General features: G+C 68.6%; 53 protein-coding genes and 11 pseudogenes. 39 read left to right on the forward strand and 25 right to left on the reverse strand.

Annotation, left to right across the window (positions count from 1 at the left end):
- Positions 1-384 precede the first annotated feature (384 nt).
- Entirely contained in the window at positions 385-792 is a 408-nt protein-coding gene (locus AC067Z_RS33905; protein ID WP_478793486.1) for a DUF6193 family natural product biosynthesis protein, read from the reverse strand.
- Between the two features lie 144 nt (positions 793-936).
- On the opposite strand from AC067Z_RS33905, the gene AC067Z_RS33910 reads away from it, so the two are divergent.
- Positions 937-1,254 carry a YciI family protein gene (locus AC067Z_RS33910; protein ID WP_478793487.1) on the forward strand — a complete coding sequence of 106 codons (318 nt, stop codon included), beginning with the start codon at positions 937-939 and terminating at the stop codon, positions 1,252-1,254.
- Between the two features lie 159 nt (positions 1,255-1,413).
- Here AC067Z_RS33910 and AC067Z_RS33915 read toward each other — a convergent pair whose 3' ends face one another.
- From AC067Z_RS33915 to AC067Z_RS33930, 4 genes and pseudogenes are all read right to left on the reverse strand, one after another.
- Entirely contained in the window at positions 1,414-2,517 is a 1,104-nt protein-coding gene (locus AC067Z_RS33915) for a sensor histidine kinase (protein ID WP_478793488.1), read from the reverse strand.
- Entirely contained in the window at positions 2,510-3,205 is a 696-nt protein-coding gene (locus tag AC067Z_RS33920; protein WP_478793489.1) for a response regulator transcription factor, read from the reverse strand. The genes AC067Z_RS33915 and AC067Z_RS33920 overlap by 8 nt, the downstream gene beginning before the upstream one ends.
- Before the next feature lie 84 nt (positions 3,206-3,289).
- The gene (locus AC067Z_RS33925; protein ID WP_478793490.1) at positions 3,290-3,994 is read right to left on the reverse strand and encodes a VanZ family protein; all 705 of its coding nucleotides are present in this window, start codon (positions 3,992-3,994) and stop codon (positions 3,290-3,292) included.
- Positions 3,995-4,142: 148 nt separating this feature from the next.
- Positions 4,143-4,334, reverse strand: a pseudogene (locus AC067Z_RS33930) (transposase); the annotation flags it as partial.
- A 53-nt stretch (positions 4,335-4,387) separates the two neighbouring features.
- Here AC067Z_RS33930 and AC067Z_RS33935 point away from each other — a divergent pair.
- The 4 genes and pseudogenes from AC067Z_RS33935 (at position 4,388) to AC067Z_RS33950 (ending at position 8,561) form a co-directional block, all read left to right on the forward strand.
- Positions 4,388-4,951, forward strand: coding sequence for an SMI1/KNR4 family protein (locus AC067Z_RS33935; RefSeq protein ID WP_478793491.1), 564 nt, complete (start codon positions 4,388-4,390; stop codon positions 4,949-4,951).
- A gap of 318 nt (positions 4,952-5,269) precedes the next feature.
- Complete coding sequence (locus AC067Z_RS33940; RefSeq protein WP_478793492.1) at positions 5,270-5,917, forward strand: dihydrofolate reductase family protein; 648 nt, start codon at positions 5,270-5,272, stop codon at positions 5,915-5,917.
- 325 nt (positions 5,918-6,242) lie between these two features.
- Positions 6,243-6,434 (forward strand): annotated as a pseudogene (locus tag AC067Z_RS33945) (ATP-binding cassette domain-containing protein); the annotation flags it as partial.
- Between the two features lie 444 nt (positions 6,435-6,878).
- Positions 6,879-8,561 carry a SpoIIE family protein phosphatase gene (locus AC067Z_RS33950; protein WP_478793493.1) on the forward strand — a complete coding sequence of 561 codons (1,683 nt, stop codon included), beginning with the start codon at positions 6,879-6,881 and terminating at the stop codon, positions 8,559-8,561.
- A 36-nt stretch (positions 8,562-8,597) separates the two neighbouring features.
- Here the strand turns inward: AC067Z_RS33950 and AC067Z_RS33955 are convergent.
- Positions 8,598-8,788 (reverse strand): annotated as a pseudogene (locus AC067Z_RS33955) (transposase); the annotation flags it as partial.
- Between the two features lie 32 nt (positions 8,789-8,820).
- Positions 8,821-9,714, reverse strand: coding sequence for an SCO2400 family protein (locus AC067Z_RS33960; RefSeq protein ID WP_478793494.1), 894 nt, complete (start codon positions 9,712-9,714; stop codon positions 8,821-8,823).
- Between the two features lie 530 nt (positions 9,715-10,244).
- On the opposite strand from AC067Z_RS33960, the pseudogene AC067Z_RS33965 reads away from it, so the two are divergent.
- The 6 genes and pseudogenes from AC067Z_RS33965 to AC067Z_RS33990 form a co-directional block, all read left to right on the forward strand.
- Positions 10,245-10,459: pseudogene (locus tag AC067Z_RS33965) on the forward strand (transposase); the annotation flags it as partial.
- 886 nt (positions 10,460-11,345) lie between these two features.
- A complete protein-coding gene (locus AC067Z_RS33970; protein ID WP_478793495.1) occupies positions 11,346-12,842 on the forward strand; it encodes an ATP-binding protein in 1,497 nt (498 codons plus the stop codon).
- 20 nt (positions 12,843-12,862) lie between these two features.
- Entirely contained in the window at positions 12,863-13,252 is a 390-nt protein-coding gene (locus AC067Z_RS33975) for a roadblock/LC7 domain-containing protein (RefSeq protein ID WP_478793496.1), read from the forward strand.
- Positions 13,249-13,605 (forward strand): DUF742 domain-containing protein, encoded by a 357-nt coding sequence (locus AC067Z_RS33980; protein WP_478793497.1) that lies wholly within the window; start codon positions 13,249-13,251, stop codon positions 13,603-13,605. Before AC067Z_RS33975 ends, AC067Z_RS33980 begins: the two co-directional genes overlap by 4 nt.
- The gene (locus AC067Z_RS33985; RefSeq protein ID WP_478793498.1) at positions 13,586-14,209 is read left to right on the forward strand and encodes a GTP-binding protein; all 624 of its coding nucleotides are present in this window, start codon (positions 13,586-13,588) and stop codon (positions 14,207-14,209) included. Before AC067Z_RS33980 ends, AC067Z_RS33985 begins: the two co-directional genes overlap by 20 nt.
- Positions 14,206-15,651 carry a cytochrome P450 gene (locus tag AC067Z_RS33990; RefSeq protein ID WP_478793499.1) on the forward strand — a complete coding sequence of 482 codons (1,446 nt, stop codon included), beginning with the start codon at positions 14,206-14,208 and terminating at the stop codon, positions 15,649-15,651. Before AC067Z_RS33985 ends, AC067Z_RS33990 begins: the two co-directional genes overlap by 4 nt.
- A 405-nt stretch (positions 15,652-16,056) precedes the next feature.
- On the opposite strand, the gene AC067Z_RS33995 is transcribed toward AC067Z_RS33990, so the two are convergent.
- A complete protein-coding gene (locus AC067Z_RS33995) occupies positions 16,057-17,073 on the reverse strand; it encodes a hypothetical protein (RefSeq protein ID WP_478793500.1) in 1,017 nt (338 codons plus the stop codon).
- Between the two features lie 517 nt (positions 17,074-17,590).
- Entirely contained in the window at positions 17,591-17,797 is a 207-nt protein-coding gene (locus AC067Z_RS34000; protein ID WP_478793501.1) for a hypothetical protein, read from the reverse strand.
- A 432-nt stretch (positions 17,798-18,229) separates the two neighbouring features.
- Here AC067Z_RS34000 and AC067Z_RS34005 point away from each other — a divergent pair.
- Positions 18,230-18,433, forward strand: a pseudogene (locus tag AC067Z_RS34005) (dioxygenase); the annotation flags it as partial.
- A 50-nt stretch (positions 18,434-18,483) separates the two neighbouring features.
- Here AC067Z_RS34005 and AC067Z_RS34010 read toward each other — a convergent pair.
- From AC067Z_RS34010 to AC067Z_RS34030, 5 genes and pseudogenes are all read right to left on the reverse strand, one after another.
- The gene (locus AC067Z_RS34010) at positions 18,484-19,527 is read right to left on the reverse strand and encodes a questin oxidase family protein (RefSeq protein ID WP_478793502.1); all 1,044 of its coding nucleotides are present in this window, start codon (positions 19,525-19,527) and stop codon (positions 18,484-18,486) included.
- Positions 19,528-19,575: 48 nt separating this feature from the next.
- Positions 19,576-19,757 (reverse strand): annotated as a pseudogene (locus tag AC067Z_RS34015) (N-acetyltransferase family protein); the annotation flags it as partial.
- 343 nt (positions 19,758-20,100) lie between these two features.
- Positions 20,101-20,580, reverse strand: coding sequence for a hypothetical protein (locus AC067Z_RS34020; protein WP_478793503.1), 480 nt, complete (start codon positions 20,578-20,580; stop codon positions 20,101-20,103).
- A gap of 75 nt (positions 20,581-20,655) precedes the next feature.
- A pseudogene (locus tag AC067Z_RS34025) lies at positions 20,656-20,835 on the reverse strand (hypothetical protein); the annotation flags it as partial.
- Between the two features lie 95 nt (positions 20,836-20,930).
- Positions 20,931-22,028 (reverse strand): DUF4037 domain-containing protein, encoded by a 1,098-nt coding sequence (locus AC067Z_RS34030; RefSeq protein WP_478793504.1) that lies wholly within the window; start codon positions 22,026-22,028, stop codon positions 20,931-20,933.
- A 291-nt stretch (positions 22,029-22,319) separates the two neighbouring features.
- Between AC067Z_RS34030 and AC067Z_RS34035 the strand changes: the two are divergent.
- Positions 22,320-22,711, forward strand: a pseudogene (locus tag AC067Z_RS34035) (IS5/IS1182 family transposase); the annotation flags it as partial.
- An 18-nt stretch (positions 22,712-22,729) separates the two neighbouring features.
- Here AC067Z_RS34035 and sigJ read toward each other — a convergent pair.
- Positions 22,730-23,647, reverse strand: coding sequence for an RNA polymerase sigma factor SigJ (gene sigJ, locus AC067Z_RS34040; protein WP_478793505.1), 918 nt, complete (start codon positions 23,645-23,647; stop codon positions 22,730-22,732).
- A gap of 100 nt (positions 23,648-23,747) precedes the next feature.
- On the opposite strand from sigJ, the gene AC067Z_RS34045 reads away from it, so the two are divergent.
- From AC067Z_RS34045 to AC067Z_RS34065, 5 genes and pseudogenes are all read left to right on the forward strand, one after another.
- Positions 23,748-24,122: a hypothetical protein gene (locus AC067Z_RS34045; RefSeq protein WP_478793506.1), complete on the forward strand. Its 375-nt coding sequence runs from the start codon at positions 23,748-23,750 to the stop codon at positions 24,120-24,122.
- Positions 24,123-24,601: 479 nt separating this feature from the next.
- Positions 24,602-24,784, forward strand: a pseudogene (locus AC067Z_RS34050) (IS5/IS1182 family transposase); the annotation flags it as partial.
- Between the two features lie 850 nt (positions 24,785-25,634).
- Positions 25,635-26,582 carry a glycoside hydrolase family 10-like protein gene (locus AC067Z_RS34055; protein WP_478793507.1) on the forward strand — a complete coding sequence of 316 codons (948 nt, stop codon included), beginning with the start codon at positions 25,635-25,637 and terminating at the stop codon, positions 26,580-26,582.
- The gene (locus AC067Z_RS34060; RefSeq protein ID WP_478793508.1) at positions 26,567-27,214 is read left to right on the forward strand and encodes a hypothetical protein; all 648 of its coding nucleotides are present in this window, start codon (positions 26,567-26,569) and stop codon (positions 27,212-27,214) included. The genes AC067Z_RS34055 and AC067Z_RS34060 overlap by 16 nt, the downstream gene beginning before the upstream one ends.
- Before the next feature lie 341 nt (positions 27,215-27,555).
- Complete coding sequence (locus AC067Z_RS34065; protein ID WP_478793509.1) at positions 27,556-28,296, forward strand: SDR family oxidoreductase; 741 nt, start codon at positions 27,556-27,558, stop codon at positions 28,294-28,296.
- 302 nt (positions 28,297-28,598) lie between these two features.
- Here AC067Z_RS34065 and AC067Z_RS34070 read toward each other — a convergent pair whose 3' ends face one another.
- The 3 genes and pseudogenes from AC067Z_RS34070 to AC067Z_RS34080 form a co-directional block, all read right to left on the reverse strand.
- A complete protein-coding gene (locus tag AC067Z_RS34070) occupies positions 28,599-29,144 on the reverse strand; it encodes a hypothetical protein (protein ID WP_478793510.1) in 546 nt (181 codons plus the stop codon).
- Between the two features lie 149 nt (positions 29,145-29,293).
- A pseudogene (locus AC067Z_RS34075) lies at positions 29,294-29,573 on the reverse strand (transposase); the annotation flags it as partial.
- Between the two features lie 98 nt (positions 29,574-29,671).
- On the reverse strand, positions 29,672-29,974 hold the full coding sequence (locus tag AC067Z_RS34080; protein ID WP_478793511.1) for a hypothetical protein: 303 nt from the start codon (positions 29,972-29,974) through the stop codon (positions 29,672-29,674).
- Between the two features lie 184 nt (positions 29,975-30,158).
- Between AC067Z_RS34080 and AC067Z_RS34085 the strand changes: the two are divergent.
- From AC067Z_RS34085 to AC067Z_RS34105, 5 genes and pseudogenes are all read left to right on the forward strand, one after another.
- Positions 30,159-30,461 (forward strand): annotated as a pseudogene (locus AC067Z_RS34085) (HNH endonuclease); the annotation flags it as partial.
- Positions 30,462-30,666: 205 nt separating this feature from the next.
- Positions 30,667-33,156, forward strand: a complete 2,490-nt coding sequence (locus AC067Z_RS34090) for a hypothetical protein (protein ID WP_478793512.1) — start codon at positions 30,667-30,669, stop codon at positions 33,154-33,156.
- 195 nt (positions 33,157-33,351) lie between these two features.
- Positions 33,352-34,038 carry a lysostaphin resistance A-like protein gene (locus AC067Z_RS34095; protein WP_478793513.1) on the forward strand — a complete coding sequence of 229 codons (687 nt, stop codon included), beginning with the start codon at positions 33,352-33,354 and terminating at the stop codon, positions 34,036-34,038.
- Between the two features lie 413 nt (positions 34,039-34,451).
- Positions 34,452-35,015 (forward strand): DinB family protein, encoded by a 564-nt coding sequence (locus AC067Z_RS34100; RefSeq protein WP_478793514.1) that lies wholly within the window; start codon positions 34,452-34,454, stop codon positions 35,013-35,015.
- 457 nt (positions 35,016-35,472) lie between these two features.
- The gene (locus tag AC067Z_RS34105; RefSeq protein WP_478793515.1) at positions 35,473-35,742 is read left to right on the forward strand and encodes a hypothetical protein; all 270 of its coding nucleotides are present in this window, start codon (positions 35,473-35,475) and stop codon (positions 35,740-35,742) included.
- 127 nt (positions 35,743-35,869) lie between these two features.
- Here AC067Z_RS34105 and AC067Z_RS34110 read toward each other — a convergent pair whose 3' ends face one another.
- Positions 35,870-36,943 (reverse strand): PQQ-dependent sugar dehydrogenase, encoded by a 1,074-nt coding sequence (locus AC067Z_RS34110; protein ID WP_478793516.1) that lies wholly within the window; start codon positions 36,941-36,943, stop codon positions 35,870-35,872.
- A 1,568-nt stretch (positions 36,944-38,511) separates the two neighbouring features.
- On the opposite strand from AC067Z_RS34110, the gene AC067Z_RS34115 reads away from it, so the two are divergent.
- The 6 genes from AC067Z_RS34115 to AC067Z_RS34140 all read left to right on the forward strand — a co-directional run bounded on the left by AC067Z_RS34115 (position 38,512) and on the right by AC067Z_RS34140 (position 41,929).
- Positions 38,512-39,213, forward strand: coding sequence for a hypothetical protein (locus AC067Z_RS34115; protein ID WP_478793517.1), 702 nt, complete (start codon positions 38,512-38,514; stop codon positions 39,211-39,213).
- Positions 39,210-39,890 (forward strand): DUF4166 domain-containing protein, encoded by a 681-nt coding sequence (locus AC067Z_RS34120; RefSeq protein ID WP_478793518.1) that lies wholly within the window; start codon positions 39,210-39,212, stop codon positions 39,888-39,890. The genes AC067Z_RS34115 and AC067Z_RS34120 overlap by 4 nt, the downstream gene beginning before the upstream one ends.
- On the forward strand, positions 39,887-40,528 hold the full coding sequence (locus tag AC067Z_RS34125; RefSeq protein ID WP_478793519.1) for a TetR/AcrR family transcriptional regulator: 642 nt from the start codon (positions 39,887-39,889) through the stop codon (positions 40,526-40,528). Before AC067Z_RS34120 ends, AC067Z_RS34125 begins: the two co-directional genes overlap by 4 nt.
- A gap of 9 nt (positions 40,529-40,537) precedes the next feature.
- Positions 40,538-40,912, forward strand: a complete 375-nt coding sequence (locus AC067Z_RS34130) for a DUF4259 domain-containing protein (RefSeq protein WP_478793555.1) — start codon at positions 40,538-40,540, stop codon at positions 40,910-40,912.
- A gap of 141 nt (positions 40,913-41,053) precedes the next feature.
- The gene (locus AC067Z_RS34135) at positions 41,054-41,260 is read left to right on the forward strand and encodes a transposase family protein (RefSeq protein WP_478793556.1); all 207 of its coding nucleotides are present in this window, start codon (positions 41,054-41,056) and stop codon (positions 41,258-41,260) included.
- A 342-nt stretch (positions 41,261-41,602) separates the two neighbouring features.
- Positions 41,603-41,929 carry a hypothetical protein gene (locus AC067Z_RS34140; protein WP_478793520.1) on the forward strand — a complete coding sequence of 109 codons (327 nt, stop codon included), beginning with the start codon at positions 41,603-41,605 and terminating at the stop codon, positions 41,927-41,929.
- A gap of 34 nt (positions 41,930-41,963) precedes the next feature.
- Here the strand turns inward: AC067Z_RS34140 and AC067Z_RS34145 are convergent, their stop codons facing one another.
- Both AC067Z_RS34145 and AC067Z_RS34150 read right to left on the reverse strand, forming a co-directional pair.
- A complete protein-coding gene (locus tag AC067Z_RS34145) occupies positions 41,964-43,160 on the reverse strand; it encodes a macrolide family glycosyltransferase (RefSeq protein ID WP_478793521.1) in 1,197 nt (398 codons plus the stop codon).
- A gap of 58 nt (positions 43,161-43,218) precedes the next feature.
- Positions 43,219-43,872: a CatB-related O-acetyltransferase gene (locus AC067Z_RS34150; protein WP_478793522.1), complete on the reverse strand. Its 654-nt coding sequence runs from the start codon at positions 43,870-43,872 to the stop codon at positions 43,219-43,221.
- 99 nt (positions 43,873-43,971) lie between these two features.
- Here AC067Z_RS34150 and AC067Z_RS34155 point away from each other — a divergent pair, with 99 nt between their 5' ends.
- The 4 genes from AC067Z_RS34155 (at position 43,972) to AC067Z_RS34170 (ending at position 47,009) form a co-directional block, all read left to right on the forward strand.
- On the forward strand, positions 43,972-44,598 hold the full coding sequence (locus AC067Z_RS34155; RefSeq protein ID WP_478793523.1) for a TetR/AcrR family transcriptional regulator: 627 nt from the start codon (positions 43,972-43,974) through the stop codon (positions 44,596-44,598).
- Positions 44,599-45,083: 485 nt separating this feature from the next.
- Positions 45,084-45,590, forward strand: coding sequence for an allene oxide cyclase barrel-like domain-containing protein (locus AC067Z_RS34160; protein WP_478793524.1), 507 nt, complete (start codon positions 45,084-45,086; stop codon positions 45,588-45,590).
- 561 nt (positions 45,591-46,151) lie between these two features.
- Complete coding sequence (locus AC067Z_RS34165) at positions 46,152-46,355, forward strand: cold-shock protein (RefSeq protein ID WP_340491335.1); 204 nt, start codon at positions 46,152-46,154, stop codon at positions 46,353-46,355.
- A gap of 396 nt (positions 46,356-46,751) precedes the next feature.
- Entirely contained in the window at positions 46,752-47,009 is a 258-nt protein-coding gene (locus AC067Z_RS34170) for a hypothetical protein (protein WP_478793525.1), read from the forward strand.
- A gap of 61 nt (positions 47,010-47,070) precedes the next feature.
- Here the strand turns inward: AC067Z_RS34170 and AC067Z_RS34175 are convergent, their stop codons facing one another.
- Both AC067Z_RS34175 and AC067Z_RS34180 read right to left on the reverse strand, forming a co-directional pair.
- Positions 47,071-47,484 (reverse strand): hypothetical protein, encoded by a 414-nt coding sequence (locus tag AC067Z_RS34175; protein ID WP_478793526.1) that lies wholly within the window; start codon positions 47,482-47,484, stop codon positions 47,071-47,073.
- A 143-nt stretch (positions 47,485-47,627) separates the two neighbouring features.
- The gene (locus tag AC067Z_RS34180; protein WP_478793527.1) at positions 47,628-48,257 is read right to left on the reverse strand and encodes a TetR/AcrR family transcriptional regulator; all 630 of its coding nucleotides are present in this window, start codon (positions 48,255-48,257) and stop codon (positions 47,628-47,630) included.
- 53 nt (positions 48,258-48,310) lie between these two features.
- On the opposite strand from AC067Z_RS34180, the gene AC067Z_RS34185 reads away from it, so the two are divergent.
- Positions 48,311-49,288 (forward strand): GNAT family N-acetyltransferase, encoded by a 978-nt coding sequence (locus AC067Z_RS34185; protein ID WP_478793528.1) that lies wholly within the window; start codon positions 48,311-48,313, stop codon positions 49,286-49,288.
- Positions 49,289-49,696: 408 nt separating this feature from the next.
- Here AC067Z_RS34185 and AC067Z_RS34190 read toward each other — a convergent pair whose 3' ends face one another.
- Entirely contained in the window at positions 49,697-50,065 is a 369-nt protein-coding gene (locus AC067Z_RS34190) for a hypothetical protein (protein ID WP_478793529.1), read from the reverse strand.
- A 21-nt stretch (positions 50,066-50,086) separates the two neighbouring features.
- Here AC067Z_RS34190 and AC067Z_RS34195 point away from each other — a divergent pair, with 21 nt between their 5' ends.
- The 3 genes from AC067Z_RS34195 to AC067Z_RS34205 are packed head-to-tail and all read left to right on the forward strand — an operon-like array spanning position 50,087 to position 52,417.
- Positions 50,087-50,626, forward strand: coding sequence for an ArsR/SmtB family transcription factor (locus AC067Z_RS34195; RefSeq protein ID WP_478793530.1), 540 nt, complete (start codon positions 50,087-50,089; stop codon positions 50,624-50,626).
- Positions 50,623-51,918 (forward strand): MFS transporter, encoded by a 1,296-nt coding sequence (locus AC067Z_RS34200; protein WP_478793531.1) that lies wholly within the window; start codon positions 50,623-50,625, stop codon positions 51,916-51,918. The genes AC067Z_RS34195 and AC067Z_RS34200 overlap by 4 nt, the downstream gene beginning before the upstream one ends.
- Positions 51,899-52,417, forward strand: coding sequence for an ISL3 family transposase (locus tag AC067Z_RS34205; protein ID WP_478793532.1), 519 nt, complete (start codon positions 51,899-51,901; stop codon positions 52,415-52,417). Before AC067Z_RS34200 ends, AC067Z_RS34205 begins: the two co-directional genes overlap by 20 nt.
- Before the next feature lie 7 nt (positions 52,418-52,424).
- On the opposite strand, the gene AC067Z_RS34210 is transcribed toward AC067Z_RS34205, so the two are convergent.
- Positions 52,425-52,922 (reverse strand): hypothetical protein, encoded by a 498-nt coding sequence (locus AC067Z_RS34210; RefSeq protein ID WP_478793533.1) that lies wholly within the window; start codon positions 52,920-52,922, stop codon positions 52,425-52,427.
- 345 nt (positions 52,923-53,267) lie between these two features.
- On the opposite strand from AC067Z_RS34210, the gene AC067Z_RS34215 reads away from it, so the two are divergent.
- Both AC067Z_RS34215 and AC067Z_RS34220 read left to right on the forward strand, forming a co-directional pair.
- On the forward strand, positions 53,268-54,248 hold the full coding sequence (locus tag AC067Z_RS34215) for a GNAT family N-acetyltransferase (RefSeq protein WP_478793534.1): 981 nt from the start codon (positions 53,268-53,270) through the stop codon (positions 54,246-54,248).
- A gap of 141 nt (positions 54,249-54,389) precedes the next feature.
- Entirely contained in the window at positions 54,390-54,548 is a 159-nt protein-coding gene (locus tag AC067Z_RS34220; RefSeq protein WP_478793535.1) for a hypothetical protein, read from the forward strand.
- Positions 54,549-54,612: the final 64 nt, after the last annotated feature.

A 54,612-nucleotide genomic window follows, 5' to 3' on the forward strand; every position in this document is an offset into this window, starting at 1 on the left:
ACATCGCCTTCCGTGTCCAGACCTTGGAGGCCAAACCTGAGCCCCACCAGGGGCCGGACGTCGGCATCGACGTGGGCGTCACCGTGCCCATCGCCTTCAGCCTGGCCCCCGGCCGGCATTCGATCATTCCGCTGACGTCGGTCGACATACCGAGATCCTGCCTGCGCATGCCGGGAGCCGGCATCTGTATTTCCCTCTCCACGCGCTATTTCCCTCTCCACGCGCTCGCGGCCCGGCCGAGGCCCCGCCTCCGCTGGATCGGTAGACGTCATGGCGTGCCGGAGGTCGACCCCGGGCACCTTCTGTGCGAACCCGGCCAACTAGGCCCGTCTTCAACGCCGCTTATGGAGCCGGTCTCTGATTCCGCGAAGTCGATGGGCCGCCTTACCTGCTCTCTCGTGCCTTCTCGTAAGCGGCCAGTTCCTCCGCATTGCCGATGAATGCCGGGCCGCAGTGTGGTGGCAGGCGATTGATGACCATCCCTACCGCGGCCTGTGCGCTGTCCGTCTCGGCTATCTGCGGGCTGCTCCGGCTCGGTCCTTCGACGTAGTACCGGCCGTCTCTCAATGTGCCGATGTAGGGGAGGTCCCAGGTGTGGTGGTTCTCCGTGCACCTGCTGAAGTGCAGTTCCCACATACCGGTCCAGGGGTAGAGCTGACGAAGCAACGGCTCGGCATGCGCCACCCGAACCAGCTCGGCAAACGGTTCCAGAAGCGGTGATCCTTCCGGCCGGCGAGGTTCACCGACAGTGGTCAGGATCTTGTGCCAGGCTGCTTCGACAGTGTTGGTCATGCCGTGATTGTGCAGGTCCTGCGGCCCCGTCATCAAAGATCATCTGCTGGCGGATCATGGTCAGATGTGCAGATTTGAACTCACCGACCAGGAGGGGATTTACTCGCTCCACTCATACCCCGGGCCGCGACTGGCCGGCGGAGGGTGGAGTCACGCCGCCGGATCCAGGCCGAGCGGGACACCTACCGCGCGGACTACCAGACCTGGATCGGCACGCTAGCGGCGGACGGAAAGCTGGTCGGCGGCGACGCCCTGGAAACCGAGCACAACAGCCCGGCGACCGTGCGCAAGACGACCGACGGGGCGTCATCAGTGACCGACGGGCCCGCGCACACCGGCGAGGAGACCCTCGGCGGCGGGTTCGTACTTGAGGTGGCCGACCGTGCGGAGGCCGTCGAACTGGCCAAGGCCCTGCCTTCTCCGGAGACGATCGAGATCCGCCCGCTCCTCGAATCCGCCTGAGCCCAACCACCGTCGTACCGGAGCGGTTCGAACGGGAGCGCCGCGCCTCGGAGCTGCCGTCGGCACCGTTGACCCCGTACCGCACGCCCGCTTCCGAAGTTCAGGAAAGCCGGTCGATCGCTCTGACGCGATCCAGTGGGCCCCGCTCGGGGACGATGCCTACAGCGTGCCGGGAAGCCGGACCGTGACGAGGAGACCGCCGGCGGGGCAGGGGACGAGGTCGAGGGTCCCGTCGTGGGCGCGGACGATGCTGTGCACGATGGCCAGGCCGAGGCCTACGCCGGCGTGCTCGTCGGTGCGTACGCGTTCCGTTCCGCGCTGGAAAGGTTCGGTCAGGGTCGGTACCAGTTCTGGTGGAACCCGACGGCCCGTGTTCTCGACCCGCAGCACGCTCGTGTCGCCGTGCGGCTCGGTGTTGACCGTCACGGTGCCGCCGGCGGGGAGGTTGTGGACGATGGCGTTCTGGACGAGGTTCGTCACCATCCGCAGCAGGAGCTCCGCGGAACCGCTGGTCCGGGCCGCCCCGCCGGTGACGTCGAGCGTGATCCGGCGCTGCTCGGCGAGGGGAAGCAGCGTTTCGGCGGCTTCTTCGGCGATGAGGGAGAGGTCGACGCTCTCGCGGGTGAAGTTTCCGCGGTCGCCGCGGCTGAGCAACAGGAGAGCCTCGGTGAGGTCGATCGCCCGCGTATTGACAGTGTGCAGGCGTTCGATGAGTTCGCCCCGGACCCGCGTGGGGTCCTTGCGGGCGACGTCGAGGAGCGTCCGCGAGATCGCCAGCGGGGTGCGCAGTTCGTGGGAGGCGTTCGCGGCGAACCGCTGCTGCTCGGCGACGTGGGACTCGAGTTGTTCGAGCATCGAGTCGAACGCGTCGGAGAGTTCACGGAATTCGTCCTGGCGGCCCTTCATGTGGATCCGGTGGGACAGCGACCCGCTCCCGGCCATCCGTGCCGCATCCGTGATCTGCGTGAGTGGTGCGAGCATCCGGCCGGCGAGGATCCATCCCCCCAGGAGGCCGGACACGAGCAGGAATGCCAACACTGCAGCTGCCCTCGGAGCAAACACGTGCAGGAGGTTGGACCGGATGGGAAAGACACCATTGGTGGGGGTGCCAGTGGATCCGGGGACGATGAGCGCACGCTCGGGGACGTAACGCAGGAGGAAGACCCACACCGCCGCGAGCAGCAGGGCGCTGGCAACCATGAGGAATCCGGCGTAGCTGAGGGTGAGCTTGAAGCGAACACTCAATCCAGGCGCCCTATCCATGGTCTCCTCCCGCACGTCCGGTGCCGGGTGCTGTGTCGATGCGGTATCCGACACCGGGCACAGTGGCGATGATCCAAGGTTCGCCGAGCCGTTTGCGCAGTGCGGAGACGGTGATGCGCACGGCGTTGGTGAGAGGGTCGGCGTTCTCGTCCCAGGCCCGTTCGAGCAGCCCTTCGGCGCTGACGACCCCGCCCTCGGCGGCGACGAGGACTTCCAGCACGGCGAACTGTTTGCGGGTGAGCGCGACGTAGCGTCCGTCGCGGAAGACCTCCCGGCGGAAGGGGTCGAGCCGCAGGCCCGCGATCTCGCGGACCGGGGGCCGGGCATACGCGCGTCTGCGGTCGAGCGCCCTCAGCCGCAGGACGAGCTCCCGCAGCTCGAACGGTTTGGTGAGGTAGTCGTCGGCGCCGAGCTCGAATCCGGAAGCCTTGTCGTCGATCCGGTCGGCAGCGGTGAGCATGAGGATCGGGATGCCGCTGCCGGAGGCGACGATGCGCCGGGCGACCTCGTCGCCGGAGGGGCCGGGGATGTCGCGGTCGAGGACCGCGAGGTCGTAGGAGTTGACGCTGAGCAGCTCCAGGGCGGAGTCACCGTCGCCGGCGATGTCGGCGGCGATCGCCTCCAGCCGCAGGCCGTCACGGACGGCTTCGGCCAGGTAGGGCTCGTCCTCCACGATCAGTACGCGCATGTCTGAAGCCTAAGCAGCACAACATATCGCCGACGTATGCAACGACCGACGTATGCAAGGACGTGTGCACACCGGACACGCGACTCAGCCTGCCGGTGCCGGCGCGGGGCGAAGTTGGTCAGACGGCGCTTCCGCCGCAGTGCGCCACCAGCGGCGCGACGCCAGCGCGGCCAGCACGGGGCCGGCGGCGTTGACCAGTACGTCGTCCACGGAGGACACCCGGTCCAGCCGCAGGACGTACTGTGCGGTTTCGACCAGGACCGAGCAGCCCGCCCCGAGCGCCAGGATCCGCAGCACGGACGCCAGCGCCGCGAACCGCATCGGGGCGAAGAACCCCAGGGCCGCGAAGACCAGCAGGTTGCCGACGATCCCGAGCGGCCCCATCGTGACCAGGTCCCGCAGCGGTACCAGGCTCACCCGGGCGGGGACGGTGCCGGCCCCGGCGCCCGGCATCATGGTCATCCATAGGAAAGGCACCGTCCCGTGGACCATGCCCACCTCGGCCAGCGACATCCGCCACGCCGATGTGACGCCGGCGGCACGCCGACTGCGTGCCAGAGCCCAGACCACCAGCGCGGCCAACGGCAGCGCGACCAACGTCATGAGCACGACACCGTTGAACGTTCCGAAGCAGCCGTGCCACCGCCCGGCCATGCACATCGGAGCGGCCATCATGAGCGGCCCACGCACGACGAACACGGCGCTTGCCGTGCCGAGGATCGCCAGGCTCAGGAGGACGATCCTGCGCGCGCGGCGGGGTGGTGCCGACAGGAATGCGTTGTGGTTCATGCCCCCATCGGAGACGGAGGGCCGTTGCGGCGGCGTATGCGATTTTCGATACGCCCGCGATACACGGATCCCCGGCTTCAAGGAACTGGCGCAAGCCGGCAGCGAGATGGTCCCGCCGCTGGTGATCGTGCCACCCCGGCAACCGGGTCTATTCGCAGTGCACCGGGCGGACTTCAGCCCGGTGGTGAAGCGATTCTGTGAAGTGCTCCGACCCGCGTTGCGCGCTGAGGCTGTTGACCAGTTTGGACAGGGCCACCTTCGGCGGGAAGTTCACGAGCGGGTGGACGTGGTTGTTCTCGCCGTTGAATTCCACCAGCTCGCATTCGAAGCCCTCGCAGACGGCCTCTGCCCTGGCGACCCGCCCACGGGCACCGGCCGAGTAGCGTCCGTTCCATGATCGCCCTCGATACCCTCGTCCGTCTCTGCCCGCCGCCCGCCGATCCGCCACCCGCTGTGGACTGGGCGCAGGCCGAGCGCGCCCTGGGTGCGGTTCTGCCCGCTGACTACAAGCAGCTCGTCGAGACATATGGCGATGGCATCTTCGACGACACGATCTGGCTACTCGTCCCCGACTCCGCCTACAGCGACTGCGACCTGCACGCGCAGACGACGGAACGGGAGGAGATCCTGGTCGACCTGTGGGAATTCGAGGCGAAGCCTGCCGGCCTGCTGGAGGCGGGGGCTCGGGTCCTGCCGTGGGCATTCGAGGAGGGCACGGGGGCCTTCCTGTACTGGCTGGTGAGGCCAGGCCAGCAGCCCGATGAGTGGACCGTGCTCTACAACGAGGGGCGCGGCCCACTGTGGGAGCACCACGACATGGGGTGCTCGGCCTTCTTGCTGGCGGTGCTCACAGGAACGGCGGAGACGGAGTACTTCGGCTACCTCTACGACGTGCTGAAGCCGACGGAGCACCGCTTCGCGACGGCCGACCGGACCCTCGGAACGTCCCACCGCTGACGCCGTCCGAGTGCCGTATCCGGCCAGTCCGACCAGGTACGGCGCTCAGACACATTACTGAGCAACGCATTTGGCCCGTCCGGCCAAGTCGGTGCTCAGGACCTGGCACTCCCTCGCTCAGCGTGTGGAGAGATGTCGATGGCCTGCGCAGTGCGTTCGAGCTGCACGATCGCCAGGGCGTCCTCGAAGGTGATGCCGGAGAAGTCCTCGTGACTATTCCGCCCGACTGGGTGAAACCGGTTCCGTCGCGGCGATGAGCCTGCGGGCAGCCGAAGGTCTATCTCTTGAGGGAGACAACCTACTCATCGGGAGTAAGCCATGGGCCTCATCCACATCGAGCTGTTCGCGACCCTCGACCTCGTCGGGCAGGCACCCGGCGGCCCCGACGAGGACCCGGTGGGCTTCCCGTTCGGCGGCTGGCAGGCGCCCCTGCTGGACGAGGCCGCCGGGGCGCAGATCGCTGCCGCGTACGAGGGCACGGACGCCCTCCTGCTCGGCCGGCGGACGTACGACATCTTCGCCGCGTACTGGCCTCACCAGGAGGGTGGCGAGGACAACGAGATCGCCACACTCTTCAACAGCGTCCCGAAGTACGTGGCCTCTCGCGGCAGGCCCGACCTCTCGTGGGCCGGGTCCACGCAGCTCGGCCCGGACCTCGCCCACTCGGTGCGCGAGATCCGTGACCGGCACGAGCACGTGAAGGTCGTCGGGAGCCTGAACCTCGTGCAGAGCCTCCTGCGCGAGAAGCTCTTCGACCGTCTCGACCTCTGGCTGCATCCGATCGTGCTCGGTGTCGGGAAGAGGGTGTTCGACGATGGCGCGGTGCCTAGCAACGTCACGCTTCTCGCACCCCCGGCAGCGAGCCCGAAGGGCACCGTGTACCTGCGCTACGGGCTCGCCGACGGCACTCCCGCGACGGGGGACATGAGCGCACCCGATCGCGGTGTCGGAAGCGACGCCGACTGAGGCCACCCCGCGCTTGGTGGGTCCGTGCCGCTGCGGAACGGGCACCGGGATGCCGGCCACCCCAGATGCCCACCCTGCCCCGGGGCGGAGAGGCCGCCGTGCTTCGCTGTGATGCGTCGCCCTGGAGTACGTGTGCAGGGCCATCAGCAGGGTCGCGCAGGCGTCGCGTTGGTGGTGCCGGCGCCTGGCGTCGACTGGGCCGCGCCAGACCCACGACCCTGGACACGCCCGGCGGCGAAGGCGGCCGCAGCCGCGGTGATGGCTACGGGCGCGGATATGAGGGCGGCGACCACAGCAGGACGCCGAACGGGTCGTGGAGGAAGGCGCCCTTGACCCCGACGCCCGCGCGGCCTCTCCGGCGGCCAGCGCGCGCGTGTCGCGCTCGTCCTCGCGCTCGGCAAGCGCGCCGAAGTGATGCTGCTGGACGAGCCGATGGCCGACCTCGACCCCCTCGCCCGCCACCGGCTGATGGGCACGCTGCTGGCCGAGGCAGGCGAACACGGCACCACCATTGTCCCGGAAAACGCGGACGTCGACATGCCCGTCGGCGACCACATGGCGCTCGCGCTCTCCGGCCGGGCCCTGCCCGCCGAGGACCGCCGGGTGCGTGCAGGCCGGTCCGTACCTGCACGCCTCCGCTCGAGCGGGACGAGGTCCTGCGTGCCGCGGCGGCCGCTCCGGGCTACCGCACGCCGACCGAGCCCGGCCGGCTGATCACACACGGCTGGAGTTGACCGTCTGCAGGGGCCCAGCAGGCCTTGCCCCGGCGGACCCTGTACATTCTCCTCGCCTCCGACTGCCCGACAGGCGGATCCAGGCTCCCAGGGATGCGCCCCATGGACCGGGCGCGGTTCGGGGAGGGCCGCGGAGGCTGCGGGCAGGACTGGCGCGAGAGTGGAGGTGCGGGGAAGTGGTCGCGCAACGTGGTGGTGGGGCGGGGGACGGGGACCATCGTGCTGACTTGCAACTGGGGCTCGGCAACTGGCTGGCAGGGCTCAAGGCCGGCGCGTACGCGGTGGATGCCGACGGCGCCGTCGTCGCGGTGAACAGCGAGGCCGAGGCGTTGCTGGCTCGCAACGCCGAGGACCTGCTGGGCCGGGATGCGCATGATTTCCTCCACCGGGACGGCAATGGGATGACCATTCCCAGGAGCCAGTGCGCGATGATGGAAGCCTTCATCGCCCGACGCACCCGGCAGGAGGATCTGGGCTACTTCGAGCGCGGTGACGGGACGTTGCTGGCGATGTCCTGGCTGGCGACCCCCTTGCGCATCAGTGCCGACGAAGTGGGCGCCCTGGTGGTCTTCCACGAGCGCGACTCCGCCGAGCCGTCGCTGCAGGGCCCGGCCCTCAGCATGGAGCCGCTGTCGGAGCTGGAACGTCTGGCTCTGCTGGCCGAGACCACCACCCAGCTCACCTCCACCCTGGATGTCGACGAGGCGCTGGACCGTCTGGTTCGGCTGGTCGTTCCTCTGCTGGCGGACTGGGCGGTCGTCGACCTGATCAGCGACAACGACGAGGTCTGGCGCACCGTGGTCGCGCACGAGGAGGGCGGCCGCCTGGTGCGCCGCAAGGACTTGGAGGGAGCCATGCCGCCGGTTCCCCAGGCATCTCCCCAACCGCTGTCCCGGGCGCTGCGGGGAGCGGGGTCCACCTTGGCGACGCCCGAGACGTACCACGGCCCGCCCGACTCCGGCATTGCCGTCGAACAGCGCAGACTGTTCGACGGCACGCACATGCACTCTGCGGTCATCGCGCCCATCCGCGGCCTCCGAGAGGTCCTCGGGGCACTGACCCTCGGCAGATCCGACCGCGCAGAAACCTTCACCGGCGCCGACATCCCGCTGCTGGAGGACATCGCCCGCCGCGCCGGCCTGGCACTCGACAACGCACGTCTCTACCAGCGCCAGCGCAAGGTCGCCGAGACCATGCAGCGTCACCTGCTGCCCCAGATGCCCCGTGTACCGGGCCTCGAGATGGCCGCCCGCTACCTGCCGGCGCCCCACGCGTCCCAGGTCGGCGGTGACTGGTACGACGCCTTCTACCTTCCTGACCATGCCCTCGCCCTGGTCATCGGCGACGTCGTCGGGCACGACCTGGACGCGGCGGCCGACATGGCCCAGCTTCGCAACATCCTGCGGGCCTATGCCTGGTCGCACCAGGAACCGCCCAGCGTCGTGGTCAGCCATGTCGACGAAGCCGTTCCCCGCATCTCCGAGGTCGAGATGGCCACCATGATCCTCGGCCGTCTGGAGACGGACGCCATGGGGCAGTGGACGCTGCGCTGGACGAATGCCGGCCACCCGCCGCCTCTGCTGGTCACGTACGACGGTCAGAGCCGCTACCTCACGGACGGGCACGGCCTCCTTCTCGGCACCCAGGTCAGCAATCCCCGCGAGGATGCAACGGTCGTCCTGCCGCCGCTGTCCACTCTCGTTCTCTACACCGACGGCCTGATCGAATCGCCCGGCCGTTCTCTCGACGACGGCCTGGAGAGGCTGCGCCGGAATGCCGCCTCTCTGGCTCACCGGCCCCTGGAGGACTTCACCGATCTCCTCATGGAAAGAGCGCGTCCCGAAGACAACGACGACGACGTCGCCCTCCTGGTCGTGCGCGTTCCTTCAGAGGACGGGCCGCCCACCTGACCCGCGCCAGTGGGGGATACCTCGCAGGCCCGGCTGTCTGTCAGCATCCGTTTCCCACGGCCCGAATCGCTCTGGCAGGTCCCGCCACTGCACACTCGTCGCACCCGACACGACACCCCGTTGATCACCCACCGGTGATCACTCCATCGGCCCCCACGCGCACCACCACGAGGTAAGACCGACTCCAGCCGATCCCACTCCGCATTCGTCAGATCCCCGTGACCCATACAGCCAGGCCGACCCCAACACCCCACCCACGTCAGAAAATCAAAGAAACAATGCCTAGCAGCGGCTCCGTGCGTTCCCCCGGCGCGTCGGTCACCGGCGCACCTGGCGTGCTCGGCGTGGGGCTGCCCGTGGGGGATGCGCTGACACTTCCGGTAGGACTCGGGGAAGGGGTGATGGTCGCCGGGGGCGACTGGCTGGGGCGAGCACTGGAGGGGCTGGGAGTTGGAGTGGCCTTCGCGGGCGGTGGAGCGGGGTCGGCGGTGGGGGCCTTTGAAGCCGGCGGCTCCGACGGAGTGGGCGCCGCACCAGGACGGCGAGTCACCCCCTTGTTCCGGTCCCGGGCGGTGCCTCTGGCCGGGCGTGTGGTCGGACGTTCCGGGGAACGTGAGGCTTTCGACGGCTCGGTCACCTGCCCCTGGGGCTCGTCGGGGGACGTCTGCTCCGGGCTCGGCGCCGCCTGAGGGGCACCGGCGGAGTGGTCGGGCAGCAACGATGTGGTGGCCAGACCACCCAGTATCGCGAAGGTGGCCGCGGCAAGAGTCCGGCCGCCGTACTTCTTCCAGCGAGGCGGACGGTGGCGCTGAACCTGGGGCACGGCGGCTGCCCGCGGCTGCGGTACGGCTACGGTGGCGGCCCGTGGCTCGGGCACGGCTACGGTCGCTGCCCGCGCCTGGGCCGCGGGTACGGTCACCGGGGGAGGCGGTGTTGCGGGTACGGCGGCCGGGGGAGTGGCGTGCCTGGGAACGCCGGGGGGCTCGACCGGGCCCGGTCCTTCGTCGAAGAGGACCTCCATCGCCGCCGTGCCGACGGCAGGAACCTCAGCGGTCCGATCGCTCGGCGGCTGCATGCCGGAGTCGTACGCCCCGCATTCCGGGCACGTCACGGTGCCGTTGAGAGTGCGGCGGCAGGGGACGCAGTAGTCCATGGGGTCGACCGTTCAGTGCGTAAGTCGCGGGCAGGAACCGTGGTGCGCCGACCGGGCCCGGCAGCAGCCCGCGGCCGCGCGGCACCGGGCGTCGTGCAGAAGGATCCTTGGCATGTGCGAACCTCGCTCACTCACCGGTCTGGGGATGGGTCACCGGTTATGGAGGTCAACGGGGCCCAGCGAGTCACTGTTCATCAGGCGGCGGAAACGTGGGATACGTAACTCCTGCGGCGGTCCTACCTGTTCACGCGAGTGCCCCCGCCCGGCACCCGGAGCGAACCAACGGCCTTCCGTGCCTGCTGTGTTCAGCTGGGCGGCCGGAGCACGGGCCGCGAACCCACCGGCCGCTGCGGCTGTTCGCGGGTGCGGCGCCGCCCGCTCTACGGGGGATTCGCGGTCTCGGGCCGGGCACGTTCGTAAGCGGACTGGTCCAGGATCTCCCAGGCCGCTCCGCCGATGGCCAGGACGTCGCGGGTCGGCAACGGCACGTCGCCGACCCGCGGGTTCTCCCGGAGTCGGAGGGAGCCGACCGCTCCCGCGGCATCACACCGAAGATCGCCCGCAGGGCACAGCCCACGGCTCCGGCCTGGGCAAGACCCGCTGAGTCGTCGAGCGCACCTTCGCCTGGCTCCACCAGTTCAAACGGCTCCGCATCCGCTACGAGATACGAGCCGACCTACACCTCCGCCTGCTCCAACTCGCTTGCAGCATCATCAGCTTGAGACGACTCCGAACCTCATTCTGAACGGTCAGTAAGACTTGGTAGCCAGACACACCCGCAGCCCGACCAGGAGCGCCCCGGAGACCTGTTTCATCCGGCGTCGAACGGACTGCCGCTGAAGCACTCCTTTGACACGTCCGGCCAGCCAGACCAACGGTAGGTGCCAGATCAAGTCGACCACGGCCACGCGCTCCCAACCACACCAGCACCGCGGCGCCGACCAGCCGGATGACGTCGTAGGCGACCTGCGAGGCCAGCAGCAGGGCGGACAGGCCAAAGGCCGCGGGCGAGGCCCCGTAGCAGCACCCCGCACTTGTTACCCAGGACAAGGCGCACGGCTGCTGTGGGATGGGACACGAGAGGGGACGGGCCTTGCGGCTGGGGACGCCCGCGCGGGTCCACCGCTGCCGGCGAACCACTTGGCGATGTCCGGTGGCAACTCGGTGATGGTCCGCATTCGGGCTTCCAGTCATGGCCGGCCGGGGCGGTCCTCCGGCGAGTACGTCCCCGCGGAAGCAGCCGGGGAACGCGGGGGCTGGGAGCCGTGATCAGCAGTTACTGGGGTGGTCGATTCCATGCATCTGCAATGCCTGTCATTGCAGCGATCGATCAGTTACGGGCCAAGATCGGTCAACGGAGGCCCTCGTTCCAGCGAGGTCACATGACGATCCCGAACTGGCTATTCTCCCCTTCCGTGTTGCGCTGCACTTACAGCGAGTCACCGTGCGCTGTGCTGCGCGCGGACGGAGCCTGGCTGCAGGGAGGGGTGACCACCGATGCGATCTCGAACCGGCCTGTCGGGGGCGCCCATCAGAACATTTGTGCTCGGCCGAGCGAAGTCCCGACCGCTTTTGTCGGTGCACCGCATCACTCCCAGTCCATTCATTCCAGATTGTTTAGGGACCCCTCGATGGTTCGTGCAGGTTCAACCTCTAGAGCCCGGCCACGTGCAGTGGCTCTAGCGTGGTTTATCCCCCCTGGTGTTCTGGCGGGGGCCGGCGGCATAGCGCTGATCTTCGCTCCCGCGCAGATACGCCCGCCGGTTGCCTGGTGCGGCCTCGTCGCGGTCGTCCTGACGGCCATCACCTCGGCCGGGACGGCGCGCCGGGCGCGCTCGGCAGAGGAGGCCCGCTACGCGCGGGCGAGTGCCGACGTACAGCAGTACTACGCCCAGCGCGAAGAGGCGCTGTTCGGGCGCTTGTCCGATCAGCGGGCCACCACCGTGTGGCTCGCCGAGGAGCTCCTCCCCGCGGCTGTCGCCCGCATGCAAAAGGGTGACCCCGCATCGGAGATCCTGCAGTCCCTCACGTTCGGGGAGCATCTCGACAGCGAGTTCGCCGAAGCGCTCCGGGCCGCTGTACGGAAGCTCCTGGAAGCCGTGGAGGCCGAGGAGCACACGCGGGACTCCTCTCAGCGGGCACTGGTGGCGATCGCGCGCCGGGTCCAGGCGATCGTGCATCAACTCGCCAAGGATCTCCGCGACATGCAGATCCTTCACGGCACGGATGTCGTGGTCTCCCACGGCCTGCAGGAGATCGACCATCGCAACGCCCTGATCGGGCGACTCGCGGCCAGTATCGCGGTACTGGGTGACGCCCGGCCCGGGCGTCAATGGTCGAAGGCGATCCCGCTCTACGACGTCGTGCGGGGGGCCATGTCCCGCATCGTGGACTATCCGCGCGTGAAGCTGCAGTCGGTGACAGAGGTGGCCGTGATCGGCCAGGGGGCCGAGCCGCTGATCCACCTGCTCGCCGAGCTGCTCGACAACGCCACGACCTTTTCGCCGCCGCACACCCCGGTCGAGGTGACCGCGAGCGAGGTGCCTTCCGGTATCGCGATCGAGATCGAGGACCGTGGCGTCGGGCTCACCGAAGAGGTCCGCCAGCGCATCGACCGCGTCATGGCTCACGCGTCGTCCGGCATCGATCTGGCCGACCTGGGCGAGGCGACGCAGCTCGGCCTGCCCGTGGTCAGCAGGCTGGCCCGCGAGAACGGCCTCGACGTCGACCTGCGCACTTCCGCGTACGGGGGAGTACGGGCCGTCGTGCTCGTGCCGCGGCGCCTGATCACCACAGTTCAGCAGCCTGTCCCGAAAGTCCAACAGTTCGCGCCGAAGCACACGGGCGCACCGATCGTGCCGAGGCCGACGATGACGCGCGATGCCGCAGCAGATTCCGTCGAGGTCGCACAGACCGTCAACGGGCTGCCGCAGCGGCGACGCGAATCGCCCGTCCCTACACCGGTCGTCCGCACGGCCCCCCATCCCCCCGCTGCTCCGGCCGCCCCCTCCGGAACGGCGGGCGCAGCCCGGCAGCCGGGCCTGATGTGGGAGGCGTTCAGTGGCGAAAAGAGACCGAGCACCGACCCTTCCGTCCCCACCAGCGAGCCATCAGATGAGGGTGAGTAACCGTGCCGCCACTGCCCAACATGGACTGGATGCTCAAGGAGCTCGCAGCCAGTGTCCCGTACGTGCGACATGTGGTCGTGCTGTCATCGGACGGTCTGTGCATCGGTCAAGCGAACACGGAGACCGACACCGCTGACGCGATCGCCGCTGCCTGTTCGGGCATGCAGAGTCTGGCGAAGGCCATCGCACAGAAATTCCCGCACGGAGACGGCTCGACGCGCATGGTCGGGATCGAAGTCGACGGCGGATACTTCTCCCTGATGGCGGCCGGACCCGGGGCCTATCTCGCAGTGCTGGCAGATGAGGAAGTGGACGCGGGGCTGCTGGGGGACCGCATGCGTACGCTGGTGGTCCGGATCGGCCGGCACATGACCAGTCCGCCTCGTGATGACGTCCGGCAGGCGATGTGACGTCAGAGAACCAGGACGCATGGGATGAAGGCAATCCCGTGCCGCTGTATGTCATCTCCGGTGGCCCGGGTTCCTCGGCCAAGGGCTTCAACCTGGTCACCCTCATCGCATCGAGGTCCGTACCCGAACCCGCCATGCAACCCGAGCAGGCAGCGATCCTCGGCATGTGCCAGTACCCGCTGTCGGTGGCCGAATTGTCCGCGTATCTCAGTCTGCCGTTCAGCGTCATCACGGTGCTCCTCTCCAAGCTCGTCGATGACGGGCGGGTTGAGGCCACTGCTCCTGTTCCTGTCGCTGTGGTCCCCGAACTTGGCCTTCTGGAGGCGGTGATCCATGGACTACGTAAGCTCTGACGCACCCGCCGCCGGCCCCCGCCGCACGGACGTGCTGCTGCCGCACGGCGCCAGGGGAGTCAAGGTCGTGATTGTCGGCGGTTTCGGGGTCGGCAAGACGACCATGGTCGGGGCGGTGAGCGAGATCCCGCCCCTGACCACCGAAGAAACCATGACTCAGGCCGGCGTCGGGATCGACCACAATCCCGGTGCGGAAGGCAAGAACACCACGACCGTTGCCCTGGACTTCGGCCGCATCAGCATCAACGAGGAGCTGATCCTCTACCTCTTCGGGACGCCGGGTCAGGAACGCTTCTGGTTCCTGTGGAACGGCATTTTCGAAGGCGCGCTCGGCGCCGTGGTCCTCGTCGACACCCGAAGGATCGAAGTCTGTTTCGAGATCATCACCCGCCTGGAAGACCGCCGCGTCCCCTTCGTCGTGGCCGTCAACGACTTCCCCGAAGCCCCGCAACACCCGATACCCGCCCTGCGCACCGCTCTGGCCCTCAACGAATCCGTGCCGATCATCACTTGTGACGCACGCAACCGGTCGTCCAGCCGCGACGCCCTGCTCTCGCTGATGGGCTACCTCTGCACCCTCGCCGCCGCCCAGGAGTCCATGTGACCGTCCCACCCGCTGACCGCACCACAACTGAACCGGGGCTCACCCCGCCCCCGGGCTGCCCGGCCCACACCGCCACGGGAGCCGACACAGTGACCCGGCTCTATGGCGCTGCCGCGGCAACCGACCCCATGGGCCTGTACGAGAAGTTGCGTGCGGCCCACGGTCCGGTGGCGCCCGTGCTGCTCGACGGGGACGTACGTGCCTGGCTCGTCCTCGGGTACCACGAGAACCGTGATGTGGCCGGCCGCTCCACCCAGTTCTCCCGTGATTCCCGCATCTGGCACGGCTGGAAGAGCGGTGAGATCGACCCCACCGTCTCGCCGCTGATGCCGATGATCGGATGGCGCCCCGACTGCGTCTCTGCGGACGGCGAGGAGCACCAGCGCCTGCGCGGCGCGGTCACCGCCGGCCTCAACCAGTTCGACCAGCGCGGGATCCGCCGCCACATCACCCGCTTTGCGCACCAGCTGGTGGATGAATTCTGTGAAAGAGGCCAGGCGGAGCTGGTCGGTCAGTTCACCGAGCACCTGCCCATGCTCGTTCTCACCCACCTCCTCGGAATGCCGGACGAGTACGGTCCCAAGCTCGTGCACGCCGCCCGGGACCTCTTCAAGGGCACCGAGACGTCGCTCGCAAGCAACGCCTATGTGCTGGAGACCCTCGAGCAACTCGTCATCGCCAAACGCGCTCTGCCCGGACAGGACATCGCATCCGTACTGATGGCCCATCCCGCCAACCTCACGGACGAGGAGGTGCAGCATCACCTGCGCCTCATCCTGCTCGCAGGCTTCGAGACGACCGCCAATCTCATGTCCAACGTCCTGCGGATGGTGGTCACCGACCCGCGGTTCCGAGGATCGTTGGCCGGCGGCCAGATGACCCTGCCGGAAGCAGTGGAGCAAGTGCTCTGGGACGAGCCGCCACTGATGGTGTGCCCAGGCCGCTGGGCCACCGGTGACACCTCCCTGGGAGGCCAGGAGATCAAGTCGGGAGACATGCTCCTGCTGGGCCTGGCCGCCGGGAACGTCGATCAGGCGGTCCGCCCGAATCCGTCGGCCCGCGTGCACCACAACCGCGCGCACCTGTCCTTCAGCGCCGGCGCCCATGAGTGCCCCGGCCAGGACATCGGCCGTGTCATCGCCGACACCGGCATCGACATCCTGCTCACCCGGCTTCCCGACATCAGCCTGGCCGTCGCCGAAGAAGAGCTCACCTGGCGCTCCTCCACCTGGATCCGGCATCTGACGGCACTGCCCGTGAAGTTCGCTTCCCGTGCTCCGGAAAACCGTGATCTGCCGGCACCGCTGCCGGCCCCGCCCCCACCCAGCAGCAGCATGGCGACGGTACCCCAACGGCACCTGCCCGACAGTGAGTTGGAGAGCCGACCCGAAAGCCGCGCCTCGTGGCGGGCGTGGCTGAGGCGTCTCCTGCTGAGGCGGTAGGCCCCGCAGCGTCGCATCGGAGCAGAGCACCACAGCCGGAGGGACTGCCGGCCAGCGTGGGTCGGCAGCCCCTCGGAGCTGGGGCCGCTGCACGGTGACGTCCCGCCCGCCCCCGACGGATATGCCGGCGGTCTGTGGGCTGCGAAGTCCGGGGACTCGCCGCCCACACTCACTGCGCATCGCCCGGCCCCTGGTGCGGGACCTGCGCCACCCACGGGAGAAGCCGGCCCCGCCGAACGCCTCACCCCGGCCCGGGTCCGGCGAGGGTTCAGAATCCTCCGCCCGACGGGCACATACCCAGCCGGGAGCCGGTCTTTCCAGCGGCTCAGCCACCATCAGGCCGGTACGAGACCGCGGCGGAGTCCGACGCCCGGTAGGTGTCAAAGACGCGCAGGGCTTGGTCGATCAACCAGATTGTTGGCGAGTGGGCGGTGGGCGCAGGAGAAAGTCAGCTCCCTCGATGAGCATGGCGCCTGCCGGCGCAGGATGTGAGGCCTGGGCACTGACCTGCTTCAGGCGTGCAGTAGTTCCGTCACCAGGGTGTGAGCTGTAACTGACGGTGCTACCGACGCTCGCATAGGTTCGTGTGACGCTGTCGGCGACGGCCTGGGTGAGGAGCTGCCGCATGCCGTAGCGGGACATGTGCATGTGGCTGCTGGGGTAGCCCGCGATGTACTGCAGGCAAACCGCCTTCATCAGAGGCGGCACGGTCGCGTCGCGGGCTGTGTCGTACTGCAGCGAGAGCGCCTTGAGATACACCTGGTCCACGAGATGGGCGTCGGAGCTGGTGAGCCCGGCGATCAGGAATATGTTGGCGCACTCTCGCTCGTAGGTATGGCGCTGGAAGCCGTAGAGGTCGTGGAAGAGGATGGACGCCTCCACCACCTTCTCGATGTAGGACCGGTCCCAGGAGCTGCTGGGAATGCCATTGGCACACAGCAGGGCATGCAGGGTGGCGCGGACGAAGGAGTCATCGGTACGGAACCGGATGTAGGCGGAGTACGTGGCTGGGTCGGTGAGGACGGCGCGGTCCAGCTGTCCGGCGAAATCTACCTTGGTGTGGGTAGTGGCGAGTTCCTTATCCAGGCCCTGGGCAAGCAGTCGTTCTGCTTCATGGTCACCTCCGGCCAGACGACCGATCGTTTCGCCGATGGTCTCCCCGAAGACCACGCAGTCGAGCACGCTTGCCTTGCCCTGATCTTCCAGGAGCCAGGGTCGGTCGTGAGACGCTCCGTAGACGATGTAACGGACACAGTCGGTCTCGTCAGCACCAGCGAGCCAGTGCATCGTCCATTCCAGGGTCACTTTGGTGAACAGCGTCCAGTCTTCACGATGGTGCTCGGGAGCGGAATAGCTCTGCATCAGCTCCGCCGTTCTCTGCATGATCTGCGGAACTTCCTCTGGTGCTTTGCCGTCTGTCACGTTCGTCTCCGTGATCTGGAAGCAGCATCAGCTGCTCCGTCCGGTGCCGTCACATCCTGCCCGCCCAGGCCGCTCACCGGCGCTTTCACACCCGCATCACCCCTGGCTGTGCCACGCCGGCCCGGTCACCGCAGTCGTTCCGTGCTGCACGGGGTGTCGTGGCCATGGCGTCGTCATAGGCGGCGAGGACCTGGTTTGTGAAGCGCCGACGCCGAGGTGATCGGCCATGGAGGCGACCGATTCCTTGGCTGTCCGGCGGCGGAGCGCGAGGCGCGCATGTCACCGCAGACGGCCGAACGGCCGAACGGCTGACCGCGGTGTCCGGGGCAGGCGGCGGCACCGATACCGCCCAACGCCGGGCACTTCCTCGCCGGGGCGAACCTGGTAACGCGCGGCGAGATCGTCAACCGTCTCCACGACAACGTCGTTGTACATTGCGGATCCTCTCCGAGCCACCACGGTCTACTGACACCGACTTTGCGCTCCCGCTGACACAACCCTGCGCATCACGCTGACATCAACCTTGCGCCCGACAGCGGACTGGCTCAGCACCCAAGTTGGGGCGCTCGGCGTGGCGCAGTCGGGCCACCGGATCGGGGGCATGCGCGCGTTGACAGGAGGCGATGTCGTTCGCCGGTCCCATGCAGTCCATGAAGGCGTCGAGCAGGCAGTGCCCCTTGATCGGGGACGGGAAGGGAATCGCGAACGTCAGCTCCTGGGGCATTGTTTCTCCCTCCCGGACGACCCATGGGTCGGCGATCCACTACTGCCACGGAGACGGACGCCGAACCGCTCCCGTCCTTTCGCGCTCCAAACCTGCCCACCCTGGCCGATCCACAACCCGGCGCAGCCGTCATCGGCCCGTGATCAGAGCAGTTTTGTACACAAAGAAACGATCCTTCTGAGTCGGTTTGGCGCAAATTTGATCCCAAAGCTGGCCATGGTCGTGTGCAACAAACGGCTCTGTCGCACATCTGGTGGTGACGGATCGTCGAAGTCGGTCCGGATCGGTCGCAACTGTTGGGACAGGCTGTCTGACCTCGATGTTTGAGGGTTGCGCCACAGGAGGGGGCTTGCTGGGCCTGCAAGGCGATCTCGGCCCGAGACTGCCGTGCAGGAAGATTGCCGTCGAGGGTTGTTCGCCCTACTGACTGAGGCACTGGCGGCCGGTGACGTGAACGCGCTGCTCGACTTCCTGCACACCTCGTCGGCGGGGCAGCTCGCCCACCCGCGCACCGAGCACTTCGCGCCGTTGTTCGTGACGATGGGGGCGGCAGATGCGGTGGGGGAGCTGGGTAGTCAGCGGCCGGTGATTCGACGGGTTCCGGATGGGCCGGCCAAGCGGTCGATCCAGTTCGGCCGAGGCGGTGTCCGCGGCTGGGGTGGGGACCACGGCGGCCGTGGAACTGCTCAACTCCCGTAGAAGACCGGCTCGTTGAGCTCGATCGACCGCAGCCCTGCGATCAGCGCTGTCTGGTCGCCCACGTCCAGGGCAGTGTCCGCGAACTTGATGGTGTGGTCGTCGCCGTGCGCCGTGGCCCGCTCGAAGATGTCCTCGGCGGTCGGGGTGCTGCTGGGGGCATATGTCGCCCGAGCGGCCGGCGCATACGCGGCCGTGACCGCCGCACTCGCCGCCCAGGCCGCCGCCAGCGAGGCGGGCCACAGCTCGCGGGGAAGCGCGGGCAAGGTGCGCAGGACCGCGTTGGGTGCCGTCGCCGCATGCACCAGCATGACCGGCTCGCCGTACCCGTGCGTGGCATAACGGTGCACGGCCGCGGTGACCAGCCCGGACAGGGCGGCGCGGGCCGCCTCGGGGTCGGGGGTCGAGGCGGCGGACCAGTCGGGGAAGGCGGCCAGCTGGGCGAACCGGGCCCGGATGCCGCCGTCCTGCTCGGGGACCAGTGGCACGGCGTCGAGCGAGGCCGCCGCGCTGTCCGTCCGTCCGGTCAGAGTGACCTCGGGCAGCAGCTGATGGCGGGCCGCCCAGTAGCCGAGCCCGTGCGCCAGTTCGGTGATCCGCGGCGCACCGGCATCACCGCCCAGCAGGGTACGTACCGCATGACCCACCCGGATCACCGGATGCGTGGCGCCCGCCGCGATCCCCGGCAGCAGCCGGGGCCACCACTCGGCGAGGACCTCCCGCCACGGCCGCTCCGCGGTCTCCCGCTCGAAGTACGCCGTCCAGTCGGCGATCCGCTGCGGATCGCCCAGCGCCGCACGCCAATTGGTCGCAGTGATACGGGTATTGAGGCTCGGCATGTCCTCGAGCTTGTCCCGGTAGTAGTCCAGCCACCGGTGCACGCTCCTGGCCTGACCGTGCCGGACCAGGGCCTCGACGGCCATCGGCCCGTGATTGCTCAGCCAGCCGTCGCGCTCGGGTCCCGAGGTGTGCAGTCGCTGCAGTGCTTCGTCGAGAGTGCCGGAGGTGTCGAGCGTGCCTGTGGTGTGGTCCATGCCCGCACGGTAGGGCGGGGCCGGGGGCGTTCGTAACGGTCGCGGGTCCTAGGTCGCGGGACCCAGATGCTTCTCGTACCAGGCCACATCCCAGTACGGCCAAAGTTCCGGCCCCCTTGTCGGGACGTCCCCACGTACGCGAAGCCGAACCGCTCGTGCAGCCGCAACGAGGCCCCGTGCGGCAGGGCGATGCCCGCATAGGCGCGGCGCACGTCCTCCCCGGCCAGGGCCGGCTGTGGCGGCCCTGGTGCCGGCCTGCTTGGGCGGCGGTGCAGGAAGCGCCCGACCACATGCCCGTGCGCGCGGATCAGCCTCGACAGCATCGGCGGTTCGCCCCGTCACAAGCATCTCGGCAGCAGCAACTCGACCACCGGATGTTCCTCACGGACCACAGCCCGAACGGCGACTTCGTCATCAGCAGCGGCGTAGCAGCCGAAGAGAGCTCCCATACAACCGATCACGACCCAGCAAATGGCCGCACCCAACCATGGTTCACCACGCAGCGTCACCGATCACGAAATGTGTGCCAGAACCTGAGTTTTGGCGGCACCCCGGCATGCTGGGGTCGTTGCCTTACCCGCCAATCCCGAACGGCAGCCCGTTACGATCATTGCTCAGTGAACGTCGTATGACGTTGACCAGCTTCACCTGCGCTTGGGCGGGTGCCTGCCTGGCCTGTTCGAACTCCTCCGGACTTAGCGGGTCACGCAGCGGCGTGCGTTCGCCTCGCTCTACCTGTTCCAGGAAGGAGTTGATGGCACGGCCGAAATTCTCGATTTCCGTCGCAACTTCGGTGGGAGCGACCAGGCTTACGCGTATCAAGGCCGCGCTCCACTCGCCCCAGTCGTAATCCCAGCCGCGCTGGTCACCGTGCGCTCGCCTGAGTTCCATCGTGAACTTGGCGTAGTGACTGAACAGCTCCTGGTAGGCGGCAAGCTGCTGATCCCGTGTCCACTGACGATCTTGAGCACGGCGCGTGACGATACCGCCGACCAGCACACCCGCTGTGGCGGAGAGCGCACCAGCGGCCGTTGTCACCAGCGTGTCCAGCATCAAACCCCCTGAGGCCCCGCCGTCCCAACCTTCGGTGAGACGAACATACTGATCATCAGTCCCCGACGACAATGATCAGTCTTCGACCCGTGCAGATGATTCACCTCGTGAGGGAGGCCCGTGCTGCGGTCGGTCGCTGTGGGCATGCTCGGACCTCGCCCGAGTCTGGGCGCGGCGGAATGAATCAGTGCCGGTCTCGATGATGTTCCCGCCGAAGGTGAGCCGGCCGACGACGGCCGCGCAAAGCCTGCTGTCGGCGTACGGTCTTGGCTCCCGAGCCGAGTGCAGATAGACGTCCCCAATGGTGAGGCCGCCTAGCTCTCTTCCTCTATCGCCTTGAGACGGAGTTCTCAGAGGGAACAGACCGTTGCGTCGGTGGCGGCGCGTGTCAGGTCCGGCTGGCTGAGGACGTCGGTGCTGTCGATGAACTGGTCGACCGTGCCGATCGTCGGCAGGGAACTGATGGCCGGATCGGTGATGCGGGTGCTCAGCGCCGTGGTGAAGCGTTCGGCGTGCAGGACCTGAAATGGTCTGGAGTGGTAGGGCCGCGTTGTGGGGTCGATCGGGTCGGTGAGCCCGAGCTGGTTGTGTGTGGCCGCGACTGCCTCGTAGGCGCGGGCCAAGTGGCGCTCGCGGGTGTGCCAGTCGGTGGCGGCGAGGGCCGCCGTGAGGACCGGGGTGAGGGCGGGTGCCTGAGGAGTGCGGGCGAAGGCGCTGCCGAGCCATTTGCTGTAGGGCGGGTAGCGGCGCTCCATGAGCAGGCAGAGCCGCATCACATCACGTACCAGGCGGGCGGCGACGATAGCGGAGCCGAGTTCGTCGCCCACTTCGCCGCAGCGGCCGACGAAGGCTTCCTCCTGGGAGATGCGCTGCCACTGGCAGGCGAGTAGGTGGAGCCAGAGGTCGTGTGGGTACCAGTCGAGGTTGTCGCGGGCTTGTGCGAGTTGGCCGAGGCCGTCGTGGAAGACGGCACCGGCAGTGACCTCGGCAAGGAGCTGAGCGGGGGTGGCCAGCCAGTCCGCCAGGGTGATGTCCTTACGCGGGTCGAAGCCCAGTTGCGCGGTGAACCAGGCGCCCGGGTCTGTGACTTCGACTCGGTGGTGGACTGGTCCGTCAGTTGTCTGCATGACCCCGATGCCTGCTTCGCCGGTGGGGGCGAAGTGCGTCGGGTAGCCGCGGAAGGTCTTGGGCAAGCGTTCGGAGAGCAGTGCCGTGATCCTCGCGCCGTGGCGCGTGACGTCCCGCGCGTGCAGGAAGATCTGCAGGCGGGGGCCCCACTCGTGGTCGGCGGAGCGGGCGGTGTCGAATCCGAGGACTTCCGAGCCGCTGCCGAGGCGGGCGGCGGAGTGCGTAACCCCGGGGACGGCCTCGTCCAGCAAAGGCCGTACGGCTTCGCGGTAGAAGCGGAGGGAGAGTTCCAGTCCGGGGATGAAGGAGGGAGTGGTCATGCTGGTGAGAGTGCCGGATCGGCGTTTGGCCGATCGAAGGCTTTTCCACGTCCGGCAGGTCGCGGTTGCCTGCGCGTACGGCCCGTCCGATCCGCCAACTGCAGCTAAGGCCATCCGCCGCCCCGGCAACGGCCCGAACTGAGGACAGCGGCCAGCTGGAATTCCCCACGTACCGACAGCTACGGCAGTTGTACTTGGCACTCCTACCGAAATGATCTTCGAGGTGCTTGGATCACTCCGCGGCCGTTGATCTGGGTTGCGGGGTGACTCGGCCGAAGCCGTGCGAAGCCAATCACCGACGCCATCGGCATCCCTCTGGCCGCCACACTGAACGGCGGCAACCGCACCGACGTCACCCACTGATCCCAATGCTTCAGACGGTGCCGCCGGTGCGGGGCAAGCGCGGCCGACCCTGTCGCCGTCCGGGCGTGGTGCTCGGCAACGGGGCGACGACCACGGCAGGTACCGCCGCCTCGCCCGGGATATCGGGGTGAAGCCGCTGATCGCCCGCCGCGGCATCGAGCACGGCTCCGGCCGTAGCGCACAACGCCTCGTCGTGGAGCGCGCGTTCGCTCACCTGCACTGATTCCCCCGCCTGCGGATCCGCAGGGAGGCACGACGAGATCCACGCAGCATTCCTCACCCTCAGATGTGCGCTCATCTGCCGACGGCGACTGCACGCTCTGCCGAGCGGGCGCTGGTCAGCCCTCCCACGCCCACGGTCGCAGCTTCTCCGGGTTGCGGACCGCCCAGATCCGGGTGACGCGCCCGTCGGAGACGTCGAACGAGGCCACGGTCATGACGACGCCGGCACGCTGGGCCACCAGGCCCGGCGCACCATTGACAGACCGCTCCAGGAGTTCGAGCCCCGGAGCCTTGTCGGCGATGGCGACCATGTACTGGGCGATGTGCGCGCCGCCCTCGACCGGGCGAAGGACGGTGCCGACCATGCCGCCGCCGTCGGCGGTCATCACGGCGGTCGGGTTGAGGAGACCGACGAGGGCTGCGATGTCCTTGGTCTCCCATGCCTCTTTGACCTGCCTCACCACGTCGGCCTGGCCGGTCGCTGTCACCGGAGCGCGCGCGACGCCCACCCGCCGCCGGGCGGAGGCAGCCAGCTGCTTGCAGGCCGCAGGGGTCCGGCCGAGAACGTCGGCGATCTCGGCGAACGGGTACCGGAAGACGTCGTGCAGGACGAACGCCACCCGCTCGGCGGGCGTCATCGACTCCAGGACGACGAGGAAGGCCATGGCCACCGACTCGTCCAGGACGATCTGGTCGGCGGGGTCTGCAGGGCCGGTGGGGTCGACGCCGCCCGCGCGGTCCCACTCGGTGCGGTCGGGCAGCGGCTCGGGCAGCCACGCGCCGACATAGCGTTCACGGCGGGCCCGCGCCGAGCCGAGCAGGTCCAGGCAGATGCGGCTGGTCACTGTCGTCAGCCAGGCGCCGGGGGACAGGATCTCCTCCTGCCGGCTTCGTGGCAGGTCGTACCAGCGTGCGTAGGCATCCTGCACGGCGTCCTCGGCCTCGGTCGCTGAACCGAGCAACCGGTAGGCGACATTGATCAGTTGGCGTCGCTCGCCGGCTATCTCATCTGTGCTGGTCCCGACAGTCACCATGCTTCCGGCCGCCCCTCGCCTTACCTTTCGCAGGCCCGTGTCGTCGGGCTGGTGAGACCTTATCGATCTACTGCCCGAGGGTGGAAAAGGGGACTGCGACATGGCCACTCAGGTAAAGGCGACGCCGAACGCACAACGCAGCTCCTCGTTCCTGCAGATCGCGATCGCCCTGCAGACCCTGACCATCTTCCTTCAGGCGGTCTCCGCCGGACTGCTGCTGACCTCGTCCTACGGAGAGACGCTGCACAGCGTCGGAGCCCGTGTGATGTACGGGGCGACGATGCTGTACGTGCTCGCAGCGGTGCTGGCGTGGAAGCCGGGCGGCGGATCGCCCCGGCCTGTCTGGCACGCGTCAGGTTTCCTCGTACTCGCCTCGGTCCAGGTCGTGCTGGGCATCGCGCACGTCCCGTCAGTCCATCTTCCCCTGGGGGTCTTGATGTTCGGTCTGAGTGTGCTGGTGCTGGCCCGGCGCTGAGGCCCGGTACGAGCCGCCAGGATCGACCAACTGGTCCGCTCCTTGCGGATCATCTGATCGTTGGTCTGGGTGTGTCGTTCGCTGATGCCCGGTGGGCACGGATCAAGTAGTTGCTTCAACGCGTCGTCCGGTCCGCGCTCGACGAGCGCGAGGTGATCCGTCGGGCCCTCGCGACGGGCGGCAGGCTCGGCCGGCCGGCGCTGACGCTCGTCGCCGACCTGATCTCCGAGCTTCCCGACAGGCTCCGGAACGGGTCCTTCTGGAGCAGCCCCCGAGCCGGTACGGCGGCGCCGTTCCGTACCGCCGGGGGACTCATGGCACTTGGCCCGGCGCCGTTGGCATGCGGCACTGCGACCCCAAGTACGCGCTCGCCCGCGGCTGCGCCCGTCTGCACATCCCGATCGTCGCCGAACCCCGACGCCATCCCGCGGCTGGACGGACTGCTGGCGGCGCGGCGAGTTCTGGTACGCAGAAACTTCGTGTGTGCTTGTCCACCGTCCGGCATCGACGTGTCCACCTCCACCCTGTACTTGCTGTCCGCCCGCCTGCGCGTCCGCTGCCGCGACCGCGGCACCCGATGGCCCCGGCTGACCGCCGGCCGACCAGGCCCTGCTCGCCCTGGCCCAGCTGACGGCCACACCTACGCCCTCGCCACCGGGTTCGACACGTAGGCCGGCCGTGAGCCGGGTGACCTCGTCCACCGCGAACGCGCCCAGACGGCCGGATCGGTTGCCCTGCGCGCCGGCCAGGTGCGGTGTGATGAGCATCGGCTTCTCAGGGGCAGCCGATTCCACGGCATCCGCACGGCTTCCCGAGAGGCCGTCAACTTGCCTGGGTTGCAAGCCGGTTGTTCGGTGGTCCCGACACCTTGACGGCACTCCGCCGACGTTCCGACAATCGCAGCCACCCACCGCCATCCGGAGGACCGTTGAGTCACGGCCCATCGCGCCACTCCACACTGCTCGCCGCGGCCGGCGGCGCTCGTGCTGCCCGCCATTTGCCCCGTTCGCCCCCCGTCGGGAGCCCGAGCGCGCGGCGCGTGGGCTCGGACATCGGCTCCGGCCACCGCGCTGTCCACGGCTACGTCTTCCAGGGCCGCGGCGAGCGCGTCCGCACCGCCGCGCAGGGCAGCCTCTACCTCCGGTGCTCAGCGATGAGGTCACCCCCGGTGGCGGCCGTACCCCCCGGGGTGGGCTTGCGGCAGTCGTCGACGTTCGTCCCCGCCAGCGTGACGACATGGCAGCACCAGATGAACAAGCCGTTCGGTTACGCGCTGTCCGTGGGTGGCCGCGTCCCCGGGTCCGCTGCCTGCCACGAGTTCCTGGCAGGCCAGGACGTCACGGTGGGCGGCCTCGTCGGTCCAACACGTGGGGCGTCACCTTCGCCTGATCCGCGCACCGGCGGCCTCCAGCGCACTGCGCGACTGGCGCCCGGCCCACCCGGGCGGCGTCCGCGTGTCCGTTTCACCCGAGCCAGCTCCTCCGGAACCAACTCCACAAGGGGGCACATCACATGCGTCTGAGACGCACACTCACCACCCTCGCGGCATGCCTTGGCCTGCTGCTCGGCGCGCTCACCGCGCTGCCGGCCCACGCTGACGGCACCGGGCAGGAGGCGGCCCCGGCCCAGTGGCGCAGCTATTGGATCGACGCCTTCAACGCCGGCATCTACACGCCCGAACAGGTCTCGGCGCTCGTCGAGGACGCGCTCGACGTCAACGCCAACGCACTGATCGTGCAGACGGCTCGCCGCTACGACTGCTTCTGCAACAACGCTCTGTATCCGCGCACCGACGCCGCGATATCCCCGGCGCCCTTCGACCCGCTGGCGGAGATCGTCCGGCAGGGCCACGAGGCCGGACTCCAGGTACACGCTTGGGTCAACGTCAACACCATGTGGAACAGCGCGACGCCGCCACGCTCTCCGGCCCACGTGTTCAACCAGCACGGCCCCAGCGCCACGGGCGCCGAGCGCTGGCTGAACAAGAAGGCCAACGGGCAGGAACTGGTCGGCGCCAACGCCTACGTCGACCCCGGTCACCCCGCCGCAGTCGACTACATGGTCCGCGGCATCCAGAGCATCGTGCGCAACTACGACGTGGACGGCATCAACCTTGACTATGTCCGCTACCCCGACGGCAGCTCCACCACCACGCACAGCGACTGGGGCTACAACGATGTCTCCGTCGCGCGCTTCCAACAGGCCACTGGCCGCACCGATGTGCCGCTGCCGCAAGACGCGGCATGGGGCGCCTGGCGCCGCAGCCAGGTAACCAATCTGGTGCGCAAGATCTACCTGAGTATCTGGGAGGTCGACCCGCAGGCCCGGCTGTCGATGGACGCCATCACCTACGGCCACGGACCGCGGCCGTGGGCGGTTGGGAGGCCACCCGTACCTACGCCGAGGTGCTGCAGGACTGGAGGGGCTGGCTGCGCGAGGGGATCATGGACACCGCGGTAGCCATGAACTACAAGCGCAACTGGAACCCCGACCAGGCGCTGATGTACTCCGAGTGGTCGGAGTTCCTCGCCGACAACCAGGGCGAGCGCCAGGCCGTCAACGGCCCCGCGCTGTACCTGAACGGCGTCGAGGACTCGCTGAGCCAGGTCAGGGAGGCCCTGCGCCCGACGGCGGCGGGCAACACCGCGGCCGGCTGGAGCGGGTACTCGTACGCCAACCCCACCTTGGACGTGGCGGCCAACGGCCTGCCCGCGGAGCGAGCCAAGCTGGTGACCGCGCTGACACAGGGCGAGGATGCGCCGTTCAAGGACGACGCTGTGGTGCCGGCCATGCCGTGGAAGGCGGCGCCCAAGGACGGCCACGTGACCGGTTCGCTCAAGGTCCGCGGCGGCGGCGTGCTGGACCAGGTGCCGGTGACACTGAAGCCGTTCGCCGGGGGCGGGAAGAAGGTCACCCAAATCAGCAATGGCTCGGGCTGGTTCGGCTTCGCACACGTCGTCCCGGGGCTGTACCTGCTGTCGGTGGACCTTCCGGACGGCGTGGTCGGGATGCCGGTGACCGCGGTGAGGGTGACGAAGGGCGGCATCGCGAAGGCCCCGCTGCCTCCGTACGTGGCACTGCCCCAGCGATAGGGAGGCAACGGCCGGTGGATCACGTCCATCCGTCGAGTTGGTGGTTCCACCGGCCAGGTGTCCCGCTGGGTAGCGGCGGTTCCTCGGGAGAGAGATCCCGATCAAGCGGTAGGGGTGCCTTCCTGTTGGTCGGGGCGGGGCAGTCGCTACTCGACTGGCCGGGTTGTGCGGCGATTTGCTGCTCCAGGCCATCGAGGAGCGCACGATGCGCTGGAAGAAGTTGCAGCCGCGCCCTGGCCGGGCCAGGGCCGTACCTGATGGGCCCGTGAGGGGCCCGAAAAGGCCTGGTCAGGGCAGGGGCAAGACACCCGACCGACCGCTCACCTGATGGAAAGAACGACATGAACGTCACCGACCGCCACGTGGTCATCACCGGTGCGGGCCGTGACTTCGGCCGCGCGCTCGCCCACCACTTCGCCGGCCTCGGCGCCGAACTCTTCCTCGCCGCACGTAGTCTGGAAGCGGCCGAACGCACCCGCAGCGAGATTCGCGACCGTGGCCACGACCGCGTGTACGCCTTCGCCTGTGACCTCGCCGACCCCGCCTCGATCCGCGAGTTCGCCGCGGCGGTCGGCCGCCGCACCGACCGCATCGACGTCCTCGTGAACAACGGCGCCCGCTGGCTGGAGGGCCCGGACCTCCTCTCGGCCTCCGACGAGGACGTGGCCGACACGCTCGCCGCGGGCAGCACCGGCACCATCCTCGTGACGAAGAACCTCCTGCCGCTGCTGCTCGCCTCAGACCACGCCGACGTGGTCACGAAGGTCTCCGTCTGCGGTGTTCCCGGAGCCAACCACCCCGTGGCACACGAGGCCTACTACGCGGCCAAGCACGGCCAGAGAGGCTTCGCCGAAGCGCTCTCGCGCCGTCTGCGCCCCCAGGGTGTCCGGGTGATCTCCCTGTTCCCGCCGGATTTCGACAGCAGCCGCAACCCGCTGTCCCCGGAGTGGGAGGCCACCCCGCGCGGAGCTCAGGACCCGCTCGCGGCACAGTCGGTGATCGACTGCATCACCTTCGCGATCCAGCAGCCGCGCGACTGCTACCTCAACGCCTTCCACTTCGAGTCCCTTTCGAGTCCCTGAACCCCTCCGCCACGGCCGGCGGCACGTCGTCGGTCTGAGCGGTCCTGCCCCATCCACAGTGCCGCGTCGACGGGCGAGCCCGCCGGGCCAGTGGGCTCCTGCGGCGGTGTGCCCTGGACGGAAGCATGGACGGAGGACTGGACACCGAGACCGAAACCCTCAGGGTGCTGACCCACTCCACATGGTGCCCGTGGTCCACGCTGAGCTCCTGGACGCAGCGGCGGAAGCTGTCCGGGAGCACTTGGCGGTGCGGGGCGGCCAGATCTCAGCAACGGTCGTCCGCCCGCTGAAGGACGCGGGGATTACCCGTCACCCATCGCTGGACGGTCCGCTGGGACACGCTTTAACGGAGCCACCTGCCGGGTAAAACCCCGCTCCCAGCGCAGCAAGGCCTTCGGCTGGGCCGCCGTGGTCGAGGGCACCGGCTGCGTGTACAGAAGCCGTTCCAGCCCATCGCCTATCTCCCGTGCGATCCCACCAGCTCCTTCGACACAGCATCCCGAGTCCTGCCGGTCCACAACTCCCATGACCGGCCCCGCAGGAACGGCTGTATCCGACATGCGGCTGACGCCGGGATCCAGCAAGCAAGCCGGAGCCAAAACCGGCTGCAAAAGGCGGAGAACCACTGCGAGGATCCAGACATGCCGAGCCCCACCGCGGAAGAACTCCTTGCCAATGTTCACGGACTGACCCCCGAACGCGCGCAACAGATCGGCGATCAGATCGATGAATGCAGACGACTGCTGAACACCGATGCCGACATGGACTCCGTCCAGCAGCATCTGAAAGATGAAGGCGTCAGCATCATCTACGCGATACTGATCACCACCAGACTGCTGGAGGACCACCCGAGCAGACTGCGCGCAGCACGAGAGATCGTGGAGTGCAGCCCAGCCCGTACACACACCACCTGAGCGGGACTCTGCGCTGCCACAGTGTGCTCCACGGCGCGTTCCACCAGGCGTACAGGGCCCTCAGGGTGGCTGCTTGATGCGAGGGTGATCGCACCCTCCGCATCAACCAGGGACTGCAGCTCCGTGAGGACCCGCTGCCAGGTGCCGTCCCGCTGCCATCGACGGAACAGGTCGTAGATCCGGCCCCACGGCCCGTACTCAACAGGGACGTCCCTCCATGGAACACCGGTACGGACCCGGAACGTATGCCGTCGATGAGCTGCCGCCGGGACCAGATGGGCGGCCGCCCTGCCTTCCTCCTCTTCGGCAACAACGGCTCCAACACCGCCCACACTGTGCATCCGTGAGATCTCCCCGCGCCATGAACCGTGATCATTGATCACTAAAATCCACTTTCGATACACGCCCTGGTACTCCGGTGCGACTTCGTGATTTCACGTCCCGTGGGGCTCGCGTCGTATCTACCGGGCGGTGTCCTGCCCGATCGCGCGGAGGACATCGGCAAGCCAGACCAGGTGGTGGCCCACGGCCCGGTCCGGGTCGGCGAGTAGGTCCTCAAGGTGCTGCCATGATTCGGAGAGCTGACCGATCGTGATCGTTCTCGGTTCGTTGGGGACGTCGTAGAGTTCGTCGCCCGGAACAGACCAGAAGTAGTCGCGTTCGAGCGCCACTGTGCTGCCGGCTGACGCTTCGATGTGTTGCAGTGCCAGCTCGAAGGCGTGCCGGAGCTGGTCAAGCGGGATCTGCAGAGGTTCGCTGTCCATGCGCTCATCTTGTCGATCAGGGGCCGTCGGGCTGAAGCAAGGAGTTGGGCACTGCCCTGGACCCGGCCGGGAGCGGAAGCGGCCACCGCGTGATCATCAGGGGCTGTGTGGACGCCTGAAGATCGTGCGGTGGCCGCGGGCCATAGCGTAGACCCTGCCCGCTGGCGGGCGACGCTCCCCGCCAGCTGGCGCCATTGCGTGGACTGCGGCCCGGCGCGGGGCCTATGCCAACGACCAGGGCGCGCACACGTCCCTGGTCGCGGTCACCGCCCGCACCAACCGGTCCAAGGCCGATCAGGATCCGGCCCAGTGGCTTCCGCCGGCCGCCGATCAGCACTGCCGCTACATCGCCGAGTGGATCTCCTACGCATGTTGGGTGCTGACTGCACGTCAGGTTCTGTTCGACCAGGTAGGCGGCGAAATCAGGGCGAGCGGGCGATGTCCGGACGTGGCGGCCAGGCCACCCAGGGCAGCGTCGGGAAGCTAGCTGGCGGCGCGTCGGCCAGGCGGGAGCGAAGGCGGGCAGCGGCTTCCGGCGGGCGGCAGACGTCGGCGCTGCGACGGCTGGCGCCGCCGACCGCCCTCGGGCGGCTCGATGAGTCCCAGAGCACAGAGCAGGGCCCGTACGACATTGTGAGGAGTAGCGCATGGCAGGAAGCCGGAAAGCTTGTGTCCCTGACGCTTTGCCCAACGTGACGGAGATCCGCGTGCACGGGGTCAGCGGAACGCCGGCGGAGAGTCTCCTGGAGATCTCGGATCTTCGGCGGGTCGACGGCGACGACGTCGCACGCTTCATGCGGCGTTCCAACCCACCGCAGGAACCACTGGTGAGGGAGGCTTTCCACTGGGGAAAGATGACTTCCGGTTCCGTCTCGAAGGCCATGTGGCTGCTGCTCGTACCGTTCGGGCTGGTCAATCTGGCCCGCTTCACCCTGCCCATGGCCGTTGAGACGCCTGGAGTAGCCACGACGGAGGTCCACCGCTGGGCGCGTGTGACGGCTGACGCGGTACTGCGCACGCTTGGTCTCGTGCTGACTCTCCTGCTCGTCGCCGGGGTCGCCTTCGTCTCGCTGGACCTGGTCGCGTGGCAGTGCGGAAACAGCATTCGCTGCGCCGCCGACAACACCTGGCTTCCCTTCTCCGACACGCAGCCACTCGACTGGTGGCAGCGCCTGACGATGGGTGTCGTGCCACCTGCCGTTCTGATCATCCTGCTGGTCTGGTTCGGCCGGCAGGTGGACCTCTACCCGCCGCCCCGGGAACTGTCGGCGCCTGGCGCAGAGGAGCCGGCACTGGGGGAGTGGAAGGACGGGGTAGGAGCTCTCGGGCAGGAGAACTTCTGGGCCCTGTCGGCGCGTTCTCCTATGCTGCGGCTCTTTCACTCGACTGCCTGTATCGCTCTGCTGTCCTTGCTCGTCGCCTTCGCCACGATTAGACCGGCTGACGACCTGAGCGGCGGAGCGAGCTGGGTGGACGAGGCCCTCTGGGCACTGTTCGGTGCTGCTGCGCTGATCGTCCTGCTCTGCGCTGTCTGGACAGCGTGGGGCCTGCACCCCAAGGGCGACCGCCTCCGAGCCGACGACAAAGGCAGGGACGCCATTCGCATCCCTGCGCCATTTCGGGCGATGCGCTGGGGCGCATGGGGCATCCTGCTCGCCGTAGTGGTCATCGTCGCCTGGCCCGGTCCGCGCTACTCGCCGCCGGGCACAGACGTGCTGCCTGTGAACCTGAGCGGCTTCGCGTCGGCGCTCAACGTTCTGTACGCGGCCACCGCGGTGCTGCTGATCATGCTGTGCGCTGTCGTCCTTCTGCTGAGCCGGCTCATTCCCGACTCCGCCACGACGCCGTACTTCCGGCGGATGTGGGGCGGCGGGGCCTGCCCCGCGCTCGCAGCGTTGGCTGTTCTCCTGGCAACGGGTTTCACAGCAGGCTTCGCGATCCAGATGTCCAGACTCCTGGGCGATCTTCTACAGACGAGGGAGACACCCGGCCAGGACGGGGAGACGCGGATGGTCCTTCCCGACGTCTTCCACCTCACCGCCCTGCTCTGGGCCGCGTTGGTGATTGCCGCCGTGGTCTGCTGCCTCTGCCTCGGGGTCTGGTATCTCCGTCCGAAGCTGAGCCGCGGCCCGCTCAAGGACCGCGTGCGCGACGACTACAACGACGTCCCCCCGGCAGCGCTCCCCGAGCGGACCGTGGCGAAGATCGCCAGGGCATGGCAGACGGGATCTTTGAAACTGCGGCTGCCCTCCGTCCTGGCGGTTCTGTCGATCTGCAGTATGGCCATCTCGATCGCCCAGGGCGTTTTCGCCGGGCATGCGCTGTGGACACGGTCGGACGCGTGGTTCCAGGGGCTGCAGGACCAGGTCTACGGCCGTGTTCTGTTTAACGTGAGGTGGTTCGGGCTTGCCGATGATTTGGGAGCCTGGGCACTGACCGTGCTGGCAGCCGGACTGGCCTTTGCCGGCATGAGCGCCTTCCGTAACCCGAAGTGGCGCAGCACTGTAGGCGTGGTGTGGGACCTGCTGGCATTCTGGCCGCGTCTGACCCACCCCATCGTGCCTCCCCCGTACGGAGGACGGGCCGTACTGGCACTGACCAGACGGATCCAGACCAAGACAGCCAGCGGCGTCGTCGTACTCTCCGGACACAGCCAGGGCAGTGTTATCTGCCTGGCGGCCGTTCTTCGGCTGGCCGCCAGAGCCGCGCAGCCGACAGGGGAGAAGCAGCCGCCGTCCCTGGCCCGGGTAGCTCTGCTGACACATGGCTCGCAGCTGCTGTGGGCGTACTCACGGCTGTTCCCCGCCTATATGGGACAGCGCTTCCTGAAGGACGTCTACGAGCAGGAACTGAAAGATCGTTGGCTCAACCTCCACCGCTGGAGCGACTACATCGGCGCTCCCGTTCTCGCTCACCCGGCCACGGGACGACGGCTGCGGCCGACCCTGGACGAGCCCTGGGTGACGATCGACGGGGGTACGCCCACCATCCAGCGGTACGGAACGTCCATCGGCCTTCACATCTGGTACCGCGCCATCGGTCCGGAAATTCAGCTGCGCGATCCACACCGGGTGGTCGGCCTCTACGACCACCCAGTTTCGCCGCTGTTGGCCCACAGCTCCTACTACGCCGATCCGGCCTATGACGAAATGGTCAGACGACTGGTCACCCGGCTCACCTGAGCCCGTCAGCGGCGAGTCCGAAAGCCTGCATCCACGCCCAGGACATTGCACGGCCGTAACCACGCGGGCGGTCGGCAGCTACTTCCGGCGCCGGCTGGTGACCCGGGCCCCCCGGGCTTCCGCGCCGCCGCGCCGTGAAACAGCGCGTTGCGGGCCGCTCTCGCGAAAGTCGGCAATCCTTGTACGGCCATGTGGATGCTGCTCTTGGCCGTCGTGGTGCTCGCTGCCGCGAACGCGCTCAACGACCTGCTCGCGCCCGGTTGGTACGTGCCGGTCTGCGTAGCAGCGGCAGTGCTGCTTGTGCTGATCGCCCGCCGGTCCGGCCTCACTTGGGACGACCTGGGGCTCGGCAGGGCAGCGGCCCCCCGTGGTCTGCGCTGGGGGCTGGTCCTGATCGGCGCCGTTCTCGTGGTCTATCTGGTGGGCCTGGCACTGCCGATCACCCGGGAGGCATTCCAGGACGAGCGTGCCGCGGGCCTGTCTCCCGAAGCATTGGTGTACCGCGTACTGGTCCGCGTACCGCTCGGCACGGTACTGCTTGAGGAGATCGCATTCCGCAGCGTGCTGTGGGCCATGGTCTGGCGACGGTGGGGGCCTGCATGGGCCACCGTCGTTTCCTCGGTGCTCTTCGGGCTCTGGCACGTACAGCCCGCACGTGGGCTCACACGCGCGAACGCGGCGGCCCAAGCGATCTTCGGAGCCGGCCAGCTCGGCGTCGTCCTGTCCGTGACGGCGGCGGTCGTCGGCACCGCCCTCGCCGGTGTGCTTCTCTGCGAGCTCCGCCGCCGCTCCGGCAGCCTCATCCCACCCGTGGCGCTGCACTGCGCCCTCAACAGTGCGGGCTACGCACTCGCCTGGGCTGCGAGTCGCTGGTGGGGCTGATTGGCGTACGTCGCACCACTGCTCGCTCTCCAGGAGACACCGGACGACCCATCTGACGGCTGAGTGGGCTGCCAATGAACGCGCCGTTGAACATAGAGTCTTCGCCATCTTCGAACATGCAGGTCGGAGGCTCTGGCGTGGCGCTCGCTCGGGATACTCATGCTGATCTCGGGCGGGAGTCTGCGGTCTTGATCATCCGTCATGTCATCGGTCGAGGCTGTCACATTTGGGTCATTGAACCCAACCCAGCCGGCCGGGTTGTTAATGTCAAACAGCCGCTCGCGGCGGCGCGGCCCGAAGGGCACATCAGCCCCCAGCGTCATCTCCCGGTGCGGTACGCTCTCGCGGCCCACGGCCGGCGACGGCGTCCGCGAGGGTCGCAGCCAGGTCTCCGTCGTATGTAGTGTGCGGAAATGACAAGAAGCGAGCGAATCGCGGACCAGCTGGACCGGCACTGGCACAAGAACCTGCGGCCGCGATTGCACGGTCTTGCCGATGAGGAGTACTTCTGGGAGCCGGTGCGTGGCTGCTGGAGCATTCGCCCACGTGGCACGTCGGCCGCACCGATGTCGGCAGGTTCGGGGGAATGGACGATGGACTTCGCGTCCCCTGACCCGGTGCCGGCGCCGGTGACCACGATTGCCTGGCGGCTGGCGCACATCATCGTCTCCTGCCTGGGCTATCGGGTCGGATGGCACTTCGGCGGCCAGGACGTCGACTCCCAGGCATTCGCCTACGCGGGGACCGCTGACGAGGCGCTGAAACAGCTCGATGAGATGTATGGGAGATGGAACGCGGGGGTCCGCGAGCTCTCGGACGCTGACCTGGAGAATCCGCCCACGGTGGGTCCCGAGCGGTTTCCCATGGAGGGCATCGTCCTGCACGTCAACAGGGAGCTGATCCATCACGGCGCCGAGATTTCCCTGCTGCGCGACCTCTACCGCTGGCAGGACGGAGCCGTACCGCGCCGAACATGACTTTCCGGTAACCGGCGATCGAGCTTCGGAAACCTACGTGGACTCCGTGACGCTCCGTGGCTGCGAGCTTCAGGCGCCGCAGTCCCGGCCAAGGCCAGGACTCATGACTCTTCTCAGAGTCTCGACCAGCAGACCCAATCCACCAGCCGGGCCGTCGTGTTGGAGCACGTCGGCGCCGCCCGGGATAGACCACCCCATCCGTTAGCGGGGTGGCCGGTCCGGGCCGCGCGGGCCCGATGGTCAAAGGAAGACACATGTCTCGCAATCAGCGCCGCCTTCTGACAGCACGACAGTGACAACGGCTGCGGGCGCCTTGCCCGCGCCCAACGGCCCTCTGGCGGCCCTGGCCTGGAGCCAGCAGGCCGTCGTCGGGGGAGCCCAGCGCTCCCGCGCGAGGCGGTGCCGGCAGTAGCTGACTCAGCTCCCCAGCAGCAGCTACTGCCGGCACGCTGACGGCTTGCGCAACCTCACGATCAACATCGCCGCCGGTCTCACCGGCGCCGTGGGCGGTCTTCTCGTCGTACCCGCCGGACTCCGGGCGCTCTTCCTGATCAACGCCGCAGCGTGCGCCGTCTTCGGCCTTCTCGCTCTGCTCGTCGTGCGCCCACAGGCTCCACGCAGCTCGGCCCGGACCTCGCCCACTCGGTGCGCTGGAACCGTGACCGGCACGAGCACCCGACGCGAGCACCTCAGCCGTGACACCCTCGCGACAGTCAGGGACCACTGACCCAGCCACGGGCTCTTTCACCGCGGCCGGCCGCACCGCCTCTTCGGTCACAGAACCCACGGCCAGGGCTTCGGTCAGCTCCGCGAGCGCGACTCCTGCCGTCGCACGGAAATCCCCCTGAGCGGGATCAGGTGAGGTTGACCTCGAGCACCCTGTCCGCGTCCTTGCCGGCCTTGTCGGTGGTGATCCACAACTTGCTCCGACCAGGCACCTTCTCGGCGAGACGCATCCGGCCGTAGACGCCTGCGTAGTAGGCGACGGGGGTCCCAATGGCGGTGCCTGCTACTGGGACGCGCCACAGCCGCGCACCACGCAGAGCCGCGATGTACAGGGAGCCGTCGGCATAGGTGAGGCCGCTCGGCACGGCATCGACAGGGCGCCACTGATGCTTGGGGTGGGTCATGCCTGCGACAGAGCAGGCGCCCTCGCAGGTGGGCCAGCCGTAGTTCTTGCCCGGCTCGATGAGGTTCAGCTCGTCGTAACCGTCCGCGCCGATCTCGGTCTCCCACAGATGGCCCTCCTCGTCCCAGGTGATGCCCTGCGGGTTGCGGTGGCCGTAGGAGTAGACGAGGGTGCCGAACGGATTGCCAGGGGCAGGCTTGCCCTCGGTGGTCATGCGCAGGATCTTTCCGTTCAGGGAACCCTTGTCCTGCGCGTCGCTGGGCGTCGATGCCTGGCCGGTGGTGGCGTAGAGGTAGCCGTCCGGGCCGAACTTGATACGTCCGCCGTTCGTCCCGCCCCTCTTGATGCCGGTGACGAGTGTCGTGTAGTTGCTGAGCGTGGAGCCGTCGAAGGTCATTCGGGCGATCCTGTTGCCCTCCTCGGCCGCGTGGTAGATGTAGATGTGGTGGTCCTGGCTCCAGTTGGGCGACACGGCGATGCTGCGCAGGCCGCTCTCGGGCATGCTGTTCACTGTGTACGGCACGGTTCCGACCAGGGTCTTGACACCGGACCGGGTGAGCCTGAAGACCTGGAACGAGTCGCGCTCATCGATCAGCGCGGAGCCGTCGGGCAGCCAGCTCAGGCCCCAGGGAATGTTCCATCCGGACGAGATGACTCTGACATGGGACGGCACCTGCGCAGCGCCGGCGCCGGAAGGGACCGGCGAGGCACTGCCGGCCCCGGCGAACGGCACCACCAGTGCCACCGCGACCGCCACGGCGCGAACGGTCCTGGACCGGAACAAACGGGGGATGGACACTGCACAACCTCCTGCAAAACGTAGTGACCGCCATGCTCTGCTTCTGATCCGCTCCCGGAGCCAGGCACCCGCAAGCTCGGGAAACCGGTGCCGGCGAAGGATCACGCTGTCGGCATCGCGGGAGCGGATCACCGGAATCACGGCGTCCGCGTAGCTCTTGATTGGTTCTCAGCTCACCAGGTGGAGTTCGACTGAACGGATTTCCTGATTCTTCGCACAGTTGCGTACCGCAGACGCGAACCCGACTGCGTGGGAATTCCGCGAGCGAGGCACGGCGGGGCCCCCGGTTCCTCGGATGGCGATCGGTACGTGATCACCGGCCAGTATCGCGAGATATGCCGGTTCAGGTGATGGGCCCCGATCTGTGTAACCCGAGCGGCTGGGATATTCACCCTCACGGCCTGGCGGCCCGGGCCCGGGTGTGCTGACTGTCGCCAGTCCCCCTTCAGTTGGAACACTCGTGACACATATCCTTGCGCCGCCTGCAATTGCGCGACGCGGTACCGAGTACGGCTCCGGTCCCGGAACATAGCGTTGGGTCGTTGAGCGCGCCTTCGCCCTCTTTCCCGTTCTGCCGCCCGGCTGCGGATCCGCTGGCGGTTCTGCGACGACATCCACGAAGCCGTCCCACCTTCGAATACGCACCCATCTGCCGGCACCGCTGGGCCGCAGTTCAACGCCGCTACTCGAAGAGGTTCAGTAACAGCGGTCCCGGGCGGAGGTCCGTTCATATGTGAGTAGCTGTGCCGGGATGGATTGTGTTGGAGGCGGACACGAGCCCGTCCACCCCCAAACTCGGCACAGTCATCGCTCTGACGAAGTCGAACACGCCGTTGACGCCGCTCAGCACCCTGACGTCGGCCGGGCTGCTGCTCGTCCACCTGTCTCTCACTGTCTCGTCCACCGACAAGGCCACTCAGCAGGAGACCGTCCTCGGGTCCACGGACCCGACGAAGTACGCCACGCTGACGTCGGAAAACGTCAAGGACTTCCCCCGGTCAACCAGCCCTGGACGCTGCAGGAGCCGGTCACCCTGTATACGCCCGGTGGCAGCGCCGCCCAGAGCTCGCCAGTAGTCGGCACACTGGACAGCTTCAACGCGATCGTCAACCAGGCCTCGTAACGGCCGCCCCGGAGATGGGCGAGGTGAACGTCGCGCAGTAGGCGAATGCAGTGCTCGTCACGAACAGCCCACTGCCGCCGCCTGCCAGAGCTGCCGGCGATCTGAGCGCCGTACTTGGCCAGAGTGGCCAAGTACGGCGCTCAGTCACAGCCGGTTGTGGCCGAGCGCTGTAGATGGCCCCTGAGCGCTCTAGTTGGCCGCCTTACGTTCCTGGGGCGGGATGGTCGAGTCAGTCAGCGGCGCCCGTCCGCTCCCCTCCTCTTCCGCAGCGCCCCCGGCCGACCGGCCGGGGGCGCTGTCGCGTGCGTGCGCGGTCGTGGGTGAAGGGGGTGTCCTGAGTGCACGCTCCAACCGGCCCGCCGATCTTCTTGAGCGTTCGCTCAAACTGGGCTACCTTGCGGTTTGAGCGAACGCTCAAAACTGTGGGAAGGGGCGAGTGTCGGCCATGGGGTTGTACGTGGAGACCGTGATCGACGCCGATATGGAGGTCCTCTGGGAGCGGACCCAGGACCCGGCGCGGCACCAGGCCTGGGACCTGAGGTTCACCTCGATCTCCTACCTGCCCCGCGCCGCGGGGGAGCCGCAGCGCTTTCGCTACGCGACCCGGCTGCTGCCCCTCCTGTGGATCGCCGGCACCGGAGTCAGCGCGGGCGAGCGGCTGCGGTCCGACGGCACGCGCGTCTCGGCGCTGCGCTTCGCCTCGGGCCACCCGCTCTCGCTGCTCGCCGAGGGCAGCGGCTACTGGCGCTACGTCCCCGGCCCCACCGGGGTCCGCTTCCTGACGGGCTATGACTACCGCCCGCGCTGGGGCCGCTGCGGTGCCGTCGCCGACCGGCTGGTCTTCCGGCCGCTCATGGGCTGGGCCACCGCCTGGTCCTTCGACCGGCTGCGGCTGTGGTGCGAACGCGGGACCCACCCGCGCGCCGCCCTCGCCCGCGCCCTCGGCGAGTGCACCCTGCGCCTGGCCCTGGTCCTCGCCGCCCTGCTCGCCTCTCCCGTCGCCCCGCTCGCCGTCGCGGCGGGAACCGCCGTCCTCGCCGCCCTGCTGCCCCCGCTGCCCGGCACCCCCGCTGCACGCCGCTGCCGACGCACGCCTCCCGAGCGCGTCCGCGCCCCCCGGCTGCTCGCCATCCTGGAGTCCTCGTGACCTCGATCTTTCACACCCACATGGGCGCCGACTTCGGCCGCCTGCACCCCGAGATCCGGCGGCGCTTCTCCGTCGGGCTCGACAGCGGCGAAGCCTGCGTCGGGCGCGGGACGATGGAGCGGATCCGCCACGGTGCCCCTTTCGTCAAGCCGTTCCTCCGGCTCGGCGGGACGCGCAACATCCTCGTCCCGCGCGAGGGGCGCCATGTGCCCTTCGTCATCGAGAACTTCCCCTACGTGGACTCCTTCGGCCGCGAGACCGTCACCTTCGTGCGGACCTTCCAACTGCCTGACGGCCCCCACCGCTTCGACGCCACGATGGTCTTCAGCCCTGAGCGCGACTGCGTCCTCGACTACCTCGGCACCCACCAGCACCTCGCCAGCGACCTCCACATGAGCGCCGAACCCGACGGTTCGCTCCTCATCCGCTCCGGCGAGCACCGTTTCCGCGAGGGCCCCGTCGATGTTCGCGTCCCGTCCCTGATCGGAGGCGAAGCCGTGGTCCGCGAGTCGTTCGACGAGAGCACCGGCCGCTTCCGGATCCGGGTGCGGGTGACCAACCGGCATTTCGGCTTCCTCTTCGGCTACGAGGGCTCCTTCACCGCCGAGTACGTCGACGCGGGCGGGAGCGGACTCCGCGGCGGCCTGCGGCCCGTCCGCGAGGAGGCCCGCGCGTGAGCGCGTCCGGCGGGGCCACTCGCCTCAAACTCCTCGAAGGGGCCCTGCGCACCCTGGTCGAGCAGGGCATCGCCAAGACCTCGGCCCGCTCGATCGCGACCACCGCCGGGGTCAACCAGGCGCTGATCTTCTACCACTTCGGTTCCGTCGACGAGCTCCTCGCCGCTGCCTGCGTGCACGGCGCCGAGCAGCGCGTCTCCCGCTACCGCGAGCGGCTCGCCGCCCTGGACTCCCTCACGGAACTCCTGACCTTCGCCCGCGCGATGCACGCCGAGGAACGGGCCGCCGGCCAGGTGGCCGTCCTCGGCCAGCTGCTGGCCGCCGGGCAGACCGCGCCCGCCCTCGCGGCCGCGACCTCCGCCGGGCTCGCGCTGTGGATCGAGGAGCTGGAGGCCGTCCTGACCCGGCTGCTCGCCGCGACCCCCCTGGCCGCCTTCGCCGACCCCGCCGGGCTGGCCCGTGCTGCGGCCGCCTCGTTCGTCGGCATCGAACTGTACGAGGGCGTCGACCCCGAGGGCGCCACCCGCGCCCTGGACTCGCTCGAACAGCTCGCCGTCCTCGCTCAGGCCCTGGAAGGACTCGGCCCCCTGTCCCAACGGGCAGTCACCCACCGGCTGCGCCGCCGCACCCGGAACTGACCCAGCGACCTGGCCGCAGACTTCATCGACGGCCTTGTAGGGAAGTCCCCTGAGCAGGTCATTGAAGCGATGGCGAGGGCTTTCCAGCGAGTGGTGGACTCAGGTTCGCGCGTGGATGGTGGGGACGGGGCCGAAGCCGTTGCCGCTGCTGCTCTTGTCGCGGCCCAGATTCCGGGCAGCAAGGTAGTGATCGATCCTGATGACGGTCCTTCTGAGCCGTTGCCTGTCCTGCCGCTCTCGCTCCGGCCCGTGGCCGGGCAGGCACTTCGTTGTGTTCTGCAGGACGGTTCGGAGTTGGCCGCAGGCTGGGTCGAGAGCAGTGATGTCCAACAGTGGCGAACGACGGTCCAGACGATCACTCGTGCCCTGGACGTCACCCCCTGACGGCTGGCCCTCGAAGGGTTGGACCGCAGGATCGTTCCGCCAGGGGATGACGTCGACACGAAGTTGGAATCACTCGAAGACTTCCTCTTCCCGGGCCTGAACCTCACGGTGCGCCAGGCCGTCGTCGCGGACGACAACTGGATGATCGACGCGGCGGGCTGCGGACCCCCAGGACCATGCCCTCAGCGTCAGCATCCTGCCGCACGCGTTCACAGCCGCTACTGGCGTCACATAACCGGGCTGCCCGTCAGCGGTCACCGGATGATCGTCCGACTCCGCGTGCGTCGGTTCTTCTGTGATCAAAGCCAGTGCCGACGCCGGACAGCGTGGAACAGGTGGCGGGCCTGACCGAGCCGCGCCTTCGTACCTCGATAGCGGCCCGGTCGGCCATGAGAGCGGTCGCCGTGGAGCTCGGCGGCCGCCTGGGCCAGCGCCTAGGCACGAGGCTGCGGATCCATGGTCGGCGGACGACCAGCCTGAGGCAGTTGGCCGCTCAGCCCGTGCCGGCCCAGGCCCCACGGATCCTCGGAATCGACGAGTTCGCGTTCCGCAAGTCCGGACCTACGGCACCGTCCTCGTCGACGTCGAGTCCTCCAGGCCGGTGGACGTGCTGCCGGTCGAGAAACTGGCACGGTCGCCGGCTGGCCCCAGGAGCATCCCGGCGCCGAGATCATCTGACGAGACCGCTCGATGGCACTCACCAAGGCAATCCGGCAGGCCGCTCCGGACGCGCTGGAAGTGGCCGATCGGTGGCACCTCCTCCAGAACCTCTCGGCGGCCGTGGAGAAGACCTGCCGTCGGCACCGTGAGTGCCTACGGCGACCAGCCGGACCAGAGTCCAACCCACCGTTGGTCACGCCTCAGACCCCCCGCTCCTGGACCGGGTCCGACGACGCCACGCGGAGGTCAACGAGCCTGCCGACACCGGCCTGTCGCTCAGCGCCAAATCCACTCCGGCGCCCCGCCCTTGGCGGTGATCTTCCCGCGCTTGTCCTGCAAGTACAGGTCCTCGGATGAGGACGGCGCAGCCGGGGAAGGGAAGCGGCAGTGCTCAGAGCGCGGGGCCCTCGGCGGCGGCCAGCATGTTCTCGATGAGGTCAGCAGCGCGCGGGGTGCCGCCCTCGGCCCGGGCGGCGGCCTGCAACTGCTTGGACCGGTCGACGCGTTCCGGATCCGTGACCAGGTCGTTCAGCGCCGCGCGAAGGGTCTCGGCGGTAGCATCAGTGGTGTCCACACGGCGGGCGACGCCGAGTTCCACGAGCCGGTCGGCGTTCATGAACTGCTCGGCTCCCTGCGGCACGGCGATCATGGGAACGCCGGCGAGGAGCCCTTCGCCGCAGCCGCCCATGCCAGCGTGGGTGACGAAGGCGTCGGCCTGTTCCAGGATCGCCCGCTGTGGGACCCAGGAGTGCACTTCGACGTTGGGCGGGATGGTGCCGAGTTCCTCGGGGTCGGTGTACTTGCCGATCTGGAGTACGACGTGCCAGCCGAGCAGGTCGCCGAAGGCCGCGATGCACTGGCGGTAGAACGCGGGCTGGCGCGTGTACGCCGAGCCGAGCGAGATCAGCAGCACGTTGTCCGCCGCCGCCGGGCGGGTCCAGCCGTCCGTGTCCGCTCGGGTGTCGAAGCAGGGACCGACGAAGGTCACCGTGTCGGTGTCGACTCGATCGGCGTGCGGCTGCATCGCTCGCGGGATCAGGGCGAGGGCCCGGGCGGGCGGGCCGGAGAACGAGTCCACGTCCGTGGTGGTCGCACCGCACTTGGCGAGCCACCGCGCGAACCTGTCCCGGTACGCGTCGGCGCCCGGCAGCTTCCGCAGATGCGCCGCGACTTCCTCCTGGTAGCCGTCCCAGCCGACGAACGTCGGGGACAGCTGCACGAGGGGACGCCCCTGCGCTTCGGCGAGGGCGCGCGCGGCATAGGCGCCGATGTCGTAGAGGTACAGGTCGGCCGGATCGTCGTCGTAGGCGGCGCGCAGTTGCGGGAGCGCCTGGACGGCGTCGTCGAGGAAGAGGCTCGCCGCGGCGATGGGATCGGCAGGCCAGTCGTTGTCCGCGACGGGCAACGTGGAGGTGCAGGGCACCAGCTCCGCGCCGGCGGACTCGATCCGGTCGGCCACGAACGGGTCGTTGGCGTAGGTGACCCGGTGCCCGCGGGCCACCAGCTCACGGATGAGCGCGAGGCTGGGCAGGACATGGCTGACGATGGGGACGCCGACCATCGCGATATGGGCGCGGCGACGGGACATGGGCGATCACTCGTTCTTGGCGCGGGACGGGTGCGGGCGGTGTGGCGAGGACGGGGTGTCAGGGCTGGTCGATCTGCGCGGCGGCCTCCTCCAGGTCGGCGACGGTCCCCGACATGATCGTCCGTACATGGCTGGTGATGTGCTGCACGGGCCAGTCCCACCACGCCACGGCGAGGAGCCGGGCGATGTCCGCAGCGTCGTAGCGGGTGCGGATGAGCCGGGCGGGGTTGCCGCCGACGATGCCGTAGTCGGGGACGTCGCCGGTGACCACGGCGCCAGCGGCGATGATCGCGCCGTGACCGATGCGTACACCGGGCATGACCGTGGCGCCGTGGCCGAACCACACGTCGTTGCCGACGACCGTGTCGCCCCGGCCGGGCAGGTCGGTGATCAGGTCGAAGTGCCCCGCCCAGGAGCCCCCCATGGCGGGGAACGGGAAGGTGGAAGGACCGTCCATGCGGTGGTTGGCGCCGTTCATGATGAACCGGGTGCCCGTCCCCAGCGCGCAGTACTTGCCGATGACAAGCCGCTCGGGACCGTAGTGGTACAGGACGTTGCGCGTCTCGAACGCGGTCGGGTCGTCCGGATCGTCGTAGTAGGAGAAGTCACCGACCTCGATCAGCGGCGACTTCACCAACGGCTTGAGCAGAACCACGCGCGTGTGCTCGGGCATCGGGTGGAGCGCGGTGGGGTCAGCGGGAACGGGCGGCATCGCGGAGGCGGTTCCTCTCCAGTGGGCATAGAGCGACAACTGTCGCGTTAAGATGCTGGCACAGCCCTGCCGCCTTGATCAACCGGATACTGATTGCCGATGACAGACCCGCTGGACACGACGTCGGACCGCCGTCCGGGCGGTCGCACCGCCCGCATCCGCGCCCAGGTTCTCGATGCGGTGCGCGCCGAACTCGCTGAAGGCGGTCACGAAGGACTCACGATGGAGGGTGTCGCGACGCGGGCCGGAGTGCACCGCGCCACGGTCTACCGGCGTTGGCGCGATGTCGGCGGCCTGCTCGTCGACGTCATCGACGCCGCCGGCGAGATCGACTGGCAGCCGCCGGACACCGGCTCGCTGCGCGGCGATCTGACGGCCCTCAACCAGGAGATCGAGGAGTCTCTGGTCGTACAGCCGTCGTTCGCCGTCGCCCTGATGGCCGCCTCGTTCCACTTCGAACAGGCCGCGCGGGCCCAGACGCAGCTGTGGACGGACCGGTACGCCCAGTGCGAGATCCTCGTCGAGCGCGCCATCGAGCGCGGCGAACTCCCCGCACAGCACACGGACGCGCGGAGCCTGCTGATCGCCGCCACGGCGCCGCTCTACCACCAGCTGGTGCTCCTGCGTGCCGATCCGGACCCGAAACTCCCGGAACGGGCCGCGGAGGCGGCAGTCCTGGCGGCTGCCGCGGGTGCCTTCTCCGTCCGTCGGGAAGAGAGCGTGTGATCGAGGAGAGTGGGAGCGAACGCAAGCGCAATCAAGAGCGCGACAAGACCTGGATCACGGTCCAGTAGTCCTACCTCGGACACGAGGGCGCAAGTAACCCGCCGATAGGTTCCGGAAGCTCAACCTTTGTGGCGGGCGACGGGGTCTCGCTCGGCGACGTGCCGAGTCCGGTCACTGGTTCGATGGTCACGCCCGCCGTGAGTGGCCTTGGGCAAGGAGCTCGTGGACCAGGGGTAACGCTTCGCGACGACTAGATCTGTGCCAGAACCGAGTTCGGGAGTCACTTGGGGGCTTGTGGCGGGAGCATCGAGTGCTCTGCGTGGTGGGGGCGCCGGTGCCACCGAAGACCAAGGTCGGGCGGGCCGTCTCTCGTTCGGGCTCGTTCGATTGGTCGGATCCTCCGGTGGTCGCGCTGGGCGCGGCGGAGCTGAGGTCATGAATGCGTCACCGGACCATCCATGAGCATCAACCTCAGGAGTCGCGTGATGCGCCCCATCAGAGCAGCCTGTCTCGGCACGGCCACTGCGCTGGTTACCCTTCTCGCCTGCGCCCCTGTCGCGGGCGCCGCCGCGACCGACACCGATTCGGCCCACGCCAAGGGCAAAGACAAGGTCATCACACTCATCGGCCGGCTCGCGCAGCAGACGCGCTTCCCCGTCAACCCCGGCGACAGCCCCGCCCAGGGCGATCGGACCGTCTTCCGCTCGATCCTCTTCGACCAGTACGGCAACCAGGTCGGCGAAACCGGCGGCACCTGCGACACCACCCGGGTCGACAACGGCGGAGCGGAGGTGTGCGTCGTGACCTACACCCTCCCGGGCGGCCAGCTCTCCGTGCAGGGGATGGTCTTCGGCCATCTCAACCCGGGCCCTCCCCCTTCGTTCGACAACGGGATCACCGGCGGCACCGGGCAATACGACCGGGCTCGTGGCTCGATCCACGCCGACACGATCGCTCCGGGCACGAGGCGTTTCACGATCGACCTCGACTGACTGCCCCTGCCCCCGCCCGGTGAAGTCTGGCGGGGGCTTCTTCACGTGACGCAGCGCTCAGCAGTCCGATTCCTGACGATGCCCGGGCGGCCGGCCGCCTGCCGACCCGCGTCGGCAGGCGGCCCGGCGGCCGCGCCGCCGCACACCCCCGGATTCCCAAAACGGACCCTTCATGCGCTGCTTCCGACACGTCCTCAACGAGTACGCCACTCGCATCACCACCCTCATCGACGCCGGCGACCCCCCCCGCCCTCGACGAACCCCTCTCCACCCCACCCCAAGAGCATCCGCCAACTCAAGCGCTCAGCTCCGCCAACTGGCGCGCCAATCCGCCGGCTGAAGCGCTCAGTCACAGCGGAGCAGGCCGTCCTGTGACGGCGAAGGTGTCACACGACCTGACGACCGACAGGTTCGTCCCCGGAATTTGATCACCGGTCCTGTGGCGGGCGGCAGCGCTCTGGGTGAAGCCGAAGCGCGGCGACGGCGCGACCTCGCGTCGTTCTCCATACGGGCAGTTCAGGGGCGGTACGGTGGCGCCGACCGACTCTGGAGGAGAGCAGCATGGCGACTGGCAAGGTCAAGTGGTTCAACGCGGACAAGGGCTTCGGCTTCATCGCGCAGGATGACGGCGGCCCGGACGTGTTCGTTCACTTCTCCGCCATTCAGACCACCGGCTTCAAGGAGCTGTACGAGGACGACCTGGTCGAGTACGACGTGACCCAGGGACCCAAGGGCCCCCAGGCGGAGAACGTCACGAAGCTTTAGCTGTGCGGTGGCCGGACCGCGCGACGCTGGCCGCGCGGTCCGGCCCCCGTGCGAAGCGCCGCCCCCACCGACCGGTGTGTGCGTAGAGGCGTCGGTGGGGCTGTGACGACGTACACGATCGATATCGAGGGCGGCCCGCTCGACGGCGGCGCCGCCACGGTGGAAGCGAACGAGGAGGGAAGGCCTCCTTACGCGCAGACGTGGCAGGGCAGCCTGTACCTTCGGCCGGATGCCCTTCGGCATCGAACCGCACGATCCCAACTGGCATTACTGCTACCGCCCACGGCCCAATGCGCCGACGGCGACTTGGGGCAGGCCGGCGAGAGTGTCAGAGGCTGCTCGTAGCGTCGGATGGTGCAGGCCCGGACAGGCCAGGCCACGGCGTGGGAGCACACCATGGGCGAGATCAGGATGGACCGGCGACACCTCGAACGGCTGCTCGCCGACAGCAACAGCGCATACGGAGCCCCCTACCAGCAGGCCTTCGCAGAACTCGCCACCACGCATCGCGGACAACCTCCGGCCGACATCCTGCCCCTGCCGCGCCGCGCCGCCGACCAGGCGCTGCTCGAATTCACGCCCGCCGACCTGCGCGAGCAGGCGGAAGCGATCAGCCGCGGCGAGCCGTACGTCCTGCGCGTCACCATCACCTAGCGACCAGACACCCAGAAAAACGGCTGTGCCGGACGCCGCGGCGTCCCAGGGCGGGGTGGTCTCAGCCGAAGGCGGTCACGTCTGACGGGATCAGGTCGTTTCGAAGACGCTGCAGATGGACGGGATGACGGCAGCGGCCGTGGTCAACAGCAGTGTCACCGAGGAACTCGACAACCAGGTCGGGGGTGACACAGGTGAAGACGGGCAGCTCGCGGCTGCCCCAGTGCGTGGTCCGGCGCACGGTCCACCACGGATGCCCCGGTCCTGCGGAAGTGGGCAGGGCGCCGACCTCCCGGCGCTGGGCCCGGCGCAGGGGAGTGGTGCGGGCGACGAGACGCAGCCGGCCGGCGGGCGTGTAGCGGCCGAGGAGAGCACTGTTCGGATAACCGGCCGGCCGGGTGACCGCGGGCCCGTTGCCAGCCGTCGCGGCGCGTGAGGCGAATGCACCAGTTGGCGGTCCAGGTCTGCCCGTCATCAGTGGGGCGCGCCTGTCACCGGGCTGGCCGGTGGTGGCACCCGATCAGAAAGAGTGGACCTGTGAACCGCAACTCTGGGGGAGGGCCCCTTCTCTTCAAGGACGGGCACTGCCGGGCGGGACAGGGGTCCTATGGAGCCGCGCTACTGGGAAGGGGCCGGTCGTTTGCCGGTGTCGGGTCGGGGCAGCGCGGTCGAGGTGAGGAAGTCGTCGAGCATCGTGATCTGTACGTCCTCGGGGAATCGGCCGGGGTCGAAGAGTGCCTGGACGACGAGTCCGTGGGTGAATGCGACGGCGGTGGCGGCGAGTTGTTCCGGGTCGGCGTCTGTGGGGAGCTCACCAAGGTCGCGGGCGGCTTCGAGGTGTGGGCGGATCGTCGAGCGCAGCCGGGTGTAGCGGTCGGCCTGTTCTGTGGTCAGCCCGTCGTCGGCGAGGGAGAGGTCCCAGGAACTGACCCAGATGCGGCTGCGGGCGGTGTCGCCCGGGGTCAGCGGAAGGATGTCCAGGAGCATGGCGCGCACGGTGGCGAGGCCCGCGGCGGGACGCGCGCGGCGGGGACGCTCCGCGGTGCGCTTCTCCAGCAGGTCCAGGGCGTGCGTGATCAGGGCCCGTTTGGTCGGGAAATAGTGCATGAGCATCCCGGTCGAGACCCCCTTCGCGGCGGCGACGGCACGCAGGGTCAGCCCGCCGAACCCCTTGTCGGCGAGTACGTGCCACACCGCTTCGGATACGTCCTTGCGGCGGGCTTCACGGTCTCCGGGTGCGGGCGACATACTGCCACCTTACGTACCGAACGCTTGTTACGCACCCAGAGAGCGAGACTGCCATGTTCACCCTGCCGCTCGGCGACCATGCCCAACTCCGCACCCTGGAGCCCTGGCAGGCACCGGAGTTCCTCGCCCACATCGACCGCGCCCGCACCGTGGTGGACCCGTGGATACCCTGGGCGACGTTCAGCACCGACCTCGTCTCGGCCACGGCTTCCCTCCAGCGATACGCCGACCGCCTGGCCGCAGACGCCGGCAGGATCTACGGGATCTGGCTGGACGGCACGCTGGTCGGCGGCGTCATGTTCACCCGCTTCGACAGCGCCTCCGGGGTGTGTGAGATCGGCTGCTGGCTGGAACAGGCCGGGGAGGGAAGGGGCCTGGTGACCCAGGCATGCCGGTCGCTGATCGACTGGGCCTTCCACGAACGCGGGATGAGCCGCGTCGAATGGTGGGTCACGTCGGGCAACACCCGCAGCATCGACGTCGCGCGCCGGCTGGGCATGACCCGCGACGGCGTGCTGCGGCAGCGTTGTTCGTACCGAGGTGTGCGGCGGGACAGCGAAGTCTGGTCGGTCCTGTCCGAAGAATGGCCGCCTCTCGGGGAAGTGTCCGTGTCCGGCGTCCAGGCCGAGCTCGACCAGCTGATGCGCGTGTTCGTCGGTGCCTTCACCAACACCGGCGACAGTCGGCCGGACCTCGGCGTCATCCGCGACGTCTTCATTCCGCAGGGGAGGATCGTCGCGAACGTCGGGGACGAGCCCGTGATCTACGACCTCGACGCGTTCATCGAGCCGCGGCAGAGGATGCTCACCGACGGGACGCTGACGGAGTTCTCCGAATGGGAGGTCGCTGAGCGGACCGAGATCTTCGGATCGATCGCGCATCGGTTCAGCGAATACCGCAAGTCCGGCTTCCACTGCGGTAAGTGGTTCGAGGGCTCCGGCCACAAGACCACCCAGTTCCTCCGGACCCCGTCAGGGTGGAGGATGTCGTCGCTGGCCTGGGACGACGCGCCCGCCACCGGCGACGAATGACCGTGCGGGTCCCGGTGGATCCGAGGGGCGCGGGCTTGAGCGTCCATGTGTGACTTCATACCCGCGTGCAGGCAGGAACGCGCAGCAGGCGCGTGGGACGGCCCTTCCACCCGCGCCCGGATCTCACGCAGCCCAAAATCATAGAGTCCCGTCCAAGCCGGTTCTCGGTGATCGTCTCTCGTCGGCGACACGACTTCGGACTGCCCCGGCCGCTCGCAGCCACACTCGCGGCAAGCACGATGCGGCACCACACCGCAGAACTCCTGGCCCGGGCTGGGGCGCCCAATAGCGGAGCTCGCACGCGGACAGCTATCACCAGGCGCTGAAGGCGGCGCACACAGTCGGCTTTCCGCTGGTGTGCAAGCCGGCCTCCCCGGGAAGCGCTGTGCAGCCCGGCTTGTGGATGGCCTACGCGACCTCGCCGAAGGCGACGCTGATCGAGCAGGTCACAGGCGTCGACTTCGTCACCGCCTCCGGCCGCCACGCCCGCGGCCACCCGACCGAGCCGGAGCAGAACCGCCTGGCGGGGCACTGCGCCGACGCGCAGCTCGCGCAGTCCGGGATGTGGTCGTAGAGCGTGCCCGGCGAGACGCCGAGCAGCTTGGTGATCGAGGTGATCGAGCGGCCCGGGTCGGGCAGCAGGTCACGGGCGGCCCGGATGATCTCCTCGGTGGCGACGCTGGGGCGTCCGCCGACCCGGCCGCGGGCGCGGGCGGCGACGAGGCACTCGTTGGTGCCGATGACGATCCGCGCGCAATCCCCTTGCTCAATGGTCAAGAATCGTTGACCATTGCTCGCATGCCTACCGATGATCTTCCCGAGACGTTTCACGTCACCACTGACGAGCAGTTGCGCGCCGTCTCCAATCTCACGCGGCACCGGATCATGGCCGTGCTCCGCTTCGAGCCCGCGACGATTACGCAGATCGCCGAGCGAGTGGGCCTTGCGAAGGGGAGTTCCAGCTATCACGTGCGGCTGCTGGAGCGGGTCGGCCTGGTGAAGGTGGTGCGGACGCGGAAGGTGCGGGGGGTCACCGAGCGGTATTACGCGATGGTCGCGCGGGCGATCGTGCTACCGGATCCGGGCGAGGGAGGCCCGGATGTGCTGATGCGGCATGCGGTGGCGGACCTGGAGGCAGCGCCGGTGGATGGCGAGCGGCATGTGCGGATGGCGCATCTGCGGCTCACCGAGGAGCAGTTCGCGGAGCTGGGGGCGCGGTTGCAGGCTCTGGCGGACGAGTACAGGGAGCTGTCCGATCCGTCGCTGCCGGACGCGTCACTCGTCTTCGCACTGTTCCGGCCGGCGCCGCGAGAGCAGGCCGAAGGGGACGCCAAGTGACCTCAGACGTTCGGAAGTTGCCGACCGGGTTCGGACGGCTGTGGACTGCGCAGACGGTGTCCTCGCTCGGTGACGGGGTGTCGCATGCCGCGCTGCCGCTGCTCGCATTGACGTTGACGCGGGATCCGATGGCGCTCGCCGTCGTCACGGCCGCGGGGACGCTGCCGTGGCTGCTCTTCGGGGTGCTCGGCGGTGCGCTGGTGGACCGCTGGGACCGCCGGCGCACGATGTGGGTCGCGGACACGGCACGTGCGGTGCTGCTCGCGATACCCGCGGCGGCGGCCGTGCTCGACGTGCTGAGCATTCCGCTGCTCGCGGCCGTCGCCTTCCTGCTCGGCCTCGGCGGACTCTTCTTCGATACTGCCGCCACGGCCTATCTGCCGGATCTGCTCCGCCGCGACCCCGCACTCTTGGAGCGCGCCAACTCCCGCTTGCGCGGCGCCCAGACCGCCATGTCCGGCTTCGCGGGGCCGCCTGCGGGCAGTGCGCTGCTCGCGCTCGGGCGGGCGGTTCCTCTGCTCGCCGATGCGTTGTCGTTCATGCTCTCCGCACTGCTCGTACGTACGCTGCCCGCCATGCCCCGGCCCGTGCCGGAGGTGCGCGAGTCGCTGCTTCGGCAGGCGCGGGCCGGGGCCTCGTACGTCTTCCGGGATCAGTTGCTGCTCGGGCTCGCGCTCCGCCCGGCGGTCGGGAACATCGCCTTCCTCGCCGTGGAGACCGTACTCGCCCTCTTCGCGCACGACCGCCTCGGCATCGACACCTACGGCTTCGGCCTGCTCCTCACGGCGGAGGCCACCGGCGGCCTGCTCGGTGCAGGCATCGCCTCCTACCTTGGCCGACGACTCGGCACCGGCACCGCACTCACCTGCACAGCCGCCGTCGAAGGGCTTGCCATCCTGGGCCTGGCCGCTGCCCCGAACCCGTATGTGGCCGGGCTGGCGCTCGCCGTCTGCGGGGCCGGCATGGGCGCCACGATGGTGCTCGGGCCCTCCCTCCGGCAGGCGATCGTCCCGGCCCATTTCATGGGCCGGGTCGCCTCCACCTCCCGCATGCTGGCCATGTGCGCCGCCCCCATCGGGGCCTTCCTCGGCGGCTGGCTGGCCACCGCCTACGACATCCGCACCCCGCTCTACGCCGCCGCCGTCCTCCTCCTGGCGATGACGGCCGTCACGGCATCCATGACCAGCAACCGCCGGGTCGAAGCGGCGCTGCGTGCCGCCGCCCCGGCCGGCGGTCCAGATCACCCGGCATCCAAGGATCCCGCCCAGGAGAGTGCACCCGACTTGTTGTGACGCCTGCCGCGAAGGCGTCACAACAAGGCAACGGGCGGCTACGGAGCCGTCCGCGCCTACCTTCAGCCGTTTCGCACATCCCCGATCGCACCTGCAGCCCGTCTGCCGTCCCCACGCACGGTCACCGGCTTGGATCCTGACTCACCCCGACACCCTGCCGGAGAGCGAGCGCCTGAAGCTCAAATCCGTCCTCGCTGGCTGCCCCGAACTGGACGCCCTCACCGGACACGTCCGAGCGTTCGGGAGCATGCTCACCCAGCTCCAGGGTGAGCAGCTCCCGCAATGGATCAAGGCGGTCCGCGTCATCGACCTGCCCAGCCTCCACACCTTCGTCAACGGCCTCGAACCCGATCTCGCCGCCGTCACCGCCGGCCTAACACTGTCGTGGAGCTCCGGCGTCGTCGAAGGCCACGTCAACCGGATCAAAATGATCAAGCGCCAGATGTACGGCCGGGCCGGCTTCAGGCTCTTGCGGAAACGAGTCCTGCCGGCATCCTGACGGCACGTCACGACCTCTGCTGGAGTCGCTCCGCAGCCTGAGCAGGGGTGTCGCAGTAGCCAGGCCGTGCCAGCAGGACCGAGTTGAAGAAGTAGCCCTGCTCTTCCTCTGGCTCGTCGTCGGCTGCGAACGGGCGCCAGAAGCTCAGGAGCAGGTCAGAGGCGATGAAAGACGCCGGGTCGTCGGGGTCTGCCTCGATCGAGGTGTACTCGCCCATGCGTTGCACCAGCTCGCGGGCCGGGATCGCGAACACGTCCAGGCCCCGGAAGATGACTCGGTCTGTCTGAGTCGACGGCCTCCCAAGCTCAACGGCTTCGAGCATGTCTCGCGTGCAGTGGATGCTGATCATCAGTCCACTGGGACGGAAGACGTGCTGACCCGACCGGTCGGACTCCGAGACCGCGGAGAGATCGCGGAGCGAGTCCAGCGCCGTGTTTGCCGATTGCCGAGTCATACCGATCCGCAACGGGCCAACGCCGATTGGTGGGGCGAGGTCGAAGTCCATGCGGGCATGATCCCAAACAGGTCTGTCAACGAGTCACAAAGGGCCATCCAGACCCGAGACGTTACAGAGCGTGAGAGCTCCACAGAAGTGGGACCAGAACCCGAGAACGGACAGCACCCGTCGACTGACTCCCGCCCGGGCAGAGGGTGGCCTTCCTGGGCCTCGGCACCCGTAGTAGCCGTTGTTCGACCGGTCGGTATTCGGCCTGGTGACAGCTGCAGTTCCTGGCGGACAGGCAAGGCAGACCGGCCGGGTCCTTGGTCCCTGAGTCTCGGTGGACCTTTCGCCTCGCCTGCGGCGCACGCACGTGGTGCGATGAAACAGGGGGTCGGGAAGGAGAGAGCGATGATCCCACCGGCAGGGGAGCGCAAGAGTGGCACGGGCCCTGTGTCGGTCCGCCCGCTGGGTGAGGCGGACCTGGATCGGGCCGACGAGATCTTCAGGGTCGCCTTCGGGACGTTCCTCGGGGCTCCCGAGCCGAAGACGTTCTTCGGGACCGCCGACTACGTCCGTACTCGCTGGGCGGCCGATCCACAGGCGGCCTTCGCAGCGACGGTCGAGGGCGAAGTCGCCGGATCGAACTTCGCCGTCAACTGGGGCAGCGTCGGGTACTTCGGTCCGCTGACCGTGCGTCCGGACCTGTGGGACCAGGGCGTCGGCAGGCGCCTCATGGAGCCGGTCATGGACTGCTTCGACACCTGGGAGAACCGCCACCTGGGCCTGTTCACCTTCTCGCACAGTCCCAAGCACCTTGAGCTCTACCGCCGTTACGGTTTCTGGCCCCGATTCCTCACAGCCATCATGAAGAAGCAGGTGGCAGGCAGTGCCGCAGTCCCCGGCCGAGTGCTGTACGGCCAGCTGCCCGCCGCCGAGCAGCCCCACGCCCTGAGCCTTTGTCGCGCACTGACCGGGGCCGTGTACGAGGGCCTGAGCCTGGAACGCGAGATCGTGGCCACGCACGCGCAGGGGCTCGGTGACACCATCCTGCTCCAGGGCGCCGGCTCCGAGCTCGATGGCCTGGCCGTCTGCCACTGCGGAGCCGGGTCGGAGGCCGGCGAGGACGTGTGTTTCGTCAAGTTCGGCGCCGTGCGCCCTGGCCCGGAGGCGGCCGACCGGTTCGAACGACTGCTTGGCGCGTGCGAGCAGCTGGCCGCCGAGCGCGGACTGGGTCAACTGGACGCCGGGATGAACCTGGGCCGCCCGGATGCCTACCGTCGAATGGTCGACCGCGGTTTCCGCACCTGGTTGCAGGGCGTGACCATGCACAGGCCCAACGAACCCGGCTACAGCCACCCCGACGCCTACGTGATCGACGACTGGCGCTGAGACCCCGCCACACTCGGCCCGCGAGGAAGGCCCGGTGCTGCCCGAACCCGTGAACATTCCGCGTCGGCGCCGACGGCCAGACCTCCCGGACCACTGTCGAAGTGCTGTCCCTTCTCAGGCTCCTCATGGACAGAGCGACACGTGGCGATCACGGATGTTGAACTCACCGCCGGGCAGTACGCGACCCTCATACGCCTCACCCGCCCCGACGCATGCGAGACAGAGCTGATCAGCGAGCTGGTCACCGCCCTGCGTGCCGCGCTGGACGCCGCACTCCACCTGAGAGCGAACAACCGCTGAGCCGTCGAGTTGACGCACACCCAGATGCCCATCGCCGCCCACGTCCTGCAGACAGCCTCCCTGC

The organism is Streptomyces sp. NPDC043812, assembly GCF_056436245.1.

What these genes read in the sequence shown, in the direction of transcription:
- AC067Z_RS34145 (WP_478793521.1), bottom strand. Translation starts at nt 43,160, where the DNA reads ATGTCCCGTCGCCGCGCCCATATCGCGATGGTCGGCGTCCCCATCGTC.
- AC067Z_RS33915 (WP_478793488.1), bottom strand. Translation starts at nt 2,517, where the DNA reads ATGGATAGGGCGCCTGGATTGAGTGTTCGCTTCAAGCTCACCCTCAGC.
- AC067Z_RS34030 (WP_478793504.1), bottom strand. Translation starts at nt 22,028, where the DNA reads ATGACCACTCCCTCCTTCATCCCCGGACTGGAACTCTCCCTCCGCTTC.
- AC067Z_RS33970 (WP_478793495.1), top strand. Translation starts at nt 11,346, where the DNA reads ATGGTTCGTGCAGGTTCAACCTCTAGAGCCCGGCCACGTGCAGTGGCT.
- AC067Z_RS33940 (WP_478793492.1), top strand. Translation starts at nt 5,270, where the DNA reads ATGGGCCTCATCCACATCGAGCTGTTCGCGACCCTCGACCTCGTCGGG.
- AC067Z_RS34095 (WP_478793513.1), top strand. Translation starts at nt 33,352, where the DNA reads ATGCTGCTCTTGGCCGTCGTGGTGCTCGCTGCCGCGAACGCGCTCAAC.
- AC067Z_RS34135 (WP_478793556.1), top strand. Translation starts at nt 41,054, where the DNA reads ATGATCGACGCGGCGGGCTGCGGACCCCCAGGACCATGCCCTCAGCGT.
- AC067Z_RS34155 (WP_478793523.1), top strand. Translation starts at nt 43,972, where the DNA reads ATGACAGACCCGCTGGACACGACGTCGGACCGCCGTCCGGGCGGTCGC.
- AC067Z_RS33985 (WP_478793498.1), top strand. Translation starts at nt 13,586, where the DNA reads ATGGACTACGTAAGCTCTGACGCACCCGCCGCCGGCCCCCGCCGCACG.
- AC067Z_RS34020 (WP_478793503.1), bottom strand. Translation starts at nt 20,580, where the DNA reads ATGCTGGACACGCTGGTGACAACGGCCGCTGGTGCGCTCTCCGCCACA.
- AC067Z_RS33975 (WP_478793496.1), top strand. Translation starts at nt 12,863, where the DNA reads ATGGACTGGATGCTCAAGGAGCTCGCAGCCAGTGTCCCGTACGTGCGA.
- AC067Z_RS34100 (WP_478793514.1), top strand. Translation starts at nt 34,452, where the DNA reads ATGACAAGAAGCGAGCGAATCGCGGACCAGCTGGACCGGCACTGGCAC.
- AC067Z_RS33905 (WP_478793486.1), bottom strand. Translation starts at nt 792, where the DNA reads ATGACCAACACTGTCGAAGCAGCCTGGCACAAGATCCTGACCACTGTC.
- AC067Z_RS34000 (WP_478793501.1), bottom strand. Translation starts at nt 17,797, where the DNA reads ATGCCCCAGGAGCTGACGTTCGCGATTCCCTTCCCGTCCCCGATCAAG.
- AC067Z_RS33920 (WP_478793489.1), bottom strand. Translation starts at nt 3,205, where the DNA reads ATGCGCGTACTGATCGTGGAGGACGAGCCCTACCTGGCCGAAGCCGTC.
- AC067Z_RS34215 (WP_478793534.1), top strand. Translation starts at nt 53,268, where the DNA reads ATGATCCCACCGGCAGGGGAGCGCAAGAGTGGCACGGGCCCTGTGTCG.
- AC067Z_RS34195 (WP_478793530.1), top strand. Translation starts at nt 50,087, where the DNA reads ATGCCTACCGATGATCTTCCCGAGACGTTTCACGTCACCACTGACGAG.
- AC067Z_RS34010 (WP_478793502.1), bottom strand. Translation starts at nt 19,527, where the DNA reads ATGGACCACACCACAGGCACGCTCGACACCTCCGGCACTCTCGACGAA.
- AC067Z_RS34210 (WP_478793533.1), bottom strand. Translation starts at nt 52,922, where the DNA reads ATGGACTTCGACCTCGCCCCACCAATCGGCGTTGGCCCGTTGCGGATC.
- AC067Z_RS34115 (WP_478793517.1), top strand. Translation starts at nt 38,512, where the DNA reads ATGGGGTTGTACGTGGAGACCGTGATCGACGCCGATATGGAGGTCCTC.
- AC067Z_RS34180 (WP_478793527.1), bottom strand. Translation starts at nt 48,257, where the DNA reads ATGTCGCCCGCACCCGGAGACCGTGAAGCCCGCCGCAAGGACGTATCC.
- AC067Z_RS34150 (WP_478793522.1), bottom strand. Translation starts at nt 43,872, where the DNA reads ATGCCGCCCGTTCCCGCTGACCCCACCGCGCTCCACCCGATGCCCGAG.
- AC067Z_RS33960 (WP_478793494.1), bottom strand. Translation starts at nt 9,714, where the DNA reads ATGGACTACTGCGTCCCCTGCCGCCGCACTCTCAACGGCACCGTGACG.
- AC067Z_RS33925 (WP_478793490.1), bottom strand. Translation starts at nt 3,994, where the DNA reads ATGAACCACAACGCATTCCTGTCGGCACCACCCCGCCGCGCGCGCAGG.
- AC067Z_RS34065 (WP_478793509.1), top strand. Translation starts at nt 27,556, where the DNA reads ATGAACGTCACCGACCGCCACGTGGTCATCACCGGTGCGGGCCGTGAC.
- AC067Z_RS34060 (WP_478793508.1), top strand. Translation starts at nt 26,567, where the DNA reads ATGGACACCGCGGTAGCCATGAACTACAAGCGCAACTGGAACCCCGAC.
- sigJ (WP_478793505.1), bottom strand. Translation starts at nt 23,647, where the DNA reads ATGGTGACTGTCGGGACCAGCACAGATGAGATAGCCGGCGAGCGACGC.
- AC067Z_RS34045 (WP_478793506.1), top strand. Translation starts at nt 23,748, where the DNA reads ATGGCCACTCAGGTAAAGGCGACGCCGAACGCACAACGCAGCTCCTCG.
- AC067Z_RS34140 (WP_478793520.1), top strand. Translation starts at nt 41,603, where the DNA reads ATGGCACTCACCAAGGCAATCCGGCAGGCCGCTCCGGACGCGCTGGAA.
- AC067Z_RS34165 (WP_340491335.1), top strand. Translation starts at nt 46,152, where the DNA reads ATGGCGACTGGCAAGGTCAAGTGGTTCAACGCGGACAAGGGCTTCGGC.
- AC067Z_RS33935 (WP_478793491.1), top strand. Translation starts at nt 4,388, where the DNA reads ATGATCGCCCTCGATACCCTCGTCCGTCTCTGCCCGCCGCCCGCCGAT.
- AC067Z_RS34185 (WP_478793528.1), top strand. Translation starts at nt 48,311, where the DNA reads ATGTTCACCCTGCCGCTCGGCGACCATGCCCAACTCCGCACCCTGGAG.
- AC067Z_RS34170 (WP_478793525.1), top strand. Translation starts at nt 46,752, where the DNA reads ATGGGCGAGATCAGGATGGACCGGCGACACCTCGAACGGCTGCTCGCC.
- AC067Z_RS34160 (WP_478793524.1), top strand. Translation starts at nt 45,084, where the DNA reads ATGCGCCCCATCAGAGCAGCCTGTCTCGGCACGGCCACTGCGCTGGTT.
- AC067Z_RS34175 (WP_478793526.1), bottom strand. Translation starts at nt 47,484, where the DNA reads ATGACGGGCAGACCTGGACCGCCAACTGGTGCATTCGCCTCACGCGCC.
- AC067Z_RS34055 (WP_478793507.1), top strand. Translation starts at nt 25,635, where the DNA reads ATGCGTCTGAGACGCACACTCACCACCCTCGCGGCATGCCTTGGCCTG.
- AC067Z_RS34080 (WP_478793511.1), bottom strand. Translation starts at nt 29,974, where the DNA reads ATGGACAGCGAACCTCTGCAGATCCCGCTTGACCAGCTCCGGCACGCC.